The organism is Streptomyces sp. NPDC031379 (assembly GCF_055569615.1).
This window is the reverse complement of sequence record NZ_JBVIIT010000001.1, coordinates 370144-426417: the sequence shown is the minus strand read 5'-3', so window position 1 is coordinate 426417 and position 56274 is coordinate 370144. Positions and strand designations below refer to the sequence as shown.

Sequence of the window (56274 nt, the reverse complement as noted above, 5' to 3'; positions counted from 1 at the left end):
CGACGCCCAGGGCCGCCCCGCCCACCAGGCTGAACGGCACATCGCTGCCCAGCTCGGCGCAGATGGCGAGGAGTTCGGCCCGTGAGGCACCCGCGCCCCACAGCGCGTTGCAGGCGAGCAGCGCCCCGGCGCCGTCGGCGCTGCCGCCCGCCATGCCGCCGGCGACCGGGATGTCCTTGGCGATGTGGATGTGCACGGCAGGTTCGATGCCCCGCCGCGCGGCGAGCGCGATCGCGGCGCGCGCGGCGAGATTGGTGCGGTCCAGGGGGACCTGGTCGGCGTCGGGGCCCTCGCAGGTGACGCGCAGTTCGGCGGCCGGGGTGACGGTGACCTCGTCGTGGAGGCCGACGGCGAGGAAGACGTTGGCGAGGTCGTGGAAGCCGTCGGGGCGGGCGGCGCCGACCGCGAGCTGGACGTTGACCTTGGCGGGGACACGGACCGTGACGCTCACTGCTGACCGGGCTCCTTGATGTGCGGGCGTTGTCGACGGGCTCGGCGGTGCCGGGCGCTGTCCGGCACCGGCCGGCGCTACTCGGCCTGCCGGGCGTTCTCGGCGATGCGGGCGAACTCCTCGACCGTCAGCGACTCTCCCCGCGCCTGCGGGGAGACACCGGCCGCGACCAGGGCCGCCTCCGCAGCCGCGGCCGACCCGGCCCAGCCGGCGAGCGCCGCGCGCAGGGTCTTGCGGCGCTGCGCGAACGCCGCGTCGATCACCGCGAAGACCTGCTTCCTGGAGGCCGTCGTCTTGATCGGCTCGGTCCGCCGGACGAGGGAGACCAGGCCGCTGTCGACGTTCGGCGCGGGCCAGAAGACGTTGCGGCCGATGGCCCCGGCCCGCTTCACCTCCGCGTACCAGTTGGCCTTGACCGACGGCACGCCGTACACCTTGGAGCCCGGTGCGGCCGCGAGCCGGTCGGCGACCTCGGACTGCACCATCACCAGCGTCCGCTCGATGCCGGGGAAGGTTTCGAGCATGTGCAGCAGCACCGGCACGGCGACGTTGTACGGCAGGTTCGCCACCAGGGCGGTCGGCGCGGGGCCGGGCAGCTCGGTGACGTGCATCGCGTCGGAGTGGACCAGCGCGAACCGGTCGGCGCGCTCCGGCATGCGCGCGGCGATGGTCGCGGGCAGTGCGGTGGCCAGCACGTCGTCGATCTCGACGGCGGTGACCCGGTCGGCGACCTCCAGCAGCGCGAGGGTCAGGGAGCCGAGTCCCGGGCCGACCTCGACGACCACGTCGTCGGGGCGGACGTCGGCGGTCCGGACGATACGGCGCACCGTGTTGGCGTCGATCACGAAGTTCTGGCCGCGCTGCTTGGTGGGACGGACACCGAGCGCTGCCGCCAGCTCACGGATGTCGGCCGGGCCGAGGAGGGCGTCGGGGGTGGGGCTGCTCACGGGACAAGGGTACGGGGAGGTCCGGGACCGGCAGTGCCAGGTGCCCGCCACCCGCGGTGAGCCACGAAGCCGACGGCACCGCGGCGCCGTGGAGACGCGGGACCACCCCGCACGCACGCGGGTCGCCGCGCCCCCGCGGCGGTCCGGGATCAGCCGTGCAATCGGCCCCCGCAGTGCGGCCAGGGGGTCGCCCCGCGCCGGACGTACAGCTTCTTCGCGCGGAACGTCTGTTCCTCCGCCGAGGCGTCCTGCGGACGTCCGCTTCCGCCGAGGCTGCGCCAGGTACGCGTGTCGAACTGGTAGAGCCCGCCGTAGGTCCCGGAGGGGTCGACCGCGTGCGGCCGGCCGCCGGACTCGCAGGCGGCCAGAGCGCGCCAGTTCAGGTGGTCGGCGTCCTTCACCGAGGGCGGCAGCGGCTTGGTGCCCACCCTCACCACCTGCTTGCGCGGCACGCGCACCACCTCGGACTTCTCGCGGCGCGGCTTCTGCTGGACCCCGTTGACGGTGCGCAGGAGGTAGCTGGTCCGGCGCAGTCCGGGCTGGCCGGGCTCCGTGACGACCTCGGTGCCCTTGAAGAGGGACGGGTCCGCGGTCCGCTCGGTCTCGTACGGGATCAGTTCCTCGCGGATCTCCCGGATGCCGCTCACCCGCAGCACGGTCACCGTCTGCCCGTCGCGCGGGAAGCTGTCGGGCGGGACGGAGGTGGTGTCCTGGCCGCGCAGGGTGATCCCGGCCTCCTCGACCGCCTCGCGGACGGTGGCCGCGTTGGTGCGGACGGTGCGGGTCCGGCCGTCCGCCATGATCGTCACCGCGCGCTCGGTCCGCACGTCGAGGGCGAGCCCGGCGCGTCCGATGCTCCGGGAGCGCGAGGTGGACAGGTGCGCGCCCTGCGCGCGCACGCCCAGCTCGTCCAGCGCCCCTTCCACCGTGCGCGCCGTCGTCCAGACCTCGCGCCGCCGGCCGTCCAGCGTGAGCCGCACGGGGCGCCCGTAGCGCACGGCGACCTCGTCGCCGCTGGCGAGCGCCCTGCCGGGGGCGGGCGCGATCATGTCGTGGGCACCCACGCGCACTCCCTCCTCGGTGAGCAGTTCACCGACGTCGTCGGCGAAGGTGTGCAGGGTGCGCTGCCTGCCGTCGACGCTCAGCTCGATCGCCTTGTCCTTGGCGACGAACGCGGTGGTGCCGCCGGCCAGGAAGACCACGACCAGCGCCTGCGGCAGCAGTCGGCGCACCGCGGACTCCGGGCGCTCGGCACCGCGCCCCTTGCGCCGGCGCGCGGCACGCCCGGTCGCGTGGGCACGTGCGGCAGGCTCGGGGACCGTCACGGCGGCGGCGTATGCGTCCTGGTCGTGCGCGCCGGCCGCGTGCGCGTCGCCCTCGCGCGGGCTCTCGGCGGACGGGCCCCGCTCACGCGCGCCGCCGGGGTGCGCCTCGTGTTCGAGCGCCTCCTCGTCCGGCACGCTCCCGCCCTGCCGCGGAAGCACCGGCTCGCTCACGAGCGTGGGCGCCGGTGGACGCGCCGCCGCCTCGTACGCGGGCCGGTAGGTGTCCTCGTACGGCACCGGGTCCGCCAGCGTCGTCGCGTCGTGCACGCCGGGCCACGCGCCGCCGGGCAGGCCGGGCGGCGGGGTGTAGGGGCCGTACGCCTCATAGGTCTCGTACTGCGGGTTGCTCACGCCGACACGCTCCAGAGAGGGCCAGAGGGGTCCGGATCGGGCCCCCAGAACCTAGCGGAGCGTCCGTCACTCTCCAAAGCGGCACGACTACACACAGTCGCGTACGCATCGCAACCCGAGCTGCGGCGTATTACGGTCCGATCACGAACCGTTCACGCTCAGTAACCGAAGGCGTGGGCGGTGTTGACGCCGAGCGCCGTAGCCAGCGCGTCCTCGCCGATGCCGCGCACGGCGGCCATCGCGCGCACCGTGACCGGAATGAGATACGGGGCGTTGGGCCGTCCGCGGTACGGGGCCGGGGTCAGGAAGGGCGCGTCGGTCTCCACGAGGACCAGTTCCAGCGGGGCCACGGCGAGCGCGTCCCGCAGGTTCTGGGCGTTCTTGAAGGTGACGTTGCCGGCGAAGGACATGAAGTAGCCCTCGCGGGCGCAGATCCCGGCCATCTCGGCGTCGCCGGAGTAGCAGTGGAAGACGGTGCGCTCGGGGGCGCCCTCCTCCTTCAGCACGCGCAGGACGTCGGCGTGGGCGTCACGGTCGTGGATGACGAGCGCCTTGCCGTGCCGCTTGGCGATCTCGATGTGGGCGCGGAAGGACCGCTCCTGGGCCGCCATGCCCTCGGGACCGGTGCGGAAGTGGTCGAGCCCGGTCTCGCCGACGCCCTTCACCTGGGGCAGCGCGGCCAGCCGGTCGATCTCGGCCAGGGCCTCGTCCAGCGCGGCGTCGCCGCCCGGGCCACGGGCGCCCTGCCGGGACCAGCCGTCGGGGTCGCCGTGGACGATCCGCGGGGCCTCGTTGGGGTGCAGGGCGACGGTCGCGTGGACGTTCTCGTACGCGGCCGCGGTCTCGGCGGCCCACCGCGAGCCCTTGATGTCGCAGCCGACCTGCACGACCGTCGTCACGCCCACCGACGCGGCCTTGGCGAGGCCTTCCCCGACCGTGCCGGACTGCATGTCGAGATGGGTGTGGGAGTCGGCGACGGGCACCTCGAGGGGTGCCGGGAGCGGCGGCGCCGCGTTCTTGTCGTCCTTGGTGTTCTGGCCGGCGTTCGAAGGCATGCCCCGATCCTACGAAAGGAGCATGCCCCGGACCGCCGGCGATCCGCTCAGCTCGCCCTGCGCTGGAACGGGTGCAGGAGATCGGACAGATGCCAGTGGTGCGGCTCCTCGGGCCGCCCGGCCAGCTCCGGCGCCTCGACCGGGCCCGCCTGCGGTACGTGGTGGTCGTGCCGCCGCGCCGCGCCGCTCGCCGACGAGACCTGCCCCGCGCGCATGATCCGCACGACGTGGCCGTCGCAGTTGTGGCAGCTGGGCCGGCTCAGCGGCGACGGCACTATGCGGCCGTCGGCCACGTACCGCACGAACTCCTGCCCGTCGGCGTCCGTGTGGTGCTCTATCTCGTACGACTGCTCCCAGCCGTGCCCGCAGCGCATGCAGGCGAACGAGTACGACTCGTGAACGACGGGTGCGGCCGTACCGCGGAGGCCGGTCCGCCCTGCGATCTCACTCATGCCAGCTCCTCTTGTCCGCTGGACAAGCACCCCGGTGCGGGGGTTCCCCACAACCCCTGGGGTGTGGGACGGTGCGTCCCTTCGACCAGTGGACTCTTCCGCCGGCGCGAACGCAGCAGGGCTGTCGAGTGTTGGAGGCGATTTGGGCGTTCCTTGCCGAAACCGCCCTCTTCCACCCCGCTGGGCTTTGCTTTCGGTGACAGCCCTTTGCCCTCCCATGGGGCGCTCGCTCAACCGAGAACGCTCCTGCTCAGAGGGCGTTCACGGGTGGGCCGAGGGGTGCGCGGCCCAGCGGGGCGCGGGGGACTGCGGTTCACTCACCGGCGCGCTTGGCCGCGACCACGGCGTCGAAGACCACCCGCTTCGGCAGGCCCGCCTCCGCCGCCACCGCCGCGATGGCCTCCTTGCGGCGTTCGCCGGCCTCCTCGCGCACCCGCACCCGGCGGACCAGTTCCCCGGCGTCGAGTTCCTCGGGTCCGGGCTCGGGGGCGCCCTCGACCACCACGGTGATCTCGCCGCGCACCCCCTCCGCGGCCCATCGCGCCAGCTCGGCCAGCGGACCGCGCCGCACCTCCTCGTACGTCTTGGTCAGCTCGCGGCAGACGGCGGCCCGCCGCTCGGCCCCGAAGACCTCGGCCATCGCGGCGAGGGTGTCGTCGAGCCGGTGCGGGGCCTCGAAGTAGACGAGCGTGCGCCGCTCGTCCGCGACCTCCCGCAGCCGGGACAGCCGCTCGCCCGCCTTGCGCGGCAGGAAGCCCTCGAAGCAGAACCGGTCGACGGGCAGCCCGGACAGGGCGAGCGCGGTGAGCACGGCGGACGGCCCCGGCACGGCGGTGACCTTGACGTCCTTCTCCACGGCGGCCGCGACCAACCGGTACCCCGGGTCGGAGACCGACGGCATGCCGGCGTCGGTCACGAGCAGTACGCGCGCGCCGCCGAGCAGTGCCTCGACCAGTTCCGGCGTGCGGGCGGACTCGTTGCCCTCGAAGTAGGAGACCACGCGGCCCTTGGGCGTCACCCCCAGCGCCTGGGTGAGCCGGCGCAGCCGCCGGGTGTCCTCGGCGGCGACCACGTCGGCGCCGGCCAGCTCCTCGGCCAGCCGGGGCGGCGCGTCCGCGATGTCGCCGATGGGGGTACCTGCGAGGACAAGGGTTCCAGTCACTCCCCCATCCTCGCAGGCACCGCCCGAGGCCCGGGAAAGCGACCGCATCCCGACCGGTACCGCGCATGCACGGGACTCGCACAGTACGGTTCCCTACGATGGCGCGGTGACCAGTACCGCGTCCTCCATGGACCTCCGGCAGGGCCAGGCGCCGCACGACCAGCGGCCGTCGTGGCAGCAGCGGCTGCGCCGATTCGGGTACGCGCCGGCGACGGACGCGCCCGAGGGCGACGTGCGCGACCGGCTGGTGCCCCCGTACACCGAGCCGAGCCCCCGGCTGTGGCGGGCGCTCGGCATGCCGCCGGCCCTCGCCGAGCGGATCACCCGCTGGTCGGGCTGGGGCGGTCCGCTGCTGGTGACGCTGATGGCGGGCCTGATGCGGTTCTGGAACCTGGGCAGCCCCCGGGCGGTGATATTCGACGAGACGTACTACGCCAAGGACGCGTGGGCGCTCGTCCACCGCGGTTTCGAGGTCAACTGGGACAAGTACGGCAAGACCGCCAACGACATGGTCCTGCAGACGCACGGGCACCTGGCGGTCCCGACGGACCCGGCGTACGTCGTGCACCCGCCCGTCGGCAAGTACGTCATCGGCCTCGGCGAGCTGATCTTCGGGTTCGACCCGTTCGGCTGGCGGTTCATGACGGCGGTGCTGGGGACGCTGAGCGTGCTGCTGCTGTGCCGGATCGGGCGCCGGATGTTCCGCTCGACGTTCCTCGGCTGCCTGGCGGGCGCGCTGATGGCGGTGGACGGCCTGCACTTCGTGATGAGCCGGACCTCGCTGCTCGACGGCGTGCTGATGTTCTTCGTGCTGGCCGCGTTCGGCTGTCTGGTCGTCGACCGGGACCGGTCACGGGAGAGACTGGCCGCCGCGCTGCCGGCCGGCCCCGACGGCCGGGTCCGCCCGGACGCGCACCTCGCGGACACCTTCCGCTTCGGCCTGCGCCCCTGGCGCTGGGCGGCCGGGCTGATGCTGGGTCTGGCCATCGGCACGAAGTGGAACGGCCTGTACGTCCTGGCGGCGTTCTGCGTGATGACCGTGCTCTGGGACGTCGGCGCCCGCAAGGTGGCCGGCGCCCGTCACCCGTACGCCGCGGCCGTCAAGTACGACACCGGCATCGCCTTCCTGGCGACGGTCCCGGTGGCGCTCGTCGTCTACCTGGCCTCCTGGACCGGCTGGATCCTTTCTCCGGCCGACGGCAGCGGCGGCTACTACCGCAACTGGGCGGCCACCGACGGCAAGGGCGGCAGCTGGACCTTCCTGCCGGACTGGCTGCGCAGCCTGTGGCACTACGAGCACGAGGTCTACAACTTCCACGTCCACCTGTCCTCGCCGCACACGTACCAGTCCAACCCGTGGAGCTGGATCGTGCTGGGCCGCCCGGTGTCGTACTTCTACGAGTCCCCCTCCCCGGGCACCGACGGCTGCCCCGCGGACGCCGGCCAGAAGTGCGCCCGGGAGGTGCTGGCCATCGGCACACCGCTGCTGTGGTGGGCGGCCTGCTTCGCGATCCTGTACGTGCTGTGGCGCTGGGCGTTCCGCCGCGACTGGCGGGCCGGCGCGATCGCCTGCGGCATCGCGGCGGGCTACCTCCCCTGGTTCCTGTACCAGGAGCGGACGATCTTCCTCTTCTACGCGGTCGTCTTCCTGCCGTTCCTGTGCCTGGCGGTGGCGATGATGATCGGCGCGATCGTCGGCCCGCCGGGTTCCGGCGACACCCGCCGGGTGATCGGCGCCTCGGCGGCGGGGGTGCTGGTCCTGCTGATCGCCTGGAACTTCATCTACTTCTGGCCCCTCTACACGGGCCAGGCCCTCCCGATCGACTCCTGGCGGTCGCGGATGTGGCTGGATACGTGGGTCTAGCCCGGCGGACGCCGTCAGGGCGCGGCGGACTCCGTCGCGCCCTGACGGTCGTTCGTTGTCGTGTCGGCGTCGGCCGCGCGAGGTGATGCGCTGTCGCGCTGCGCTGCCTCTACCAGGTGACCGGCAATTCCAGCGGGAACCGTCTGATCGTCTTCGTGTCCCAGCGCACCTCCTCCGGCGGCACCGCGAGCTGCAGACGCGGGAATCTCTCCACCAGCCGGCCGATGGCCACTTCAAGTTCCGCCATGGCCAAAGGCACCGCGATGCATCGGTGGCCGCCCCAGCCGAAGGTCATGTGCGGAGCGCTGTGCCGGTCGAGGTCGATGACGTGCGGGTCCGGGTAGCGCTCCGGGTCGCGGTTGGCCGTCAGGTACGACACGTGAACGAAGTCGCCCGCCCGGATGTGCGCACCGTCCAGCTCCACGTCCTCGAGAGCGACCCGGGGGATCCCGACCCCCTTGCGGAACGGGATGCAGCGGAGCATCTCGTGCAGGACGTCGGTCAGGGCTTCGGGCCGGCTCCTGAGGTGCTGCAACAGCTCGGGACGGGTCAGGAGCAGGTAGACGATGTTGCTGATCTGGCAGGTCGCCGTGTCCTGGCCGCTGAGCGCCAGCGTCAGCGTCATGACCGCCAGTTCCCTGTCCTCGAGCTGTTCGTCGCCTTCCTGCGCCGCGGCCATCGCGCTGATGAGGTCCGGGCCGGGTGACTTCCGGCGTTGGGCGACCAGCTCGGCGAAGTAACCCGCCAGGTCCGCCTTGGCCTTCGTGGCGGCCTCCTTGTTCTCCGCACCCACGACCAGCAGTTGGTGCACGGAGTCCTGGACCCAGGGCCACTCCTGCCGTTCGATACCCAGGAGGTCCAGGACGGCATGCTGGGGGAGCTTGTCGGACAGGTACTCGACCACGTCCGCCGGTGGTCCCTGTTTCTCCATGTCGTCCAGCAGTCGGTCCGCGAGCTGGACGATCCGGTGCCGCATCCCGTCGACCTGCTGCTGCGTGAAGGCCTGCGAGGCCAGATGACGGACGCGGCTGCTGTGCGGCGGGTCCATCACGTTGATCGATTCCGGTGAGACGATGGGCTCCGGCGTCATCCGGGGGTAGTCCTGGCCGATGATGCCCGCCCTGCTGAACCGCTGGTCGGTGGTCACCTGCTTGACGGCGTCGAAGCCTGTGATCAGCCAGGCGTCCGCGCCGCCGTAGGGAAGCCGGATGCGCGCGGGAGATCCGCGCTGCATCAGGGACGCGAACGTGGGGTCGAAATCCAGGGCTTCGCTGAAGTCGAACGGGCAGCTGAGAGCCTCGTTGTCCGCGGTCATGAGCCGACTCCTCCGGTCATCGGTACGACGTTGGTGGTGTCCACGGCCCTGCGAACGGCTTTGGCGAGCCTGACCGCGTCGCCGACGGCCCAGTAGTGGACGAAGAACAGGCGTGGTTCGTCATCGAGGTTGTGGTGGTGCAGCTCGACGAGTTCGATGCCACCGCGTCGCAGGGCCGTGAGGGCGGGCTGGACTTCGCGGGCGATCACGACCAGGTCGCCGCTGATGGCGGCCCTTCCGCCACCGGTCGGCTGGAAGTTGACGGAGGTGGTGGAGCCCAGTCCTGGCGGCAGCACCATATGGCCGTCGGCGACGGTCTCACGACGGACGTAGACGCTCTTGTAGATCTTGCCGTCAGTGGTGCCCTTGACGCCCATCGCGGCGTCGATGGCGGCGGTGTCCAGGTCGACGGGTGGTGAAGAAGTGGCGGGCTCGGCGGGTGGGGTAGCGGTGCAGTCGAGTGCGGCGCGCAGGCCGCGGGCGACGGCCACCGGGTCGTGACCGTGCGCGTGCACATGCACCCACCAGACGGCCGGCTCGTGGGCGAGCAGGTGCTTGTGGATGGCGGTCTGCATGATCCCGTGCTGCTGCAGGGCGTCGCACAGGTGCTGTAGTTCGCGTTCGGCGACCACGACGTCGCCCATCAGGAGCGTGCTGTGGTCTGCGTACCGGACGAAGGACACGTGCGTGCCCAGGGCGAGCGCGGGATCGATCAGAATGCCGCGGGAATAGACCTTGAGGTCCCGGCGCGGAAAGGCCGTGTGGTACATGAATCGCTTCATGTCACCAGGTCGGCCGAGTGCCGCGCCCACGCGTGCCCAGTCCGCGAGCTTGGTCGCCACCGGTTCGACCAGGGCGTGGTCCTCCCGCCGGGCGGAGAGGGCGCCGGCCCGGGCCGGCGCAGCGCTGAGCACGGGTGCGAGGGCGGCCGCTACCAGCACCCGGCGCCGGGAGGGTGTGAGTGGGGATCGGGAGTCATGCTGTCGTTCGTCAGCCATGTCATATGCCTCCTGGCCCGATCGAAACACCGGAATCCGCATCGCCCGGTGATCGACGCAGCCACATCCCGCAGGTGGACTAACCCGGCATGAACCGGCGCGAACCGAGTTCGCTCCGGGGCGGGCCGGGGACGGGACCGCGGCCGGCTGCATTCGCCTCACCGACTTCACCGGGTCGGGGGACTGCGCCGCCGGCTGCCAGGCCGGACACGCCGATGAGTGTGAACATCATCTCAAAGTGACGTGACGACTCCGGAACGTCATCACGGCCCACAGGAGGACCGATCGATGAATCCCACTCTGAAGCGCCTGTTCGGCGCCACCGCGGCGGTCGCCGCGAGCGTGTCGGCCCTGCTCGGCACCGGGGCCGGCACTGCCGGCGCCGCCGACAGCGCGCACTGCGACCGCGCCGAACGCGCCATATGGAGCCTGGGGCCCAGCCGCGACGTGACCGGACACCACTGCAGCATCCCGACCACCAAGCGCCGCTGGTACACCGTGGAGATCGACACCCTGGAGAAGGTCCACTACAAAACGGACAACCTGAATGGAGGTGTCGACCGGACCGAGACTCAGCACGACACCACCATCAGGTGCCTGGGCTACACCTCCGAGAACGGCACCGTGCACTGGTTCGGCTGCCCGGCGGCCAGACACACGCACCAGGACGACGACCGCCGCGGTCGGACACGCGATGCGGCCGGACCCCGGACCTGAGTCACGGTTTCGACAACTCCCGCCCCAGGGGCCCCGTAACCGCTTACAGTGCTTCCGCATCCTGCTTTTGAACGCGTTCAGGAAACGGTGACGCGGCAGGTGCTCGACGGGGAACGGGGAAACGGGGAGGGATGCGCGCGATGCGCAACGGAGTCAAGGGCGCGGTCATAGGCGGCGTGTGCGCGGCGATGCTGGGCGGGGCCGGTTACGGCGCCTACAACATCCTGTCGGCGCTGAACGGCGACGGGGGATCCGGTGGCACCGCGACCGTGAAGTCCGGGCCGCCCGGCACGGACGAGGTGAAGGACACCACGGCGAAGTTCTTCGCCGCCTGGGAGAAGGGCGACGCGGCGACCGCGGCGTCGTACACGAACTACCCGCAGGAGGCGGGCCGGTTGCTGACCGCCTACGGCGACGACGCGCACATCACCGAGGTGCACGTCACGGCCGGCACCGCCACCGGCACCACCGTGCCTTTCACGGTCAAGGCAACGGTGTCGTACGGCGGCGCGTCCCGGCCGCTCGCCTACCGGAGCAGTCTGACCGTCGTACGCGGCGAGACCTCGCACCGCCCGCTGGTCGACTGGCAGCCGTCCGTCGTCCATCCCCGCCTCCGCAAGGGGGACACCCTCGTCACCGGCGAGTCGGCGGCCCCGCCGATCGAGGCCGTGGACCGCGACGACACCGTGCTGACGAAGGAGAAGTACCCCTCCCTCGGTCCCGTCCTGGACGAGCTGCGCAAGCGCTACGGCGACAAGGCGGGCGGCGAGGCCGGTGTGGAGCTGGCCATACGCCATGAGGACACGGACGGCACCGGCCAGGCCGACACCCCCCTGCTCACGCTCGCCAAGGGCAGACCCGGCAAGCTCCGTACGACGCTCAGCGCGAGCGCGCAGGCGGCGGCCGAGACGGCCGTGCGCAAGTACACCGACGCGTCCGTCGTGGCCGTCAAGCCGAGCACCGGCGAGATCCTGGCCGTCGCCAACCACCGCGGCGACGGCTTCGACGCGGCCCTGCTCGGCGAACGCGCCCCCGGATCCACCATGAAGATCATCAGCGCGGCGACCCTCATCGACAACGGCAGGACCACCGCGAACGGCCCGGCGCCCTGCCCGCCCTCCGCCGTCTCGATGAGTCAGACGTTCCACAACCTCAAGGACCTGAAGCCCGACGACCACGCCACCCTCTCCGACAGCTTCGCCCGTTCCTGCAACACGGCGTTCGTGAAGTTCGCGGACGAGGTGAAGGAGGACACCCTCACCAAGGAGGCCGAGGAGCGGTTCGGGCTCGGGCGGAACAACTGGCAGATCGGCGTGCCGTCCTTCGACGGCCGGGTGCCCGCGGCGGGCGGCTCCGACAAGGCGGCCGGCCTGATCGGCCAGGGCCAGGTCCAGATGAGCCCGCTGAACATGGCGTCCGTGACGGCGACCGCGATGACCGGCACCTTCCGGCAGCCGGTGCTCGTCCCGCTCGCCCTGGACGGCCGCGAACCCGCACGCGCGCGTGGGCTGTCGTCGAGCACGGTCGCACAGCTGCGCGCCATGATGAACCGCACCGCCCGCAGCGGCACCGCGGCCGGCGTGATGGCCCGGATGAGGGGGGACATCGGGGCGAAGACCGGCTCGGCGGAGGTAGACGGGAACGCCAGGTCGGACAGCTGGTTCACCGGTTACCGCGATGACGTGGCGGCGGCCGCGATGGTCCAGGACGGCGGCCACGGCATCGACGCGGCCGGTCCGATTGTCGCAAGCGTGCTACGGAACGCGGGCTGAGATCACCCGCCGAGCCGGGGACCTTAGGGTGAGGGTCGTCGTTGGGGATTGTGAGGGCTACGGGGAGCCTGGGGAAGTCGCGGAGGAACTGAGGCAGTGGGCAAGAGAAGGCGCGTCGCCGAGCGACGGAAGACCAGTCCCGCCGTGCTCGGCGGGATGATCGCCGTGGTCGTCGGCGGCGCCGGGTTCGGCGTCTACGCGCTGTACGGCGCGGGCGCCGCGGCCGACGAGCGGACGTCCGAGGCCCACCACAAGGCCGTCAAGACCGGCCCGCTCAGCACGGCCGAGGTCCGCACGGCCTCGGCGCGCTTCCTCACCGCCTGGCAGCAGGGCAGGACCGCCGAGGCGGCGGCCGCCACCGACGACCCCTCCGCCGCCGCCGCACTGCTCACCGGCAACGCCAAGAACGCCCACCTCAAGGGCGTCACGCTCACCGCCGCGACGGCGACGGGTGCCAAGGTGCCGTTCTCCGTGAAGGCGACCGTGGCGTACCAGAGCCTCAGCAAGCCGCTCGCCTACGACAGTTCGCTCACCGTCGTGCGGCGCCGGAGCGACGGCAAGCCGCTGGTCGACTGGCACTCCTCCGTCGTCCACCCGGACCTCAGGGACGGCGACACGCTCGTCACCGGTGAGTCCGGCACCCCGCCCGTCACGGCACTGGACCGCGACGGTGGTGAGCTGACGGCCGCCAAGTACCCCTCCCTGGGCACGGTGCTGGACGGCCTGCGGGAGAAGTACGGCAAGAAGGCGGGCGGCAAGGCGGGCGTCGAGCTGCGCGTGGTGCGGGGCAAGGCGGCCAAGGCGGCCAAGCTGTCCGACAAGACGCTCGTGGAGCTGAGCAAGGGCACACCGGGCACGGTGAGGACGACGCTGAGCCCGGCCCTGCAGGCGGCGGCCGAGCGGCAGGTCGACAAGCGGGCCCGCGCCTCGGTGGTCGCCCTGCGGCCCTCGACCGGCGAGATCCTCGCGGTCGCCAACAGCGGGCACGGGTTCAACACCGCCTTCCAGGGCTCCCTCGCGCCCGGCTCCACGATGAAGGTCATCACCTCGTCGCTGCTGATCGACAAGGGTCTGGCGGAGGCGGACAAGGAGCACCCCTGCCCCAAGACGTTCACCTACGGCGGCTGGAAGTTCCACAACGACGACGACTTCGAGATCAAGGGCGGCACGTTCAAGGCGAGCTTCGCCCGCTCCTGCAACACCGCCTTCATCAGCCAGGCGAAGAAGCTGAAGAACGACGACCTGACCAAGCAGGCGCAGCAGGTCTTCGGTCTGTCCATGAACAACTGGGCGATCGGCGTGCCCACCTTCGACGGCTCCGTGCCGGTCCAGTCGGCGGCGCAGATGGCCGCCTCGCTGATCGGGCAGGGCGCGGTGCGCATGAACCCGCTCAACATGGCGTCCGTGGCGGCCACCGTGAAGTCGGGCACCTTCCACCAGCCGTACCTGGTGTCCCCGTCCGTGGACCACCGCACGCTGGCCACCGCGTCGCGCACCCTGTCGGCCGGGACGCTGTCCCAGCTGCGCGAGCTGATGCGGTACACGGCCGCCTACGGCACCGCCGCAGAGGCCATGTCCGGGCTCGGTCCGGACTACGGCGCGAAGACCGGGTCGGCGGAGGTCGACGGGCAGAAGAAGCCCAACGGCTGGTTCACCGCCTACCGGGGCGATCTCGCCGCCGCGGGCGTGGTCCAGGCGGGCGGCCACGGCGGTGACACGGCCGGCCCGATCGTGGCGACCCTGCTGCGGGCGGGCGGCTGATCAGCTGCCCACGGGCTCGGCGACGTAGGTCCGGCGCAGAAATCTGACCAGGGTCTTCGACTCGAACTGCACCACCTCGACACCGTTGTCGGTGTGGAACTCCACGACGGCCTGCACGCGCCCGCACGGCCACACCCGGACGTCACCGCTCTCGGCCGGCGTCCTCAGTCCCTGCTCGAGGAGCGCTCGGGAGAAGGTCCACTCGTGCGGCCCGGGAAGGCCGACCCGGACCGACCGGGGATCGGAGTCGGGGTCGTAGCGCAGCACTACGGGTACGGCCCCCGGGTCCTCCTCGTCCGTGACGATATGAGCGCGCGCGTACTGTTCGACTACAGACATCGGACCGCCCTCTCACGCACTGTGACCTATGCGAAAGCTGTGCATCCGCTTTCCATCAAGAGTCGCACACTTTCCGGTTCCCGCCCCGACGAGAGACGAGACTCCGTCTCTCTTGCAAAAGGTTCGCAACAAGGGCCTAAAATCATCTGGTGCATGTACCTGACGGATTCATCGACGCCCCCACCTCAGCGGTCACCGGAGTGGTCGCCGCCGGCGCCCTCGCGGTGAGCCTGCGCGGTGCCCGCCGCGAACTCGACGAGCGGACGGCCCCGCTCGCCGGTCTGGTGGCTGCGTTCATCTTCGCCGTACAGATGCTCAACTTCCCCGTCGCGGCCGGAACAAGCGGCCACCTTCTGGGTGGTGCGCTGGCCGCGATACTCGTCGGCCCCTGCACAGGTGTGTTGTGCGTGTCGGTCGTACTGCTCATGCAGGGTGTGCTGTTCGCCGACGGCGGGCTGACCGCCCTCGGCGTGAACGTCACCGACATGGCGATCGTCACCACGGTCGTCTCCTACGCCGCCTTCCGCGGGCTGCTCGCCGTACTGCCCCGCAAGCGGCGCTCGGTCACCGTCGCCTCCTTCGTCGCCGCGCTGGTGTCGGTGCCGGCCGCCGCCGTCGCCTTCACTCTGATCTACGCGGTCGGCGGCACCACCGACGTCGCCATCGGCAAGGTCGCGACCGCGATGATCGGCGTGCACGTGCTGATCGGCATCGGCGAGGCGGTCATCACCGCGCTCACCGTCGGCGCCGTCATCGCCGTACGCCCGGACCTCGTGCACGGCGCGCGCGGCCTGCAGCAGCGGCTCCGGCTGCGCGTGAACGGCGAACTGGTGGACGCCCCGGCGCCCACGGCGCCCGTGGCCGCGCGCACCTCGCGGCGCACGCTGTGGGTGACCGGCCTCGTCACCTCCCTCGTCCTCGCCGGGTTCGTCAGCTTCTACGCCTCCGCCGACCCCGACGGCCTGGAGAAGGTCGCGCACGACAAGGGGATCGACAAGAAGACCGAGGACCACGCGGCGGCCGACTCCCCGCTCGCCGACTACGGCGTCAAGGACGTCTCCGACGCCCGGCTGTCCGGCGGCCTCGCCGGCGTGATCGGCGTCGGTGTCACCGTCGTGGCCGGCAGCGCGGTGTTCTGGGCGGTGCGCCGGCGCCGCGGCGCGGACGTCTCGCCCGCCTCGACCGCGGGCACCGGCGCCTGACATGGGCGCGGGACACGCGCACCGGCTCTACCGGCACGGGCACTCGCCCGTGCACGGCCTGCCGCCGCACACCAAGCTGGCGGCCACCTTCCTGTTCGTGGTGGTCGTGGTGTCGACCCCGCGCGAGGCGATGTGGGCGTTCGGGGTGTACGCCGCCCTGCTCGCGTGCGTCGCGTACCACGCGCGCGTGCCCGCCGGTTTCCTGCTCAAGCGGCTGCTGATCGAGGTGCCGTTCGTCGCGTTCGCGGTGCTCATGCCGTTCGTGGCGGAGGGTGAGCGGGTGGACGTCCTCGGGCTCTCGCTGAGCGTGAACGGCCTGTGGGGCGCCTGGAACGTGCTCGCCAAGGGCACCCTCGGCGTCGCCGCCTCCGTGCTGCTCGCCGCCACCACGGAACTGCGCGAACTGCTGCTCGGACTCCAGCGGCTGAGGCTGCCGCCGCTGCTCGTGCAGATCGCCTCCTTCATGATCCGCTACGGCGATGTCATCACCGACGAGATGCGCCGGATGCGGATCGCCCGTGAGTCGCGCGGCTTCGAGGCGAAGGGCGTGCGTCACTGGGGCGTGCTCGCCAAGTCCGCCGGCGCACTGTTCATCCGCTCCTACGAGCGCGGGGAACGCGTGCACCTGGCCATGGTCAGCCGGGGGTACGCCGGCTCGATGCCGGTCATCGACGAGGTGACCGCGTCCCGGGCGCAGTGGTCGTACGCCCTCACGCTCCCCTTCGCCGCCCTCGCCGTCTGTCTGCTGGGATGGGTCCTGTGACTACACCTGCCTCTCTGGAGGTCTCCGGCCTCGCCTTCGCCTACCCGGACGGCCACCAGGCCCTGTTCGGCGTCGACTTCTCCCTCGCGCGCGGCGAGCGGGTCGCGCTGCTCGGCCCGAACGGTGCCGGCAAGACGACCCTGGTGCTGCACCTGAACGGCATCCTCGGCGGTGGCACCGGCACGGTGACCGTGGCCGGGCTGCCCGTCGGCAAGCAGCACATGGCCGCCGTCCGGCAGAAGGTCGGCATCGTCTTCCAGGACCCGGACGACCAGCTGTTCATGCCGACCGTGCGCGAGGACGTGGCGTTCGGGCCGGCCGCCGCCGGGATGAAGGGCACCGCGCTGGAGGAACGGGTGCGCACGGCCCTGGAGCGGGTCGGCATGCAGGACTTCGCCGACCGGCCGCCGCACCACCTGTCCTTCGGCCAGCGCCGGCGGGTCGCGGTGGCCACCGTGCTCGCCATGGAACCGGAGATCCTGGTCCTGGACGAACCGTCGTCCAACCTCGACCCGGCCTCCCGGCGCGAACTCGCCGACATCCTGCGCTCGCTGGACGTCACGGTCCTCATGGTCACGCACGATCTGCCGTACGCCCTGGAGCTGTGCCCGCGCTCCCTGATCCTGAGCGACGGCGCGATCGCGGCGGACGGCCCGACCGGCGCGCTGCTCTCCGACGACGAGCTGATGCGGGCGCACCGCCTGGAGCTGCCCTTCGGGTTCGACCCGAAGTCCGTGACAATGGGCGCGTGACGAACGAGGATCCCGCCGTCGAGGGCTCGCTGCTGCTGGACGACCAGCTGTGCTTCGCGCTGTACGCGGCACAGCGCGCCGTGACCGCCGCGTACCGTCCGCTCCTCGACGACCTGGGGCTCACCTACCCGCAGTACCTCGTGCTGCTGGTGCTGTGGGAGCGCGGCGAGACCAGCGTGAAGGAGCTGGCGGGCGCCCTCCGCCTGGACTACGGCACCGTCTCGCCGTTGCTGAAGCGGCTGGAGGGGGCGGGTCTGGTGCGCAGGGAGCGCGCGGCGGGCGACGAGCGCTCGGTGCTCGTCGCGTGCACCGGGCGCGGGGAGGAACTCAGGGAACGCGCGGCGCGCGTACCCGACGCGCTGCTCACGACGACGGGACTCGGCGCGCCGGAGATCGCGCGGTTGCGCGAGGAGCTGTGGAGACTCACCGAGCGCGCCGACGCGGCGGCCCGCCGGCACTGATCCGGCCGCGGTCCCGCTCATCCCGCGTTACCCGCGGTTGCCACCCCCCTGGTGCCCCGCAGACCTACCAGCCAGTACCTTGTGCACGATGTATTTGTGCGCCACTTGTTCTGGGGGAGGCCGATCATGATGGACAGCACCGCGGTCGACACCGCTGTCGACACCCGCCCGACGAAGATCATGTACGTCGCCGAGGCCACCGCGCACGGCGGCCGCGACGGGTACGTCACCAGCCAGGACGGCCGGATCGAGCTGAAGGTCGCGATGCCTTTGGAGCTGGGCGGGGACGGCAACGGCACCAACCCCGAGCAGCTCTTCGCGGCCGGGTACAGCTCCTGCTTCCACAACGCCCTGATCCTGGTCGGCAACCGCGCGGGCTACGACCTGACCGGTTCCACGGTGGCCGCGAAGGTCGGCATCGGCCCGAACAGGCACCAGGGCTACGGCCTCGCGGTCGCCCTCAGCGTCTCGCTGCCGGTACTGGACCGGCAGCTCGCCGAGAAGCTGGTGGATGCCGCCCACGAGGTGTGCCCCTACTCCAACGCCACGCGCGGCAACATAGACGTAACGATTCTGCTGGGCTGATCCCGCCGAGGAATCGCAGGCACGCAGCCGCTGTTGCACCCACTGTCGCAGGCGAGGGAAGGGACGGCGGGCGTGGACGTGAACGGCACTGTGGCCGAGGGCTTCGAGCCGGTCAGGGAGGCGTTCGCAGCGAACTTCGAGCTGCTCGGGGAGCGCGGAGCGGGCGTCGCCGTGTACCGCGACGGACACCGGATCGTGCACCTGTGGGCCGGTACCAAGGACGTGGACGGCGACTCCCCCTGGGAACCCGGGACCGCACAGATCGTGCGCTCCGCGACCAAGGGCGTCGCCGCGGGCGCGCTGCTGCTCCTGCACCAGCGCGGCGAGCTGGACCTGGATGCCCCGGTCGGCACGTACTGGCCGGAGTACAAGGCGGCCGGCAAGGAGCACACGCGCGTACGGCACCTGCTCGCGCACCGGGCGGGCGTGCCCGTGCTCGACCGTCCGCTGACCCCGAAGGAGGCCGCCGACCCCGACCTCGGTGCGGCGGCCGTCGCCGCGCAGGCGCCGGTGTGGGAGCCGGGAACGGACCATGGCTACCACGCCCAGACCTACAGCTGGCTCACCGGCGAACTGCTCCGGCGCGTCACCGGCCGCCCGGCGGGCGAGTGGATCGCGGACGAGATCGCCGGGCCCGTCGGCGCGGACCTGTGGCTCGGCCTGCCGGAAGCGCAGCACGCGCGCGTGGGGCGCGTCGGCCCCGTCGAGGCACCTGAGGCCGCGGGCAGCCTGCGGACCCGCCCCAAGCGCGCGGTCGCCGAGGCCTATGCCGACCCGGACTCCCTGACCCGCCGCGCGTTCGCCGCGATCACCCCGCTGCCGGACGAGAACGCCCCCGCCTACCGCGCCGCCGCCCTGCCCGCCTCCAACGGCATCGCCACGGCCGACGGACTGGCCCGCTTCTACGCCTCGCTCATCGGTGAGGTGGACGGCGGAACCCGCCTGTTCACCCCGCAGACCGTGGAACTGGCCCGCGCCGAGCAGTCCGCCGGGCCGGACCGGGTCCTCGTCGTCGGCACCCGCTTCGGTCTCGGCCACATGCTGCACGGCAGCGCGTCCCCGCTGCTCTCCCCCGGCTCCTTCGGCCACCCTGGCCGGGGCGGCGCCCTCGCGTTCGCCGACCCGGAGACGGGCATCGCCTTCGGTTACGTCACCAACGGCTTCCGCAAGAGCGTGACGGCGGACCCGAGGGCACAGGCACTGGTACGGGCGCTGCGCTCGGCGCTCGCGCAGGGGAGCGGGGCCGGGGGAGGGCCGCGAGGTGCGTGACGGCACGCGCTCGGGGCGTGCGTCCGCGGCACGCACCTAGAGCGTGCGCCGTCCCCCGTGCCATCGCGCCCAGCGCCTCCGCGTCACACGTGGATCGGGTGCGAGGTCCGGCCGGACTCCGAGTCGATCTCCCCGTGGGCCTTGGTCAGCAGTTGCATGGCCAGTTCGTTGAGGGCACGGGCGCCGGCTATCTCCTCGCCGACCCGGGGCTGGTTGGCGTCGACGCGGTGCCGGCTGGCGCGGCCGTGCGCCCGTACCTCGGTGCCGTCGGGCAGACGCACCAGGGCCGCCGCGCGCGTGTGCTGGTCGTCCTCCTCGAACTCCAGCTCGATGTGCCATCCCACAGCGGTGTGCATCATGTCGACCACCTCCGTAAACCGCTGCTTCCAGGGTGCGCCCGGGCACCCCGGCCCGTCATGTCGACGTCTGCTCGAAGCTGGCGAAGTACGCGGCGGCCATGTCCTCGTCCGCGTGGCCCTGGGCGGCGGCGCGGGCGAGCCGTTCGGCGGTCGCGGTGGCGACGTCGAGCCGTACGCCCTCCCGTTCGCCCGCCTCGACGATGAGCCGGGCGTCCTTCTCCGCGGTGGCCACCGCGAACGACGCCGGGGTCAGCTTGCCCTCGAGCACCAGCGCCGCCTTGGCACGCAGGTAGCCCATGTCGAGCGGGCCGCCCTCGATGAGGTCGAAGAAGTCCCGCGGGTCGACCCCGAGGGCCTTGGCGAGGGCCAGTACCTCGCCGGCCGCGGCGGTGGCCGCGAGGACCCAGCTGTTGGCGACCAGCTTGAGCCGGCTGGCGCTGCCCGCGCCCCCGTCGTCCCCGGTCCACACGGTCTTGGCGCCCACCGCGTCGAAGACCGGCGCGACCGTCTCCCGGCCCTCCTCGGGTCCGGCGGCCAGCACGGTCAGCCGGCCCGCCTCGGCGGGCTGGCGGGTGCCGAGGACGGGGGCGTCGTAGAAGACGAGCCCGTGGTCGCGGGCGAACGCGGCCAGGTCGGTGATCAGGTCGGTCCCGGCGGTGGTGCACTGCGCCCACACCACGCCGGGACGCAGCGCCGGGGCGGCCTCGCGCATGACCTCCAGGACGGTGTTGCCGTCGTAGAGCATGGTCAGGACGACGTCCGCGCCCTCGACGGCCTCGGCGGGGGTGCCGGTGACCCGGGCGCCGTCGGCGGCCAGCGGCTCGGCCTTCTCGCGGGTGCGGTTCCAGGCGCGGACGTCGAGTCCGGCACGGCACAGGTTGCGGGCCATCGCCGCCCCCATGATGCCGGTGCCCAGGACACTGACGGTCGGCTTGTCGGTCATTGACGGCTCCCTGTCGTCCGGCTTGCTGCCCAGTGGTCCGACGCTACCCAGCGTGCAGCATCAGCCCGATCCCCACGACCAGCAGGCCCGCCGCCGCGATCCTGGGCGCTCCGAAGCGCTCCTTGAAGAGCAGGGCGCCGATGGCCGCGCCGACGAGGATGGACGACTCGCGCAGGGCGGCGACGGGGGCGAGTGCGGCACGTGTCTGCGCCCACAGGACCAGAGCGTACGCGCCGACGGACAGGGCGGCACCGAGGAGGCCGAGGGCGGCGTACGGGCGGAGCAGCCGGACGGTGTCGCCACGCGCGCGTGCGTAGAGGCAGGCGGGAACGACGACCCCCTGGACGGCCATGAGCCAGGCGATGTACCCGAGCGGCGAGTGCGCGGCGCGGACGCCCAGGCCGTCGATCACCGTGTACGCGGCGATCGTCAGCCCGGTCGCCAGTGCCGCGCCGACGGCCGCCCAGTCGGGCCGGCTGCCGCGCAGCCCCCACAGGCTGACACCGGTGAGGCCCAGGCAGGACACGGCGATGCCGGCCGTCGCCCAGGCACCGGGGACCTCGTGCGCGAAGACGGCGGCGAGGACGGTGACGACGAGCGGCGCGCTCCCGCGCGCGAGGGGGTACGCCTGCCCGAAGTCACCCAGCCGGAAGGAGGTCATCAACAGGGCGTAGTAGGCGATGTGCACGGCCGCCGAGGCCAGCAGGAACGGCCAGGCGGGCCCGGCCGGGAACGCCACGAACGGCACCGTCGCGAGCCCGATCAGCAGTCCGCCGCCGGAGATGAGGGCGAAGCCGACCAGCTTGTCGGTGATCCGGTGCGCGATGGCGTTCCAGGCGGCGTGGGTGACGGCGGCCAGCAGGACGGCCGCCGCGACGAGGGGCGTCACACCTTCTGCTCGCGTACGTCCACCAGGGTGGCGCCCGCGTGGCCGACGAGTTCCTTCGGCCCGATCGGGAAGACGGTGTACGGCGTGCCGGCCGCCGCCCACACCAGGTCGTGCGCGAGCAGTGAACGGTCGGCGAGGACCCGCGTGCGCGTGCGGTGCCCGAAGGGGGGCACACCGCCGATGGCGTACCCGGTGGTTTCGCGGACGACCCCGGCGTCGGCCCGGGTGACCTTCCCGGCGCCCAGCTCCTGCCGCACCCGTTCCACGTCCACGCGCGAGGCCCCGTCCATCAGGACCAGCACCGGCACGCCGTCCGCGGCGAAGATCAGCGACTTGCAGATCTGGCTCAGTTCGCACCCGACCGCCGCGGCGGCCTCGGCGGCGGTCCGGGTGGCTTCCGGGAACCGCCGGGTGCGCGAGAGCAGATCGTCCAGCCCGAGCGCCCGCAGCGCTTCGGCGAACCGGGGGTGGGCCCCGAACTCTTCGGCGTCCGTGGCGGCTGTCGTCGTCATGAAGGGCACGCTACGGCATCGCCCGGGCCGCATTCACGGGGATTTCGCCGCCCGTGCCGGGTGCCGGTGCCGGGCGGTACGCGAAAGGCCGGTGAGAGTGCAGCCCCGTCCCCACGGGCACCCTCACCGGCCGTCTTTCACGAGCGGTACGTCAGGCGCGTACCAGCTCCCGCTCCTCGTCGGGGTCGGCGTCCTTGCGGTCCGCGTGGGCGCGCAGGCCCTCGCCCTCGACGTCGACGTTGGGCAGCGCGCGGTCCAGCCACTTCGGCAGCCACCAGGCGCGCTTGCCCAGCAGGGCGAGCACCGCCGGCACGATGGCCATGCGGACGAGGAACGCGTCGAAGAACACGGCGATCGCGAGGCCGAAGCCGATCATCTTGACCATCGACTCGCTGGAGCCGATGAAGCCGGAGAAGACGGCGATCATGATGACGGCGGCCGCGGTCACGACCCGGGCGCCGTGCCTGAAGCCGGTGACCACCGCCTGGTGGGGCTTCTCGCCGTGGACGTACGCCTCCCGCATCCGGGTCACGAGGAAGACCTCGTAGTCCATCGCGAGGCCGAAGACGACGCCCACCATGAAGATCGGCATCATCGACATGACCGGGCCGGTCTGCTCGACGTTCATCAGACCCGACAGCCAGCCCCACTGGAAGACCGCGACCACGGCGCCGAGGGCCGCCATCACGCTGAGCAGGAAGCCGAGGGCCGCCTTCAGCGGGACGAGGATCGAGCGGAAGACCACGATCAGCAGCAGGAAGGCCAGGCCGACGACCAGGGCGAGGTAGGGCAGCAGGGCGTCGTTCAGCTTCTGCGAGACGTCGATGTTCATCGCCGTCGAACCGGTGACCAGGACCTCGGCGTCGGTCTTCGCGGCGATGTCCGTGCCCTTGTCACGGATGGCGTGCACCAGGTCCTCGGTCGTCTTCGAGGACGGCTTGGACTTCGGGACGACGGTGATCGTCGCGGTGTCGCCGGCCTTGTTGGGCGCGGCCGGGCTGACCGTGACGACGTTCTTCAGGCCCCTGATCTCGTCGCCGACCTTGGTGAAGGCGGCCTTCGGGTCGTCGCTGCCCTTGGCGTCGACGACGACCATGAGCGGGCCGTTGAAGCCCGGTCCGAAGCCCTCGGAGAGCAGGTCGTAGGCGCGGCGCTGGGTGGTCGAGACCGGCTGGGAGCCGTCGTCGGGGAGACCGAGTTCGAGGGAGGCGGCGGGAACCGCCGCCGCGCCGAGACCGAGCACGCCGAGCAGCAGGACGGCGACGGGGCGCCGGACCACGAAGCTCGCCCAGCGGGTGCCCATGTTGGGGCGGGCCGGCTTCTTGGGCGTACGGCCGCCGCCGAGCAGCTTGCTCTTCTCACCGGTCGGCTTGATCTTGCGGCCCGCGTAGCCGAGCAGCGCCGGGATCAGGGTGAGGGCGATGAGGACCGCGATGGCGACGGTGCCCGCGGCGGCCACACCCATCTTGGTCAGCATCGGGATGTTCACCACGGACAGGCCGACCAGGGCGATGACGACGGTGAGGCCGGCGAAGACCACCGCCGAGCCCGCCGTGCCGACGGCGCGGCCGGCCGCCTCCTCGCGTTCGCGGCCCTCGGCGAGTTCGGCGCGGTAGCGGGAGACGATGAAGAGGGCGTAGTCGATGCCGACGGCGAGGCCGATCATCGAGGCCAGGGTGGAGGTGGTGGTGCCCAGGTCCAGGGCGCTGGCGAGCGCGGTGATCGTGGAGACACCGATGCCGACGCCGATGATCGCGGTCAGCAGCGGGAATCCGGCCGCGAGCAGGGAGCCGAAGGTGATGACGAGGACGACCGCGGCGACCGCGATGCCGATGATCTCGCTGGAACCGGTCTCGGGTGTCGCGGTCAGCGCGTCACCGCCGATCTCGACGGTCAGGCCCGCGTCCCGCGCGTCCTGGGCGGCCTCCTTCAGCGCGTCGCGGGAGGAGTCCTCCAGCTCCATGCCGGAGACCTTGTACTTCACCGAGGCGTAGGCGACGGTGCCGTTCTTGCTGACGGCGTGCCCGGTGTAGGGGTCGGCGACGGAGGCGACCTCGGAACCGCTCCCCAGTTCCTTGACGGTCTTCTCGACGGTCGCCTTGTTGCCGGCGTCCGTCATCTTCTCGCCGCCGGGGGCCTTGAAGACGACCCGTGCGGTGGCGCCGTCGGCGCTCATTCCGGGGAAGCGCTGTTCCAGCAGGTCGAAGGCCTTCTGGGCCTCGGTACCGGGGATGGAGAAGGACGTGTTGCCGGCGGTCGGCGCGGACGCGGCGCCCACCCCGGCGAGGGTGAGCAGCGCGACCCATATGAGGGCGACGAAGTGCCGTCGCCGGAAGGCGAGCCGGCCGAGTTTGTAGAGGAACGTGGCCACGGAGGCGTACTCCCGGTCAGTCGTTGGGTTCAGCTGGGCAGGGGCGATCAGCCCGACGACGTGAGCGGTGACGTCAGGTGGTGGGCTTGCTGGGGAGAGGGATCAGTGACCGATCAGGTGGATCGGGTGCATCAGGTGGTGGGGACGCCGAGGGCGGGGAGGACCACGGCGTCGATGTAGGAAAGGAGGAAGGCCTGCGTCGGCGGCTGCTCGTCGATCAGCGTACGGGCGGCGAACCCACCGATCATCATGTGCATCACGTAGCCGATCGCGGGGTTGTCCGCACGGATCTCCCCCCGGTCGATCGCCCGTTGCAGCACACGACGGAACTCCGCCATCTCCGGTTCGATGAGGTGGTCCCGGAACGCCCGCAGGAGGTCCGGGCTGGAGTGGATCGCCATGGCCAGACCCCGCATCAGCGCGGAGTTCTGCTCCATCTTGCAGTCGTCCGCACGCAGCGTGAGCGCGTGCAGATCACCCCTGAGCGACCCGGTGTCGATCTCGTCGGCGGAGGTGCCTGGTTTGTCGTGCCGCACCGCCTTCGCCACCAGCTCGGCCTTGCCGCCCCACTGGCGGTAGAGCGTGGCCTTGCTGGACCGGGTGCGGGAGGCCACGGCGTCCATGGTGAGGGCGTCGTAGCCGACTTCCCGGAGCAGGTCGAGCACTGCCTCGTACAACTCGGCCTCGCGCTCGGGCGTGATCCGACTGCGACGCGCCGTTGCGACGACCTCGGTCATGCCAGTCACCTTCCCGCTCCGGAACTTCCTGCTTCTTACATCTCTGAAGATACCCTGAGAGCCTGCGAAACGAAACCGTTTCGTACGTGCGCTGGGTCACGCCTGTCGGGTTTTCATAAGCTCAAGTTGCTGGTGCCCTTCGCCCGGAAAAGCATGGGGAGGTGAGCTATCTGCGCCTTCCCCACCTCAACGGCGACCTGCTGTGCTTCGTGGCCGAGGACGACCTCTGGCTGGCGCCCCTCGACGCCCCGGGCCGCGCCTGGCGGCTCACGGTGGACCGCACGAAGGCCGGCCATCCCCGCTTCTCGCCCGACGGCCGCCGGATCGCCTACACCACCTGGCGCAGCCTGGTCCCCGAGATCCACCTCGTCGGCGTGGACGGCGGGCCCGCACGGCAGCTGACGTACTGGGGCAGTGCGGACACGCAGGTGTGCGGGTGGAACCCGGAGGGCGACATCCTGGCCGTGGCCTCCCACGGGCAGCCCTTCTCGTACTTCACCTGGGCCTACAAGGTCCCCACCGACGGCGACCCGGGCGGACGCCTGCCCTGGGGCCCGGTCGCCGACATCCAGGTCGCCGACCTCGACGGCGAGCGCAGGACCCTGCTGCTCACCGGCACCCCGCCGCACGAGCCGGCCTCCTGGAAGCGTTACCGCGGCGGCGCCATGGGTCGGCTCTGGCTGCACGGGCAGCGCCTCCTGCCGGACATCGGCGGCCATCTGGCCTGCCCCATGTTCGTCGGCGGCCGGATCGCCTTCCTCTCCGACCACGAGGGCGTCGGGAACCTCTACTCCTGCGCGTACGACGGCACCGACCTGCGCCGCCACACCGACCACGACGCCTTCTACGCGCGGAACGCCTCCACCGACGGCACGCGCGTGGTCTACCAGTGCGCGGGCGACCTGTGGCTGGTGGACGACCTCTCGCCGGCCGGCGTACCGCGCAGGCTCGACATCCGGCTCGCCGGACCGGCCACCGGCCGCCGCAGGTACCCGGTGCCGGCCGCGCAGAACGTGGACGGCATCTCCGTGGACGAGACGGGCCGGGCCAGCGCCGTCGTGGTCCGCGGCAGCCTGTACTGGCTCACCCACCGCGACGGCCCGGCCCGTACGCTCAGCGACACGCCCGGCGTCCGGGTACGGCTGCCGGAGATGCTGGGCTCGACCGGGCAGGTCGCGTACGTGACGGACGCCGAGGGCGAGGACGCCGTCGAGATCGCCCAGCTGCCGCGCGCCACCGGCGACCGTGCACCGCGCAGGCTCGCCTCCGGCGACCTGGGCCGCGTCCTCGAGCTGACCTCCGACCCACTCGGCGAACGCCTGGCCATCGCCTCCCACGACGGCCGCCTGCTCCTGATCGACGTGACGGAGGAGGAGAACGGGGAGACGGAGGGGGCGGGCTACGAGGCGGAGGGGCTGGGCGGAGAGACGGAGGGGTCGGGCGGAGAGACGACAGACGTCGAGGGCGTCGGAGGCGTCGAGGAGGCCCAGCGGGTCGGAGGAGGCGGGGAGGGCTCGGGGATCGGAGGAGGCCGGGAGGGCTCGGGGAACGCGGAGGGCTCCCGGGGCTCGGGCGGGTCGGGCGGCTATGGGCACACGGAGGTCGCCGACGGATCGGCGGGCTCGGGCGACACGGGCGCCAACGGATCGGAGGGTTCGGCCGGGTCAGGGGGATCGGGCGGCTCGGACAGCCTGCGCAGCTCAGCCGACTCGGCCGGTTCGACCAGGGCGGCGGGGTCGGCCGGCCCAGCGGACTCGGCGGGACCAGGCGGACCAGGCAGCTCAGATGCCCCGGGCGGCTCGGTGGGATCCGTGGGATCGGGCAGCCCAGCGCGGTCGGGCAGCCCAGCGGACACGGCGGGACCAGGCGACTCGGGCGGCTCGGACAGCCTGCGCAGCTCAGCCGACTCGGCGGGACCGGACGGACCAGGCAGCTCGGCCGGCGCGGGTGCCCCGGGTGCCTCGGTGGGATCGGGCGACTCAGCTGACTCGGCCGGCTCAGCGGGGTCGGGCGAAGCGGGTGGGGCGGCGGGGGGTGTCGTCAGGGAGTTGATCCGCTCTGTCAACGGGCCCGTTCGTGATCTCGCCTTCTCGCCCGACGGATCCTGGCTCACCTGGTCGCATCCGGGCATCGGACGCTCCCTGCGGCAGATCAAGCTGGCCCGCATCAAGGACCGGATGATCGTCGACGTGACGAACGGCCGCTTCGAGGACGAGAGCCCCGTCTTCACCCGAGACGGCCGCTACCTGGCGTTTCTGTCCTGGCGCGGCTTCGATCCGGTGTACGACGTGCACACCGGCGATCTGTCCTTCCCGCTCGGCTGCCGCCCCTATCTCGTCCCGCTCTCCTCGGCGACCCCGTCCCCCTTCGCCCTGAACCCCGAGGGCCGGCCCGCCGCCGGCGGCCTCGACCCGCTCGAGGACGAGGAGACCGGCGAGGGCGGCACGGTGACCGTCGAGATGGAGGGCCTGGCGAGCAGGGTCACCCCGTTCCCGGTCATCGCCTCCAAGTACTCCTCGCTGTACCCGGTCGCCGGCGGCGGACTGGTCTGGCTGCGCTGGCCGATCTCCGGCGCGCTCGGCGAGACCTTCGCCAGCCCGGACGACACCACCGGCCGCCCGACCCTCGAGTACTTCAACATCAGCAAGGCCAAGAAGTCCGAACTCGTCGGCCACCTCGACTGGTTCGCGGTCAGCGGCGACGGCACCCGGCTGGTCGTCGTCGACGAGGGCGACCTGCGGGCCGTGCCCTCGACCGAGCCCGGCGACGGCGACACGACCGTCTGGATCGACCTGCGCCGCATCCTGCACATGGTCGACCCGCCCGCGGAGTGGCGCCAGGCCTACGCCGAGGCCGGACGCCTCATCCGCGCCTACTTCTGGGACCCGGGCATGTGCGGCATCGACTGGGACGCGGTGCTCGACCAGTACCGGCCGCTGGTCGAACGGGTGGCCTCCCCGGACGAGTTCGCCGACCTGCTCCGCGAGGTCCTGGGCGAACTGGGCACCTCCCACGCCTACGTCACCGCCGCCCGCCGCAACGAGGGCCCGCCCCACTACCAGCGCTGGCAGGGCCTCCTCGGCGCCAACTTCGTCCACCGCGACGGCGGCTGGACGGTCCGGCGCATCCTGCCCGGCGAGTCCTCCGACTCCAAGGCCCGCTCACCGCTGGCCGGCACGGGCATCCGCGACGGCGCCGTACTGACCCACGTGGACGGCCGCCCCGTCGACCCGGTCACCGGCCCCTGTCCCCTGCTCGCCGGCACGGGCGGCACGACCGTGGAGCTGACGTTCACCCCGGCGGAGGGCGAGGCCGGGCATCCCCGGCGCGTCGCCGTCGTCCCGCTCATCGACGAACGCCCCCTGCGCTACCACGACTGGGTGGCCAAACGCCGTGAGGTGGTGCGGGAGTTGAGCGGCGGCAAGTGCGGCTATCTGCACATCCCCGACATGGGCGGCTCCGGCTGGGCCCAGTTCAACCGCGACCTGCGCATGGAGGTGTCCCGGCCCGCGCTGATCGTGGACGTCCGCGGCAACGCGGGCGGGCACATCAGCGAACTGGTCATCGAGAAGCTGACCCGGACGATCCTGGGCTGGGATCTGACCAGGGACGCGCAACCGGTGTCGTACACCTCGAACGCGCCGCGAGGCCCGGTGGTCGCCCTCGCCGACGAGGCGACCTCCTCGGACGGCGACATGATCACCGCCGCCTTCAAGCTGCTGAGGCTCGGCCCGGTCGTCGGCCAGCGCACCTGGGGCGGCGTGGTCGGCATGACCGGCCGGCACCGCCTGGGCGACGGCACGGTCATCACGGTGCCGATGAACGCGGCCTGGTTCGACGCCTACGGCTGGTCCGTGGAGAACCACGGCGTCGCCCCCGACCTGGAGATCCTGCGCACGCCCCTCGACTGGGCGGAGGGCCGCCACGCCCAGCTGGACGACGCCGTCCAACTCGCCCTCGACCTGCTGGAGTCCAACCCCGCCGCCATCCCCCCGGACCACAGCGACGTCCCGAACCGCTCCCGCCCCAAGCTGCCACCACGGCAGTGAGCGGCCCTCGCAAGGGGCGCGGGGAACCGCGTGCAACGAACGCAGGGCGCCCTCCGCACAGGAAGGGCGCCCCACGCACAACCGGCTGAAGCCGAGCGCGGCGACTAGGCGTCGTAGTCGCGGTCGAAGCGGTCGTCCATCTCCCGCTCCGTGTCCTCGATGTCGCGCATGTTCTGGCGACCGCGCTCGGACTGCGGCTGCTGGCCACGCGGCGGCTGCTGACCGTGCTGCGGCTGCTGACCGCGCTGCGGCTGCTGCTGACCGCGCTGCGGCTGCTGGCCTCGCTGGCCGGCACGCTCACGCGACTGGCCGAGCTTGTCCTTGGCCTGGTCCTGCCGCTCGTTGGCCTTGTCCTGGAACTGGTCCTTCATACCCATGTGGGTTCACTCCTGTGGTGAGTGAGGTGGGGATCCGGCCCCTTGATGGGGCCTCGACCAGATTCACACGGGGGAACACGGAGCGCATGTGGATCAGTCACGGTGCGTAGTGCGCGCCGCTTCGTCGGCCGCCCCACCTGCGCCGACGAGCCCGGAGCGCATCCCCTGCAGCCGGGGCGCGAACCGCTTCATCTCGCGCTGGCCGACCGTCCCGATGAGCGCCGGGAGGTACCCGCGCATGCCCTGCATGCCGCGCAGCCACCACTGCCCGTACACGTGCGCCGAGCGCCGCTCGATCCCGGCGACGAGCCGGTCCACGGCGGGGCCCAGCGGGTACGTCTTGTTCGACGGCCACGGCAGCCGCTGCCGCAGTTCGCGCATGACGTCGTCCTGGTCGGCGCCGCGCACCATGTCGGTGTCGGTCCAGGACAGGTACGCGACCCCGACGCGCACGCCCTGGTAGCCGACCTCGGCGCGCAGACTGTGCGCGTACGCCTCCACGCCCGACTTGGACGCGCAGTACGCCGTCATCATCGGCGCCGGGGTGATCGCGGCGAGCGAGGCGATCTGGAGCAGATAGCCGCGGCTCTCCACCAGCACCGGCAGGAACGCGCGGGCGGTCACCGCCGAACCGATCAGGTTCACCTCGATCACGCGGCGCCAGGCCTGCGGATCGGAGTCGGCGAACGGACCGCCCGTCGCCACACCGGCGTTGGCGACCACGATGTCGACCTTCCCGAACCGCGCCTTCACCTCCTGCGCCACCCGGCCCATGGCCTCGTGGTCGGTGACGTCGGCGTACCAGTACGCGCTCTCGCTGTGCAGGCGCCCGGAGACCTCCTTGAGCGCCTCCTCCTCCAGCCCGACCAGCGCCACCTTCGCGCCGCGCGCGGAGAGCTTGCGCGCCAGCAGCTCACCGACGCCGCGCGCCGCTCCGGTGACGACCGCGACCTGTCCCTCGAGGCTGACCCTGCTCATGCGCCCTCCTTGATCTGCGCGGGGGTGGAACCGTGCTCGGGGCCGGCCCCCGTGACGTATGTGGTGACGAGTTCCCGGATCGTGCGGATGACCGGCTCGGGAGCCTCGATCGGGGTCATGTGGCCGACGCCGGGCAGCTCGGTGAGGCCGACGCACCGGGGCAGCGCGGCCACCAGCGAACGGGCGTGCACGGGGGGCGTGAGCCGGTCGGACGCGCCGTGCAGCACGGCGGTGGGCGCGTGCAACTGCCGTACGCCGTGCTCGAGATCGAGCGCCTCCAGCACGGCGGCCCAGGCGTGGCGCACGGCGCGCGGGCAGGCGTGCACGATCCGGGCGCACGCCTCGACCATGTGCGGGGCCGAACCGGCGCCCATGGTGGCGTACTTGAGGATGCTCTTCGCGACCGGCGTGACCGGTCCGAGGGGGGCGCGCGAACCGAGAACGCGCCCGGTGATCCAGGTGCGCACGCGGCCGGCCCGCAAGGGCACCACGCGCGCCTGCGCCACCAGCCGCGAACTGCCGGTGCTGCACAGCAGGACGGCGGCGGCGTGTTCGCGCAGACGGGGCCGCGTGGCGGCGGCCATGACGGTCATGCCGCCCATGGAGTGGCCGACGATCAGCGCCTTCTCCCCGCGCTCGAGCGTCTCCGCGAGCACCGCTTCGAGGTCGTCCGCCAGCGCCTCGGTGGTGCACGCCGGGCTCGCGGGACTGCGTCCGTGCCCTCGCTGGTCGTAGGTGATCACCCGGTGGTCGGCGGCCAGGTCCCGTATCTGCGCCGCCCAGAAGGCGGTCGAGCAGGTCCAGCCGTGGGACAGGACGACAGGGGGCGCGTCCTTGGGACCATGCACCTCGACGTGCAACCGCGCGCCGTCGGCGGAGACGACGGTGAGTGCGCGGTCCGGGACGGGCGGGGCGTACGGGCCGCCGGCCACGGCGGCGAGCCGGCTCACGCGGCGCCCTCGCTCTGCTTCTCGGCGACCGCCGTCCGCTCGCCGGAGACCGCGGCCTTCTTCTGCTTGCCGACGGCCGCCGTCTGCTTCCCTGCGGGCGCCCCGTCCCCGTTCTCGGCGACGGCCGGCTTGTCCGCGGCCGCGGCCCTCGGCTGCTCCCCGGCCGTGCGGACGACCGCGTACTCCCCCAGGTCCACCCGCCGGGTCGCGCGCCGGAACTCGGTCGTCGTACCGGGCCAGATGGTGGTGTTGCGGCCGCTCGCGTCCAGGTACCAGCTGGTGCAGCCGCCGGTGTTCCACACGGTCCGCTTCATGCGCTCCTGCACCCGGTGGTTCCAGTCCTCGACGGCCGTGGGCCGGGCATCGAGGGCCACACGGCCGCCGAGGACGTCCAGTTGCCGCAGATAGTCGGCCATGTAGTTCAGCTGGGACTCGATCATGAGGATCATGGAGGAGTTCCCGAGGCCGGTGTTGGGCCCGATGATCGTCATCCAGTTCGGGAAGCCGGCGGCCGAGGCGCCGCGCAGCGCCTGCATGCCGTTCTTCCAGGACTCCGCGAGCGTGCTGCCGTCCGTGCCGACCACCCGCTCGGCGATGGGCATGTCCGTGACGTGGAAGCCCGTACCGAAGATGATGGCGTCTACCTCGGTCTCGGTGCCGTCGGCCGCGACGACCGTCGAACCGCGGATCTCGCTGAGCCCGCTGGCGACGACGTCCACGTTGGGCCGGGTGAGGGCCGGGTAGTACGCGCTGGACAGCAGGATCCGCTTGCAGCCGATGCGGTAGTCGGGGGTGAGCTTGGCGCGCAGGGCCGGGTCCTTGACGGCGCGGGCCATGTTGCGCCTGGCGAGCTGTTCGACGAGGCCGAGTTCCTCGGGGTGCTTGGTGAACGCCTGCACCTGCAGTTCCCGGATGCCCCACAGCAGCCCGCGGCGCAGCTGGGTGGTGAAGGGCACCGACCGGTGCAGCCACCGCTCGGCGCCGCTGATGGCGCGGTCGACGCGCGGCATCACCCACGGCGGGGTGCGCTGGAAGAGGGTGAGGCGGCCGACCTGCGGCTGGATGGCGGGCACGATCTGGATGGCGGAGGCGCCGGTGCCGACCATGGCGACGCGCTTGCCGCGCAGGTCGTAGTCGTGGTCCCAGCGGGCCGAGTGGAACACCTTGCCCGGGAAGGACTCCAGCCCCGGGATCTCGGGGATCTTCGGGTCGGACAGCGGGCCCGTCGCCGAGACGACGACGTCGGCGGTCAGGGAACCGCGCGCCGTCTCGATGTGCCAGCGCAGGTTCTCGGCGTCCCACGTCATCAGCTTGACCTCGGAGTCGAAGCGGATGTGCGGACGCAGGCCGAAGAGGTCGGTGACGTGCTCCAGGTAGGCGCGGATGTGCCGCTGCCCGGAGAAGGTCCGCGGCCACTGCGGGTTGGGTGCGAAGGAGAAGGAGTACAGGTGGGAGGGGACGTCACAGGCGCACCCGGGGTAACTGTTGTCCCGCCATGTGCCGCCGACGCTGTCGGCCCGCTCCAGGACGACGAAGTCGGTGATCCCCTCCCGGCGCAGCCGCACGGCGGCCCCCAGCCCGCCGAACCCGGACCCGATCACCGCCACCCGTACATGCTCGTGCTCGGCCATCCCGAAGCCTCCACGCATCGCCTTGGACTCTGCCAGTGAACACTGGCGCAATGGGACTGTAGAGCAGCCCCGTACCGAGCGGTAGGGGTCGGGGGAAGGAAGTTACCGGCGGTACAACATAGGCTGCGGGCGTGGCAGAGGACGCAGATCACCCGGAGGCCCGGCGCGAGTACCGCATGGAGGAGCTGGCCCGGCTGGCCGGCATCACCGTGCGCACGCTGCGCTTCTACCGCGAGCGCAAGCTGCTCCCGCCGCCCCGCCGCGAGGGCCGCATCGCCTGGTACGACGACCACCACCTGGCGCGCCTGCGCACCATCGCCGCCCTGCTGGAGCGCGGCCACACGCTGAACGGCATAGCGGAACTGGCCGAGGCCTTCGACCACGGCCGCGACGTCGCCGACCTCCTGGGCGTCGGCACTCCCACCGAGGAGGAACCGGTCCGCCTCACCCCCGAGGAACTCGCCGCCCGCTTCGAGGGTGAGGTCACCCCCGAGAACCTCGCCGCCGCCATGGACCTCGGCTACGTCGGCACCGACGGCGACGAGATCGTCCACATCAGCCGCCGCCTGCTGGACGTCTCCTCCGCGCTGGTCCGCGAGGGCATCCCGCTCGCGGAGGTCCTCGCTGCCGCCGCCCGCGTCCGCGAGCACGCCGACTCCCTGGCCGAACTCTTCGCCGCCCTGATCCTGCGCCACGCCCCCGAGGAGGACCTGCAGCGCATGCGCCCCCTGGCCCGCAGCGTCGTGGAGGCGGAACTCTCCCTGGCCCTGGACCGGCGGCTCAGCAAGGACAGCAAGGACACGGGCGACTGAGCGCCACCCGCTCCCGCGGACCGGCCTACGCGCCGTAGACGACGGTCACCGGCGCATGGTCGGACCAGCGCTCGGCGTGCGTGGCCGCCCGCTCGACGAGGCCCTTCACGGCCCTGGCGGCCAGGCCGGGGGTGGCGGCGTGGTAGTCGATGCGCCATCCCGTGTCGTTGTCGAAGGCCCGCCCCCGGTACGACCACCAGGTGTACGGCCCGTCGACGTCCGGGTGCAGGGCGCGGACGACGTCGACGTACCCGCCGTCCGCCGCGTCGAAGACCCGCCCCAGCCACTCCCGCTCCTCGGGCAGGAAGCCGGAGTTCTTGGTGTTGCCGCGCCAGTTCTTGAGGTCGGCCTGCTGGTGGGCGATGTTCCAGTCGCCGCAGACGACCACCTCGCGGCCGTCGGCGGCGGCCCGTTCGCGCAGCTCCTTGAGGTGGACGAGGAACTCGCCCATGAAGCGGACCTTCTCGTCCTGCCGCTCGGTGCCGACCTCACCGGAGGGCAGATAGAGGGAGGCGACCGTCACACCGGGCAGATCGGCCTCGACGTAGCGCCCGCTGCCGTCGAACTCGGCCGAGCCGAACCCGACCCGGACCCGGTCGGGCTCGCGTCGCGTGTAGAGGGAGACACCCGCGCGGCCCTTGGCGGCGGCCGGGGCGTGCACGACGTGCCAGCCGTCGGGCTGCCGTACCCCCTCGGGCAGCTGGTGCGGCTCGGCGCGCACCTCCTGCAGGCAGACGACGTCCGCGCAGGTCCCGTCGAGCCACTCCACGAAGCCCTTCTTGGCGGCGGCCCGCAGCCCGTTCACATTCACCGAGGTCACAGTCAGCACCAGGGCACGATACCGGCACACTGGTCGAGGCCATCAAAGCCCGAGACCCATCGCCTGCATAGAAGTACGATGCCCAGCATGAATATACGCCCGGTTCGTTTCGATCACCCTGACGCCGTCAAGCTCAACGACGAGGTCCAGGCCGAGTACCACCTGCGCTACGGCGACGGCGGCGACGCGACGTCGCTCGACCCCGCGGACTTCACCCCGCCCCAGGGCGTCTACCTGATCGCGTACGACGGGTACGACCGCCCGGTCGCCACCGGCGGCTGGCGCAGCCAGGACCGCAACGACGAGGGCAACGAGAACGGCGACGCCGAACTCAAGCGCATGTTCGTGATCGAGGAGATGCGCGGCCGGGGCCTGGCGCGCCGCATGCTCGCGGCCCTGGAGGAGGACGCCCGCACGGCCGGCCGCGTCCGCATGGTCCTGGAGACGGGCACCAAGCAGCCGGAGGCCATCGCGCTGTACACCTCCAGCGGCTACGAGCCGTGCACCAAGTTCGGCTACTACCGCCACTACGAGGACAGCCGCTGTTTCGCCAAGCGGCTGTAGACGTGCTGAAGCCCCGGTCGGCTACTGCCGACCGGGGCTTCATGATGCGTGGACCTGAGGGGATTTGAACCCCTGGCCCCCTCGATGCGAACGAGGTGCGCTACCGGACTGCGCCACAGGCCCTTGCAACGAGTGAAACTCTAGCATCCCCATCCGGGTGCTTGGAAATCCGTTCCCGGACTGGTCAGGGGCGGGCTTCCCGTCGCGTGACCGCCGTCACTCGTTGGCCGCGCGCGGCCGGTCGCCGTCCTCGTACTGGTCGAAGAGCGGGGTGCGTCCGCGCTCACGGGCCCGGCGGGCGGAGGCCGCACGGCGCGCGTCGCTGCGGCCGCCCGCCGGCTTGTCCCCGGACGCGGGCGTTTCCGCCTCCGCCTCCGCCTCGGGTGCGTGACCGGCCTCATGCTCCGGAGCGACGGAGCTGGAACGCGCCGAACTCCAGGTGTCGGGCGCCCCCAGGTCCACCTCGGACGTGGCACGCGGCGCCACCGGCGCGGTCACGTACGTCGGCAGCGGCACCGGCACCGGGTCCCAGCTGTCTCCATGGCCGGGCCGCCGCTGCCGCTCTCGCTGCTGGTCGACCCACTCGGCGTGGTCGGTCTGCTCGACGAGGGCGCGCCGGTCCGCGGCGAGCGCGGACAGACCGGTGTCCGTGTCGGTCTCCGGTCCCTCCTCCGGTTCGTCCGCGCCGCCCGGGTCGAGGGGCACGCGCCGTCGCGGCTGCCGCTCCCGCTCGCGCAGGCGCTGGGCCGCGGCTTCGGCGCGCCGGCGGTCCATCTGGTAGGCGAAGCGGCGGCGTTCCTGGGTGCGCAGGTAGGCGATGTAGGCGCTGAGCAGTACGGCGGGCACGCCGGGCACCCACAGGAAGGCGAGCCCCCCGACGGCGGCGACGATCGCGCCGAGGGTGAAGCCGAAGAAGAGCATCACGGTGGTGCGCCGACGGCGCGCGAGCACCTTCGAGCGCTGGGCCCGTGCCGCGGCCGCCTGCGCGGAGGGCGCATGCCGTGCGGCCGGCACGCGCTTCTGCGCGGGCACGGACGCCTGCGCGGGCGGGCCGGCGGAGTGGCGCCCGGGCGCCGGAACGGACTTGGGCGTCGGTTCGGTGTCCTGGTCGTGCGCCGGTTCCGCGCTCGAGGGCGCCTCGGGCCCGGCGTCCGCACGAACCTGACGGCGGGTCGGAGGCACGGCGAAGGCCCGGACGTCCACCGAGTCGGTGACGGCGTCCGGATCACCGGCGTCCGGCTCCCCCTCCTGGGCGGAGCGCGCCCGCAGGTCCTTGGCGTATCGGCGCTCCATGCCCGCCCGTCCGGACAGCAGCCGGATGGCGGTGCTGAAGCGTTCCGTCGGACGGGCCTCGTTCAGCTCGTCCTGCCTACGGAGCCACATCGGCACCAAGTAGGCGGCCCAGGCCCCGACAATGACTGCGTAGATGAGGCCGCTGCTGCTCACGTCTCACACCGTAGAGGGGTTTGCGTGAGGCCATCTGCCAATTGGGCCGGTGTGTCGCACGATCTGGCTGATATTTCCAGCTTTTTTTGCGACCGATGCGATCAGAGGTCCGCCGCAGCCGGGAATTCAATGCCCCGAGACGGTCAGCAGTCGATCAATTTCGAACATACATTCAATTTCGGGGCCTAGGCGGGATTCCCCGGGGTGTTCTGCGGACGCTGCGCCTCCCGAGAGCGTGCCCGCCGCCAGCGCGCGAGCAACCCGTCGGGCACCTCTTCCGCTGTGAGCGCGAAGACCAGGTGGTCGCGCCAGGCTCCGTCGATGTGCAGATAACGCGGCCGCAGCCCCTCCTCGCGGAATCCGAGTTTCTCCACGACCCGTCGGCTCGGCCGGTTCTCGGGGCGAATGCAGACCTCGATGCGGTGCAGCCCGACGCTGCGGAAACAGTGGTCCACCACGAGCGCGACGGCCGTCGGCATCACTCCGCGGCCGGCCACCGCCTCGTCCACCCAGTAGCCGATGTGCCCCGAGCACATCGATCCCCAGGTGATCCCGGCGACCGTCAACTGCCCGACCAGCCGCCCCTGGTACTCGATGACGAACGGCAGCATCCGGCCCGCGCCCGCCTCCGAGCGCAGGTGCCGGACCATCTGCCGGTAGGTCGGCCGGTGCACGATCGGTCCGCTCGGTGTGGGCGGCGGGATGGTCGCCTCCCAGGGGCGCAGCCAGTCCCGGTTGCGCCGGTTCACCTCGCGCCAGACCCGCTGGTCGCGCAGTTTTATCGGCCGGAGGACGACATCACCGTCCCCCAGCACGACGGGCCAGGAAGGGCTGTTCAGCTCGCACCCCCACTACCGGGTCTGGGGTGGTCGCCGCCGCGGATCTGGTCGACGGCGTGGACCAGCAGCGGCTCCAGCACGGCGAGGCCGTCCTTCACCCCGCCCGTGGAACCGGGCAGATTGACGATCAGGGTCCGCCCCGCCACGCCGGCCAGGCCGCGGGACAGCGCGGCGGTCGGCACCTTCTCCCGTCCGAACGCCCGGACGGCCTCCGCGATGCCCGGCACCTCGTGATCGATCACCGCGCGGGTCGCCTCGGGCGTGCGGTCGGTGGGCGAGATGCCCGTCCCGCCGGTGGTGACGATGACGTCGTACCCGGCCTCGACGCCCGCGCGCAGCGCCGCCTGGACGGGGTCGCCGTCGGGAACGACCCGAGGCCCGTCGACGGCGAACCCGAACCTCTTCAGGCCGTCGGCGACCAGCGGGCCGCCCTTGTCCTCGTAGACACCCGTGGCAGCCCTGTTGGAGGCGGTGACCACCAGAGCACGGTAGGTCATGCCCGGCTCCAGTCGCCCGACTTGCCGCCCGTCTTCTCCTCCACCCGCACGTCCGTGATGACCGCTCCCTTGTCGACCGCCTTGACCATGTCGATCACGGTGAGCGCGGCGACCGTCACCGCGGTGAGGGCCTCCATCTCGACGCCCGTGCGGTCCGTGGTCTTCACGGTGGCCCGGATCTCCACGGCGTCGTCCGCGACCGACAGGTCCAGTTTCACACCGGACACCGACAACGGGTGGCACAGCGGGATCAGGTCCGGGGTCCGCTTGGCGCCCATGATGCCCGCGATACGCGCGGTGGCCAGGGCGTCACCCTTGGGCACCCCCTCTCCGCGCAGCAGCTCGACCACGCGGGGCGAGACGAGGACGCGGCCGCTCGCGCGGGCGGTGCGCGCGGTCACGTCCTTCCCTGACACGTCGACCATGCGGGCCGCGCCCGCCTCGTCGATGTGTGTCAGTCGGTCCTGCTCAGGGGATCCGGGGGTCTCCCCCCGGGAAGGCACAGTCATGGTGTGTGGCGCTCCCGGTCCGGGCCCGTCGCAGTGCGGTGCACGGGCCTGTTGTGCGCGACACGGTACCTCCAAGCCGGTACCCGCTCGGGACCAGGATCCCCCTGCGAACGGGCCCGCGCGCGTCAGCCGAGCAGCACGACCTCCACCTCGGTGCCGGGCTCGACGGATTCCACGTCCTCGGGGACGACGATCAGCGCGTCGGCGTGCGCCAGCGCGGCGATCAGATGGGAGCCCGCGCCGCCGACCGGGGCCACCTCGCCGGCGGTGTACGCGCCGCGCAGGAACTGGCGCCGCCCCTTGGGCGAGCGGAGCGCCTTGTCCGCCTTCAGGACGGCCCGCTCGCGCGGGCGATGGACGTCCGGGAGGCCCATCAGGGCGCGGATGGCGGGGCGGACGAACAGCTCGAAGGAGACGTACGACGACACGGGGTTGCCGGGCAGGGCCAGCAGGGGCGTGTGCTCGGGGCCGATGGAACCGAAGCCCTGGGGCTTGCCGGGCTGCATGGCGAGCTTGCGGAACTCGACGCCGCCGCCCGCCTCGTCCGCGTCGCCGACGTACGACAGCGCCTCCTTGACGACGTCGTACGCGCCGACGCTCACCCCGCCCGTGGTCACCAGCAGGTCGGCCCGGATGAGCTGGTCCTCGATGGTGGCGCGCAGGGTCTCGGCGTCGTCGGCGACGGCGCCCACCCGGTAGGCGAGGGCGCCGGCGTCACGCGCGGCGGCGGTGAGGGCGAAGCTGTTGGAGTCGTAGATCTGGCCGGTGGCCAGTTGCTCGCCGGGCTGGACGAGTTCGCTGCCGGTGGACAGGACGACCACGCGCGGACGCGGTCGCACGCGTACCGTGCCGCGGCCGACCGCGGCGAGCAGCGCGATCTGCGGCGGTCCGAGGATCGTCCCGGCCTCCAGGGCGCGTTCGCCGGCCCGCACGTCGCTGCCCTTGGCGCGCACGTGCGCGCGTGGCTCGGCGGGGCGGTGCACCCGCACATGCCCCTCGGCGCCCTCGGGGGCCAGGCTGCGCGCCCGCATCCCGCTCACCGGGCCCTCGCCGAGCCCGCCGTCGGTCCACTCGACGGGCACGACGGCCTCGGCGCCCGGCGGGAGCGGGGCGCCGGTCATGATGCGGGCGGCCTGGCCGGGGCCGACCCGCACCAGGTCCGCCGCGCCGGCCGCGACGTCCCCGACGACCTCCAGGACGGCCGGGAACTCCTCGCTGGCGCCCGCGACGTCCGCGACGCGCACCGCGTACCCGTCCATGGAGCTGTTGTCGAACGGCGGCAGCGACACCGGCACCGTGACGTCGTCGACCAGGACACAGCCCTGGGCGTCGAGGAGTTGCAGCTCGATGGGTTCGAGGGGCTGGACGGTCGAGAGGATGTCGTCCAGGTGCTCGTCCACCGACCACAGGTCGTCCGGGCCGGCGGGGCGGGTCGCGGCGCTGCTCAACGTGGTTACATCTCCTCGGCTACGTAACTGCGAAGCCAGGTCCTGAAGTCAGGGCCCAGGTCTTCACGTTCGCACGCGAGTCTGACAATGGCACGCAGATAGTCGCCACGGTCCCCGGTGTCGTAGCGGCGGCCCTTGAAGACGACGCCGTGCACCGGCCCGCCGACCTTCTCGTCCTGGGCGAGCTGCTGGAGGGCGTCGGTGAGCTGGATCTCGCCGCCGCGGCCCGGCTCGGTCTTGCGCAGTATGTCGAAGATGTGCGGGTCGAGCACGTAGCGGCCGATGATCGCGTAGTTCGACGGGGCGTCCGCCGGGTCCGGCTTCTCGACCAGGCCGGTCACCTTCACGACGTCACCGTCGGCGGTGGTCTCCACCGCCGCGCAGCCGTAGAGGTGGATCTGCTCGGGTGCGACCTCCATGAGCGCGACGACGCTGCCGCCGTACTGCTCCTGGACCTCGATCATGCGCTTGAGCAGCGGGTCCCGCGGGTCGATCAGGTCGTCGCCGAGGAGGACGGCGAAAGGCTCGTGGCCGACGTGCGGGGCGGCGCACAGCACGGCGTGGCCGAGCCCCTTGGGGTCGCCCTGGCGCACGTAGTGCATGGTGGCCAGATCGCTGGACTCCTGCACCTTCGCGAGCCGTTCGGCGTCGCCCTTCTTCTCGAGTGCCGACTCCAGCTCGTAGTTGCGGTCGAAGTGGTCCTCGAGGGGACGCTTGTTGCGTCCGGTGATCATGAGCACGTCGTCGAGCCCCGCCGACACGGCCTCCTCGACCACGTACTGGATCGCCGGCTTGTCAACGACCGGCAGCATCTCCTTGGGAGTGGCTTTGGTGGCCGGCAGGAACCGGGTGCCTAGGCCTGCTGCGGGGATGACAGCCTTGCTGATCCTGGGGTGCGACTGAGTCATGCCCGCAACCTTATCCGGTGCCTTAGATGGGAATCCGTGGCTCCCGGTTGGTTGACCCTTATATGACGGCATTAAGAAAAGGGGCGAGAACGACCAGTGGAACACGTCGGACGTACGGGCGAGCCTGACAAGCGAACGTTGCGGCAGGAGTTCCTCGAGGCGAGGAACAGGTTGACGGGCGACGACGTCCGCGCGGCGGGCCGCGCGCTGGCCGAGCGCGCCCTGGAGCTGCCCGAGCTGGCGGATGCGCGCACGGTGGCGGCGTACGTCTCCGTGGGCGGCGAGCCCGGCACGCTCGCGCTGCTGGACGCGCTGCGCGCGCGGGGCGTGCGCGTCCTGCTCCCCGCGCTCCTGTCCGACAACGACCTGGACTGGGGCGAGTACACCGGTCCCGGCTCTCTCGCGCGGGTCCAACACGGCGGGAAGATGGCCCTGTTCGAGCCCTGCGGCGAGCGCCTCGGTCCGGATGCCGTGACGGACGCGGACGTCGTCCTGCTGCCCGGGCTCGCGGTGGACGCCCGGGGGATGCGCCTGGGGCGCGGCGGAGGCTCGTACGACCGCGTGCTGGCCCGCCTGGAGCGCGCGGGCGCACGCTCCCGGCTCGTGGTGCTGCTGTACGACACGGAGGTCGTCGCGCAGGTCCCGGCGGAGGCGCACGACAAGCCGGTGCACGCGGTGGTGACGCCCTCCGCCGCGCGCCGGTTCACGAGCGGCTGACCTCGGGCCGGTACGCCCCACCCGTCCCACCCGCTCCGCGACCGAAGCGGAACGGCCCCCCACGCACGCGTGGGGGGCCGTTCGGGTGGCGTGGCTCAGCGGCTCACGGCTTGAGGACGAGCGTGTCGCTCGTGCTCTTGTCGACCGCCTTGTCCGAGAACGACCAGGGCAGCAGCTCGCCCTTGACCCACTTGCCCGTCTGGTCCGTGTAGTGCGCGCTGTACGCGTGCCCGGAGGCGCCGGTCAGGTTGATCCACTTGGACTTGTCGAGGTCGGCGAGGTTGACGACCATCCGCATGGAGGGCACCCAGACGACGTTGTAGCCGCCGGCGGCGTTCCAGCCGCTCGCGTTCACGGCGGCCTCACCGCCGCTGAGCTTCCAGGGGCCGCGGTTCAGCACGTACTGCAGGATCTTCGGGCCCTCGGTGCCGAGCGTCTGGTTCTTCAGGAACAGGCGGTGCAGCCGGCCCCAGCTCCAGGTGTCGATGTCCTTGCCGAGCTTGGCGGTCAGCTCCCAGCGGGCGTCGATCATGGCGCGGGCGAAGAGCTGGTCGCGGTTGTGCGCGGCCGGCCGGGTGCCCGACTTGGGCGTCTTCCACCAGTCGCTGTCCGGCTTGTCCATCAGGGTGCGCACGACCTCGAACCAGCGGTCGCCGCCGTCCGGCTGCGCCTGGTCGGCGTCACGCCGGCCGCACTCGCGGACCTTGGTGTCGTCGTCCAGCGGGCCGGTGCTGTCGATCTTGTCGACCCACAGGCACTGTCCCTTGACGCGCAGCTCCTTGGGGAGCTTGTTGCCGAAGGCGAGCTTGAGGATGTTGCGCCAGACGGCGTTGAAGTACGCGGCGGCGGCGGAGTCTGCTTCCTGGGTGTAGTCCCAGCCCTCCAGCAGCTTCTGCGCCTGGCGGACGTCCGGGTCGTCGAGGTCGAGCTTCAGCAGCTTGGGCACGAGCAGCTTGGCGATCTCACTGCTGTTGTCCAGCTGCATCTGCCGCATGTCGTCGGTGGAGATCTTGCCGCCGTCCTTGATCTTGGACTCGATCAGGTCGGTGATGCGCTGGCTGCGGGTGCCGTAGCCCCAGTCGGTGGTGAGCGTGTACGGGTACTTGTCCTTGTCGACCACGGCCTGGTTGGCGGTGACGATGTAGCCGCGCGCGGGGTCGTACTCGTAGGGCAGCTCGTCCTGCTCGATGAAGCCGGTCCACTTGTACTTCGACTCCCAGCCCGGCGCCGGGATGGAGCCGTCGTCGGAGGAGGAGCGCGTGGGGATCTTGCCGGGCAGGGTGTAGCCGATGTGCTCGGTGTCGGCGTAGATCAGGTTCTGCGAGGGCACGTCGAACAGGGCGGCCGCCGACCGGAAGTCGCTCCAGTTCGACGCCTTGTCGAGGGCGAACACGGCGTCCATGGAGGTGCCCGGGTCGAGCGCGGTCCACCTCAGGGCGATGCCGTAGCCGTCGCCGCGGTCGGGGGCGGCGGTGTTGACGCCGGCCTTCTTGCCGACCTGGACGAGTTCGTCGTCACGGTCGGACAGCAGCGGCATCCCGTCCTGGGTCTGGCGGACGACGATGGACTTGGACGCGCCGCCCGCGACCTTGATGGTCTCCTCGCGGGTCTTGAACGGCCGGACCTTGCCGTCGTACAGGTAGCCGTTCGCGGTCACCTTCTCCAGGTACAGGTCGGTGACGTCGACGCCGGAGTTGGTCATGCCCCAGGCGATCTTCGCGTTATGCCCGATGATCACACCGGGCATGCCGGCGAAGGTGTAGCCGGTGACGTCGTACTGGCACTTGCCGGAGACGGTCCGGCAGTGCAGGCCCATCTGGTACCAGACGGAGGGCAGCGACGGCGACAGGTGCGGGTCGTTGGCGAGCAGCGGCTTCTTGGTGATGGTGTACTTCCCGGACACGACCCAGGAGTTGGAGCCGATGCCCTGGCCGTTCACTCCGACGGCCGTGGGGACGTCGTCGAGGACGTTGTAGAGGCCCGCCAGCTGGCTCGTGAGGCCCGAGGTGTTCGAGCCCGACACGGAGGAGCCGCTCGTGCTCGTCGCGCCCTGAGAGGTGCTCGTGGAGCCGCCGGTCGTGCCCGTGGTCCCGGAGGTGCCGGTGGCGCCGTTCTGCTGGAAGGACTTGCTCAGCGCGCTGTACTGGCCTTCCTGCACGATCGGCTTGTGCCGGCCGGAGGGGTACGCCGGGTACAGGTCCTGGATCTGCTGCGGCCCGAGACGGCTGGTCATCAGGGCGCGGTCGATCTCGTCCTGCATGTTGCCGCGCAGGTCCCAGGCCATGGCCTTCAGCCAGGCGACGGAGTCGACCGGGGTCCACTTCTGCGGCTTGTAGTCGTTGGTGAAGCCCAGGGCCGCGTACTCCAGGGAGATGTCCTTGCCGCCCTTGCCCTGGAGGTAGGCGTTGACCCCCTTGGCGTAGGCCTGGAGGTACTTCTTCGTGGAGGGCGACAGCTTGGTGTCGTACTCCTCCTTGGCGATCCGGTCCCAGCCGAGGGTGCGCAGGAACTCGTCGTTCTCGACCTGGCCCTTGCCGAACATCTCCGACAGGCGGCCCGAGGTCATGTGACGGCGCACGTCCATCTCGTAGAACCGGTCCTGCGCCTGGACGTAGCCCTGCGCCATGAACAGGTCCTCGTCGGAGGAGGCGTAGATCTGCGGGATGCCGTAGCCGTCCCGCTTCACGTCGACCGGCCCCGACAGGCCGTCCAGCGTGATCGAACCCGTGGTCTGCGGGAAGGAGGCGCGGACGGTGCTGATCGACCAGTACGCCCCGTAGGCGAGGCCTCCGATGAGCGCCAGGACCAGCACCAGCACGAGCAATCGGGCTTTGCGCCCCTTCTTCCTGCCGGACTTGACGGACGTGGCACCCGTTGTGGCGGTGTCACCCGTTGTGGCGGTGGTGTTGGGGGGCATCGCTGTCCTTGCTGTCCTAACGCGAGCGGCAGGTCGGGCTGTGACTTTGAATGAGCGCTGGAGCAACCATAGGCGCAGGGCCCTGTCCCCCTTGACGCGGAGTCGGGAAGAAGCGCGTACGGACGTTCGATCTTGCCCCGGCCAGCGTCAAGAAAGCGTCAAGAGTTAGGTAAGGTAACGAAGTAACCCGGAGATCTCAGGGGAGGTACCGCCGCTGACTGTCCACCACCTCAACCAGCTCCTGCTCGTCTGCTCCGTCGTCCTGCTGGTCGCCGTCGCGGCCGTCCGGGTCTCCTCCCGCAGCGGGCTCCCCAGCCTGCTCGTCTACCTGGGGATCGGCGTCCTGATGGGCCAGGACGGCATCGGCCACGTCAACTTCAACAGCGCCGAAGTGACCCAGGTCATGGGATACGCGGCCCTGGTCGTGATCCTCGCCGAGGGCGGCCTGGGCACGAAGTGGAAAGAGGTCCGGCCGGTCCTGTCGTCCGCCTCCGTCCTGGCCACGGCGGGAGTCGCGGCCAGCGTGGGTGTCACCGCGGCGGGCGCGCACTACCTGGTCGGACTGGAATGGCGGCAGGCACTCATCATCGGCGCGGTGGTCTCGTCCACGGACGCGGCGGCGGTCTTCTCCGTGCTCCGGAGAATTCCCCTCCCCGCGCGCGTGACGGGGACGCTGGAGGCGGAGTCCGGCTTCAACGACGCCCCGGTGGTCATCCTGGTCGTCGCCTTCTCGACGGCCGGCCCCGTCGAGCACTGGTACCTGCTGCTGGGCGAGATAGCCCTGGAGCTGGCCATCGGCGCGGCCATGGGGCTGGCGGTGGGCTGGTTCGGCTCCTGGGGGCTCAGGCACGTGGCCCTGCCCGCCTCCGGCCTCTACCCGATCGCCGTGATGGCCATCGCCGTCACGGCGTACGCCGCCGGCGCCCTGGCGCACGGCAGCGGCTTCCTGGCCGTCTACCTGGCCTCGATGGTGCTCGGCAACGCCAAGCTGCCCCACTGGCCCGCCACGCGCGGCTTCGCCGAGGGGCTCGGCTGGATCGCGCAGATCGGCATGTTCGTCGTGCTCGGCCTGCTGGTCACCCCGCACGAGCTGGGCGACGACGTCTGGCCCGCGCTGGTCATCGGGCTGGTCCTGACCATGGTGGCCCGGCCGATGAGCGTGGTCCTCAGCCTGGCGCCGTTCCGCGTGCCGTGGCAGGAGCAGACCCTGATGTCGTGGGCGGGCCTGCGCGGCGCCGTGCCCATCATCCTGGCGACCATCCCGATGGTGAACGGCGTCGCAGGCAGTCGCCGCATCTTCAACATCGTCTTCGTCCTGGTCGTCGTCTACACCCTGGTCCAGGGGCCGACGCTCCCCTGGCTGGCACGCAAGCTGCGCCTGGGCGAGGAGGGCGAGGCCTCCGACCTCGGCATCGAGTCGGCACCCCTGGAGCGGCTGCGCGGGCACCTGCTGTCCATCTCGATCCCCGAGGGCTCCCGGATGCACGGCGTGGAGGTCAACGAGCTGCGCATGCCGCCGGGCGCCGCCGTCACCCTCGTCGTACGCGAAAAAGAATCGTTCGTCCCCCTCCCTACGACCGTGCTGCGGCGGGGGGACGAGCTGCTGGTCGTCGCCACGGACCCGGTCCGCGACGCGGCGGAACGGCGCCTGCGCGCGGTGGCCCACGGCGGCAAGCTGGCCGGGTGGCTGGGCACGAACGGGGCGGGCGACTCGCGCTGAGTTCCCCGGGTCCGCACCCGACGAAATCCCAGGTGACCGGAGCCCGAGGTGCTCGTTTTCACAGCCGTGCGCGGCAGTGATCCCTGTACGATGAAGGCGCACCCTGATCGAACCAACTCTGCCTGACGCAGAGCTGGCGCGACCGTATGGCGGCCGGAGCGCCCTTGGCAGTGGCACCGGTATCTACCGCAGTTCCGCGCAAGAGGACAGCTCTCGGCGCCCCCCGCACGGGCGCGCTACCAGGCGGTAGAAAGGCACGGGCCGTGGAGTCCACGGTCACCACCGAGCCGGCGGAGAACCCGTCGGCGTCGTCCCGCCCGGGATACGGACAGCTGCTGCGCACCCGCGGCGCCTGGACGTTCCTGCTCCCCGGTTTCGCGGCGCGCCAGCCGTTCGCGATGCTCACGATCTCCATCGTGCTGCTCGTGCAGCACACCACCGGCTCCTACGGTGCCGCGGGCGCCGTCGCGGCCGCCACCGGTGTCTCCATGGCGCTGTTCGCCCCGTACGGCGGTCGCCTCGCCGACCGCTACGGCCAGCGCGCCGTACTGATCCCCGGCGTCCTGGTGCACACGCTGGCGGGCCTGTCCCTGACGGCGCTCGCCCTGGCGCACGCCCCTCTGTGGGCGCTGTTCCTGGCGGCCGTCCCGACCGGTGCCTCGGTGCCACAGGTCGGCCCGATGGTGCGTGCGCGCTGGGGCGTGAAGCTGCAGGGCTCGCCCCTGATGACCACCGCGGCGGCGTTCGAGTCGGTCACCGACGAGCTGACCTTCGTCTTCGGCCCTCTGCTGGCGACCGCGCTGTGCACCGCCGTGACGCCGGCGGCGGGCCTCGTCACGGAGGCCGCGCTGACCCTCGTCGGCGGCCTGCTGTTCGCCGCGCAGAAGGGCACGCAGCCGCCGGTGAGCGACGAGAGCGGGCACGCGCGCGTGCAGCACGCGTCCGCCCTGCGCGTCCCGGGCGTGCGCGTGCTGGTCGTGACGTTCCTGGGCATCGGCTCCGTCTTCGGCGGCATGCAGGTGTCGCTGGCGGCGTTCACCGAGTCGATCGGCGAGCCCGGTCTGAACGGCGTCCTGTACGGCGTGTTCGCCGCCGGCAACATGCTCTCCGGCATCGCCTGCGGCGCCATCGCCTGGAAGGCCGCCCCGCAGCGGCGCCTGGTCATCGGCTACACGGCGCTGGCGCTGATCGCGTCCGCCCTGTGGACGGCGCATTCGGTGCCGCTGCTCGCCGGCCTCGGCCTGCTGGTCGGCATGTGCATCGCGCCGGCTCTGATCACCGGCTACACGCTGGTCGAGGGCCTGGTCCCGGCCGGTGCCCGCACCGAGGCCTTCACCTGGCTGACCGGCGCCGTCGCGCTCGGCCAGGCGGCCGCCGTCACCGTGGCCGGGCAGCTGGAGGACCGGCTGTGGGACGGCGCGGGATTCCTGGTGCCCATGGCGGGCACGGTGCTCGCGCTGGTGACCCTGGTGGCGCTGCGCTCGCGGCTGGTCGCCCCGCACCGGAACCGGACCGTCGCACGTGGCGTCGGTCACCGCGTGCCGGTGACGGTGGACTGATCCCCGGGAATACGTCACTATGGACCGTCGTTAGCACTCATCGAGTGAGAGTGCCAGGAGGAAGACAGTGCCGACGTACCAGTACCAGTGCACCGAGTGCGGCGAGGGCCTCGAGGCGGTGCAGAAGTTCACCGACGACGCCCTGACCGAGTGCCCCAACTGCGGTGGCCGCCTGAAGAAGGTGTTCTCCGCGGTCGGCATTGTCTTCAAGGGCTCCGGCTTCTACCGCAACGACTCGCGTGGTTCCACGTCGAGCAGCAGCCCGGCCTCGAAGTCCAGCTCCTCGTCGTCCGAGTCGAAGTCGTCCTCGTCGACCTCTTCCTCGTCGTCGACGTCCTCGTCCGCGTCGGGTTCCGCCAGCAGCTCCGCCGCCTGAGACCTCTCACCCCTGACCCTGCCGTCCTGCGACGGCGGGGTCATCGGCATGTCCGGGAGGTATCTCCGGCACCGGCTGCCCCGCGCTTCCCCGGCCAGCTAATGTGCTGGTCATGGCGAACGCAGAGATCGGCGTAATCGGCGGCTCGGGCTTCTACTCGTTCCTCGACGACGTGACCGAGGTCGAGGTGGAGACCCCCTACGGGCCGCCCAGCGACTCCCTCTTCCTCGGCGAGATCGCCGGCCGGCGGGTCGCCTTCCTGCCCCGGCACGGCCGCGGCCACCATCTGCCGCCGCACCGCATCAACTACCGCGCCAACCTGTGGGCCCTGCGCTCGGTCGGGGTCCGCCAGGTCCTCGGTCCGTGCGCGGTGGGCGGCCTGCGTCCCGAGTACGGCCCCGGCACGCTGCTGGTGCCCGACCAGCTGGTCGACCGTACGAAGCACCGGGCGCAGTCGTACTTCGACGGGCTGCCGCTGCCCGACGGCACCGTGCCGAACGTCGTGCACGTGTCCGTGGCCGACCCCTACTGCCCCGCCGGGCGGTCCGCCGCGCTCAAGGCGGCGCGCGGGCGGGACTGGGAGCCGGTGGACGGCGGCACGCTGGTCGTCGTCGAGGGGCCGCGCTTCTCGACGCGTGCCGAATCGTTGTGGCACCAGGCGCAGGGCTGGTCCGTCGTGGGCATGACCGGCCACCCCGAAGCGGCGCTCGCCCGGGAGCTGGAGCTGTGCTACACGTCGCTGACCCTGGTCACCGACCTGGACGCGGGTGCCGAGACCGGCGAGGGCGTCTCCCACGAGGAGGTGATGCGCGTGTTCGCGGCCAACCTGGACCGGATGCGCGGAGTGCTGTTCGACGCGGTGACGGCACTGCCGGAGACCGAGGCGCGGGACTGCCTGTGCGTGAACGCGCTCGGCGGTATGGACCCGGGGTTCGAGCTGCCGTAGTCCGCCGGGGGCAACGAGCGGAATTCCCCGTTCGGATGGGCGGGTTGTCCACAATCCGGCCGTGCTCCACGGGCTCCGGCGGGATTCGGCGCGAGGCCTCATCGTGGCAGGGCAAGCCGAATTCCTCGTCGCAGGCGGTGATTCAGATGCCTTCGCCCTCGTCGTCCCCGACCCCCTCCTCTTCTTCCCACCCCTCGGTCCTCCCCTCAGCCCTTTCCCTCCCGCCCGCCCCTTCCTCCTCCCCTTTCCCGCCCGCCCTCCGCATTCCGCGTCCGCTGGGCACGGATGCTCCGGCGACCTGCGAGGTACCGCAGTTCGCTCCGGTGCGCGTGCGCGGCGGCCGGTATCAGCTGCAGCGGCTCGTACGGCATCGCGGGCGGGCCGTCGCGGCCGGTCTCGCGGTGACGGCCGCCGCGCTGGTGGCCGCGGGACCGCGCACCGCGGCGGAACCGCACCGGGCGGAGCAGGCCCGCGGGCACCCGGTCACGGATCCGGTACGCCGGCACACCGCGGTGGACGTGGTGACGGCTCCGGTGCGGATCGCCGACGCCGCCACGGTCCGGCTCCTGCGGGCCGGCGACCGCGTCGACGTCATCGCCGCGGAGGACCCGTCGGCCGGGGGCGGGGCTCGGGTGCTCGCGCGCGGGGTGCGGGTGACGAGGGTGCCGGAGCCGCTGGAGGGCGGTGCCGAGAGCGGGGCACTGGTCGTGCTGTCCGTGCCGCGCGCCGCCGCGGCACGGCTGGTCGGTGCGAGCGCCACGGCACGGCTGGCGGTGACGTTGTGCTGAACCAGCCCCTGGAACATCTCGACAGCCTGCCGTCAAGTCCCTCGATCGAGCTACGGGACTGGACACCCCGGCCGTACCGTGTCGTAGGTTGCGGAGCGTTTCGTTCCACACCCTGTGCATACGAGGAGAGTCCCCGAGGTGAGCGCAAAGAAGGAACCGAGCGTCTGGCACGGCTTCAAGGCCTTCCTGATGCGCGGCAACGTCGTCGATCTGGCAGTCGCGGTGGTCATCGGCGCGGCCTTCACGAACATCGTCAACTCGGTGGTCAAGGGGATCATCAACCCGCTGGTCGGCGCGATAGGCACGCAGAACCTGGACAACTACAGCTCCTGCCTGAAGGCTCCGTGCCAGGTGGGCGCGGACGGCTCGGTCAAGAGCGGGGTGCCGATCCTGTGGGGCAGCGTCCTCGGCGCGACGCTCACCTTCGTGTTCACCGCGGCGGTGGTCTACTTCCTGATGGTCCTGCCGATGGCGAAGTACCTGGCCCGGCAGGCGGCCCGCAAGGCGGCGCGGGAGGGCACGAAGGAGGTCATCGAAGTGTCCGAGCTGGAGGTGCTCAAGGAGATCCGCGACGCGCTGCTCGCCCAGCGTGGAGCGGGGCACGACGAGCGCTAGCGGCGCTCCCGCGGGCGGCTCAGAGGTGGTGGGGCGGCTTCTCGTCGAGGAAGCGCTTCAGGTCGGCGGCGCTGTCGCCGGCCGGGCGCTCGCCCCATCCGCGGTCGGTGTCGTCCGAGGACTGCTGGTCCAGCGGGTCGTCGAAGACCAGCGCGGGCTTCGGATCGCGCGGCTCGGGTTCCGGGGCGGTGCTCATGCCCCCAGGGTACGGCCCCCCTGCCGGCGGCCGGCGGAGCGCCCACCATGGACCCATGATCGCTTGTGAACTCGTTCACAAGATTTCAGGGTGGTTTTCTGCTGTTCTGGGAGACATGACGTCCAGTTCCGCTCCGGCGCCCGCCTCCCCGGGCGCACCGCGGCCGCCCGGGCACCTGCGGCGGCTCACCGCACGCGGGCGCGACGAGGCGCACCGGGTCTCCTCCCCGCTGGAACTCTTCTTCGACCTGTGCTTCGTCGTGGCGATCGCACAGGCGGGCACGCAACTGGTGCACGCCGTCGCCGAAGGGCACCCGGGCAACGGGATCCTCAACTACGCGATGGTGTTCTTCGCCATCTGGTGGGCCTGGATGAACTTCACCTGGTTCGCCTCGGCGTACGACAACGACGACGTGCTCTACCGGGTCGTCACCCTGGTGCAGATCGCCGGCGTCCTGGTCCTGGCCGCCGGTGTCTCGCGGGCCTTCGAGCACCACGACTACCTGGTCGTCTGGCTCGGTTACCTGATCATGCGGCTGGCGATGGCCGCGCAGTGGCTCAGAGCCGCGAGATCGGCCGCGGGCGCGGAGCGCACCATGGCGCTCCGGTACGCCTTCGGTGTGCTGCTGTGTCTGGTCGGCTGGCTCGGGCTGGTGCTGCTGCCCGCGCCCGCCCGGCCCTGGGTGTTCCTCGTGATGGCGGTCGTGGAACTGTGCGTCCCGATGTTCGCCGAGAAGGCCCACGCGACCTCCTGGCATCCGCATCACATCGCCGAACGCTACGGCCTGTTCACCATCATCGTGCTCGGCGAGACGATCGCCGCGGCCACGGTCGCCGTGAAGTCGGCCGTGGACGAGCATGACGCGCTCGGCGAGTTGCTGCCCATCGCGGCGGGCGGGCTCCTGATCGTCTTCTCCGCCTGGTGGATCTACTTCGTGGTGCCCATTCACGGCCACCTGCGCTCCAACCGGCAGGCGTTCCTCTGGGGCTACGGCCACTACCTGATCTTCGCCTCGGCCGCGGCGATCGGCGCGGGCCTGGAGGTCGCCGTGGAGCAGTCGGTCGGCAAGGCGCGCATCTCCACCCTCTCCGCCTCGGCGGCCGTGACACTGCCGACTGCTCTGTACCTGCTGACCGTCTGGGCGCTGCACTCGCGGCACTTCAAGGTCGGCATCGCCCAGCAGATGGTGCTGCCCGTCACGGCTCTGCTGGTGATCTGCTGCACCTTCCTGGGTGACTGGGCGGTGCTCGCGGCGGGGTTCGTGTCCTCGGCCGCGGTGGCGACCGGGGTGGCGCTGACCGCCCGCACGGCCGGCCGGGAGCGCGAGCGGAACGCCGCAGCGCCGGCCGACTGAGCCACCGGAGGCATCGCGCGCTGGGCCAGACTGGCGCCCATGACAGTTGACGCATTGACGGACGTCGCCGGGCTGCGGGTGGGACACGCCACCCGCGGCGGGGACGGCTGGCTCACCGGCACCACGGTCGTCCTCGCTCCCGAGGGCGGTGCCGTCGCCGCGGTGGACGTGCGCGGCGGCGGGCCGGGCACCAAGGAGACCGACGCGCTCGACCCGCGCAATGTGGTGCGGACGGTCGACGCCGTCGTGCTGACCGGCGGCAGCGCGTACGGACTCGACGCCGCGTCCGGCGTGATGGCCTGGCTGGAGGAGCAGGGGCGGGGCGTACCGGTGGGGACGGACCCGGCGCACGTCGTGCCGGTCGTGCCCGCCGCGTGCGTCTTCGATCTGGGGCGCGGAGGGGACTTCCGTGCACGGCCGGATGCCGCGACGGGGCGTGCGGCGGTGGAGGCCGCGGCGGCGACCGCGCCCGGTGCCCGGGTGGCCGAGGGGGGCGTGGGCGCCGGCACCGGCGCTGTGGCGGGGGGCCTCAAGGGCGGGGTGGGCACCGCGAGCACGGTGCTCGACTCGGGCGTCACCGTGGCCGCGCTGGTGGTCGCGAACGCAGCGGGTTCGGTGGTGGATCCCGCGACGGGGGTGCTGTACGGGGAGCTGTTCCACGGCCGGGTGGAGTATCCGCAGGAGCACGTGCACGAGGCCGCCCGGCGCCGGCTCGCCGAGGCCGCCGCCGGCAACGCGCCGCCGCCGCTCAACACCACGCTGGCGGTGGTCGCGACCGACGCGGACCTCACCAAGGCACAGGCGCAGAAGCTGGCGGGCACGGCGCACGACGGCATCGCACGGGCCGTACGGCCCGTGCACCTCCTGCACGACGGCGACACGGTGTTCGCGCTGGCCACGGGCACGCACCCGCTCGGCGCGCACCCCTTGGCGCTCAACGAGATCCTCGCCGCCGGCGCGGATCTCGTGACGCGCGCGATCGTGCGGGCCGTACGCGCCGCCGAGTCGGTCGAGGGGCCGGGAGGAGTGTGGCCGGCGTACGGGGAGTTGTACGGCAGGGGGTAGCGGTGGTGCGTGCGGAGGGGTTCCGGACGCGGGGCCGGGGCGGGGTGGAGTGGGGCGCGCCCGGCATGCAAGGGGACACCCGCGGTGTGACTCCCGCCGTGTGACCGCCAACGGGGTGCGCTGCTCGCCCCGTTGGGAGCCCTGGGGAAAGGGGGCCGGGCGCTGGGGGGCCCACCATGGATTGTCCCGGTTCTGTCACGTGATCGCGTCAACGGGCGACGGAGGGAACCCGGCCCGCCGCCCGCACCCTCTTTCTTCACGCACTGGAACGGATCACGCACATCACACGAACCTGGAGCAGCCCGTGACAACGCCGGACATTGCAGCGCGGCGCGCACTGGGGGCCTGTGCCGCCCTGATGGTCGGCGCCCTCACCCTGACCGCCTGCGGCGGCGACGCCAACGCCACCGACGACGGCAAGGGAGGCAAGAACTCCCCCAAGACGTCGACGGCGACGATCGCGATCTCGGCCAAGGACGGTTCGACGGACGCGTCCATCAACGCGACCGGCGTGAAGGTCGAGGACGGCAAGCTGACCGACGTGAAGATGACCGTGGCGGGGTCGGGGCAGGCCGTGCCGGGGGCGATATCGGCGGACGGCAGCACCTGGAAGCCGAAGCAGCAGCTCGAGCGCGGGACGAAGTACCAGATAGCCGCGACCGCCAAGGACGCCGACGGACGTACCGCGGCGGCCAACTCCATCTTCACCACCGTCACCACGGCCAACAGCTTCATCGGCACCTACACGCCGGACAACGGCACGACGGTCGGGGTGGGCATGCCGGTGTCGTTCACCTTCGACAAGTCGATCACCGACAAGAAGGCCGTGCAGTCGCACATCACGGTCAACTCCAGCAGCGGCCAGCAGGTGGTCGGGCACTGGTTCGGGGACCGGCGACTGGACTTCCGGCCCCAGGAGTACTGGAAGGCCGGCTCCAAGGTCACGATGAAGATCGACCTGGACGGGGTCCAGGGCACCAAGGGCGTCTACGGGGTGCAGAAGAAGACCGTCTCGTTCACCGTCGGGCGGTCGCAGGTCTCCACGGTCGACGCCACCACGCAGACCATGACGGTGGTGCGGGACGGCAGGACGCTCAAGTCGGTGCCGATCTCCGCGGGCAGCGCGCAGCACACCACGTACAACGGGCAGATGGTGATCTCCGAGAAGTTCGTGCAGACCCGCATGAACGGCTCGACGGTCGGCTTCGGCGGGGAGTACGACATCTCGGACGTGCCGCACGCGATGCGGCTGACGCAGTCGGGCACCTTCATCCACGGCAACTACTGGTACAACAAGGGCAACCCGCCCTTCGGCCGTGAGGGCACCAGCCACGGCTGCGTCGGCCTCGCGGACGTGCAGGGCGCGCAGGGCGCCACCACGGGCAAGTGGTTCTTCGACAACTCGCTCATCGGGGACGTCGTGATCGTGAAGAACTCCCCCGACACGACGGTGGCCCCGGACAACGGCCTCAACGGGTGGAACATGTCCTGGAGTGCCTGGACCGCGGGAAGTGCCGCCTGAGCGGCGGCTTTTAACCGAACGGCGGGCCGCGCGGGAACTTTTCGCGCGGCCCGCGCGTTTTCCCGGCGCACGTTTTCTCGGTTCCCGGACATGATGTCCGACCGAGGGGCTACGGTATGCACCCACAAGGTGACATGCAGCAACGCCGGGAGATGTCTTGAGCGTTCCGTACGAGACCGCAGCGTACGAACCAGCCGAGTCGCCCGAGTCTCCGGAGGAGCATCTCGCGCGACTCCTCGGCCGTGCCCTGAACTCCTTCGAGCTGCCCGACGAGGTGATACAGCGGCTCGACTGCGCGCTGGCGCACGACAGTTCGCTGCACTCCGCGCACCACAGCGCGGGGCTGCACCGGGAGACCTACCGGCACACCTGGCTGCTCGCCGACGGTTCGGCGCTCACGCTGTGGGAGCTGGCGCACAACCCCACACCGGGCGGCGCCCCGCAGCACGAGGTGTACGCCGACCAGGAGGAGCTGCAGGCCGCCACGGCGCGGCTCGGGCTGCCTCTGGACACGCCGGACTTCGAGATGCCCGCGCTGATGCGGCTGTGGGCGATCCCGGAGCCCCGGCACATGTTCGCCTCCGACGACTCGGCGGACCACGTGCGCAGGCTCCTGCGCCGTGCGGAGAACCCCGACCGGCCCGGCGCGGAGACGGCGGCGCTGCTGGCGACGGCGACCGCGCACGAGATCACGCAGGCGTTCGGACGGCCGGGGAGGGCCGGCCGCGTCGGCCTGAGTTACGCGCTGTACGAGCACGCGTTCCTGCTGCCGGACGGCAGCGAGGTCTCCTTGTGGGAGGTCGAGCACACGGCGACTCCCGACGGGCGGCACATGTGCGAGGTGTACCTGTCCGAGGACGCGGCCCGGGATGCCATGGAGCGGCGCGCGGCACGGCAGGGGTAGCACCGGGCGCGGGCCCGGGGCACGGGCCCGTTCCGCGGTCAGTGACGGCCGAGTTGCCGTACCAGCCCGGCGAAGGCGTCCCGTTCCGCCGGGGTCAGCTCCACCGACTCCCGCGAGGGGCCGGCCTGCGGCTGGGACGGGAGGACCGGGAGGCGGGCCGCCGACAGCTCCCGCAGGGCCTCCGCGCGGAAGCGGCGCACCAGGCGCATGACGACGATGGCCCAGGCCACGCCTGCCAGGGTGAGGGCGATGGCGCCGGCCAGCTGGAGAGTCGAGACATGCTCTGGCATGCGCTCCAGTACACACCACGGTCCGGGACTTTGGCCCCGGACCGTGACGTATCTCGCAGGTGGCGTGAACAACTCACAGCGCACCAAAGGGACAAGGCGTGGCGGTCAGGCCGCCACCGCCTGCT

The 56274-nt window shown here is 71.8% G+C and carries 54 protein-coding genes and 1 tRNA gene (2 of these 55 cut by a window edge); 24 read left to right on the top strand and 31 right to left on the bottom strand.

Translation table 11 applies throughout. The features are described from left to right. The 6 genes from ACZ5CW_RS02040 to rsmI all read right to left on the bottom strand — a co-directional run. On the bottom strand, nt 1-451 hold the 5' portion of the coding sequence (locus ACZ5CW_RS02040) for a 4-(cytidine 5'-diphospho)-2-C-methyl-D-erythritol kinase (RefSeq protein ID WP_468597505.1). The gene continues 443 nt to the left of window position 1, outside the view; the window shows 451 of its 894 coding nt (coding positions 1-451); the start codon lies at nt 449-451; its stop codon lies off the left edge, out of view. A gap of 77 nt (nt 452-528) precedes the next feature. Continuing rightward, nucleotides 529-1398 carry a 16S rRNA (adenine(1518)-N(6)/adenine(1519)-N(6))-dimethyltransferase RsmA gene (gene rsmA, locus ACZ5CW_RS02035; protein ID WP_468597503.1) on the bottom strand — a complete coding sequence of 290 codons (870 nt, stop codon included), beginning with the start codon at nt 1396-1398 and terminating at the stop codon, nt 529-531. 149 nt (nt 1399-1547) lie between these two features. Then, a complete protein-coding gene (locus tag ACZ5CW_RS02030; protein WP_468597501.1) occupies nt 1548-3074 on the bottom strand; it encodes a ubiquitin-like domain-containing protein in 1527 nt (508 codons plus the stop codon). A 158-nt stretch (nt 3075-3232) separates the two neighbouring features. Beyond that, nucleotides 3233-4129, bottom strand: a complete 897-nt coding sequence (locus ACZ5CW_RS02025; RefSeq protein WP_468597499.1) for a TatD family hydrolase — start codon at nt 4127-4129, stop codon at nt 3233-3235. Nucleotides 4130-4176: 47 nt separating this feature from the next. After that, nucleotides 4177-4581 carry a hypothetical protein gene (locus tag ACZ5CW_RS02020; protein ID WP_468597497.1) on the bottom strand — a complete coding sequence of 135 codons (405 nt, stop codon included), beginning with the start codon at nt 4579-4581 and terminating at the stop codon, nt 4177-4179. A gap of 313 nt (nt 4582-4894) precedes the next feature. Then, complete coding sequence (gene rsmI, locus ACZ5CW_RS02015; RefSeq protein WP_468597495.1) at nt 4895-5743, bottom strand: 16S rRNA (cytidine(1402)-2'-O)-methyltransferase; 849 nt, start codon at nt 5741-5743, stop codon at nt 4895-4897. A 106-nt stretch (nt 5744-5849) separates the two neighbouring features. On the opposite strand from rsmI, the gene ACZ5CW_RS02010 reads away from it, so the two are divergent. Further along, complete coding sequence (locus tag ACZ5CW_RS02010; RefSeq protein WP_468597494.1) at nt 5850-7607, top strand: dolichyl-phosphate-mannose--protein mannosyltransferase; 1758 nt, start codon at nt 5850-5852, stop codon at nt 7605-7607. Between the two features lie 109 nt (nt 7608-7716). Here ACZ5CW_RS02010 and ACZ5CW_RS02005 read toward each other — a convergent pair whose 3' ends face one another. Next, entirely contained in the window at nt 7717-8922 is a 1206-nt protein-coding gene (locus ACZ5CW_RS02005; RefSeq protein ID WP_468597493.1) for a cytochrome P450, read from the bottom strand. Beyond that, on the bottom strand, nt 8919-9920 hold the full coding sequence (locus tag ACZ5CW_RS02000; RefSeq protein ID WP_468597492.1) for a DUF1259 domain-containing protein: 1002 nt from the start codon (nt 9918-9920) through the stop codon (nt 8919-8921). The genes ACZ5CW_RS02005 and ACZ5CW_RS02000 overlap by 4 nt, the downstream gene beginning before the upstream one ends. Nucleotides 9921-10208: 288 nt before the next feature. Between ACZ5CW_RS02000 and ACZ5CW_RS01995 the strand changes: the two genes are divergently transcribed. The 3 genes from ACZ5CW_RS01995 (at nt 10209) to ACZ5CW_RS01985 (ending at nt 14170) form a co-directional block, all read left to right on the top strand. After that, nucleotides 10209-10637: a hypothetical protein gene (locus ACZ5CW_RS01995; protein WP_468597490.1), complete on the top strand. Its 429-nt coding sequence runs from the start codon at nt 10209-10211 to the stop codon at nt 10635-10637. Nucleotides 10638-10777: 140 nt separating this feature from the next. Continuing rightward, nucleotides 10778-12409: a penicillin-binding transpeptidase domain-containing protein gene (locus ACZ5CW_RS01990; protein ID WP_468597488.1), complete on the top strand. Its 1632-nt coding sequence runs from the start codon at nt 10778-10780 to the stop codon at nt 12407-12409. A gap of 96 nt (nt 12410-12505) precedes the next feature. Continuing rightward, nucleotides 12506-14170: a penicillin-binding transpeptidase domain-containing protein gene (locus ACZ5CW_RS01985; RefSeq protein ID WP_468597487.1), complete on the top strand. Its 1665-nt coding sequence runs from the start codon at nt 12506-12508 to the stop codon at nt 14168-14170. On the opposite strand, the gene ACZ5CW_RS01980 is transcribed toward ACZ5CW_RS01985, so the two are convergent. Then, a complete protein-coding gene (locus ACZ5CW_RS01980; protein ID WP_468597485.1) occupies nt 14171-14509 on the bottom strand; it encodes an SsgA family sporulation/cell division regulator in 339 nt (112 codons plus the stop codon). Nucleotides 14510-14658: 149 nt separating this feature from the next. Between ACZ5CW_RS01980 and ACZ5CW_RS01975 the strand changes: the two genes are divergently transcribed. The 6 genes from ACZ5CW_RS01975 (at nt 14659) to ACZ5CW_RS01950 (ending at nt 19541) form a co-directional block, all read left to right on the top strand. Continuing rightward, nucleotides 14659-15711, top strand: a complete 1053-nt coding sequence (locus tag ACZ5CW_RS01975; RefSeq protein WP_468597483.1) for an energy-coupling factor ABC transporter permease — start codon at nt 14659-14661, stop codon at nt 15709-15711. 1 nt (nt 15712) lies between these two features. Beyond that, the gene (gene cbiQ, locus ACZ5CW_RS01970) at nt 15713-16474 is read left to right on the top strand and encodes a cobalt ECF transporter T component CbiQ (RefSeq protein WP_468597480.1); all 762 of its coding nucleotides are present in this window, start codon (nt 15713-15715) and stop codon (nt 16472-16474) included. After that, entirely contained in the window at nt 16462-17226 is a 765-nt protein-coding gene (locus tag ACZ5CW_RS01965) for an energy-coupling factor ABC transporter ATP-binding protein (protein ID WP_468597478.1), read from the top strand. The genes cbiQ and ACZ5CW_RS01965 overlap by 13 nt, the downstream gene beginning before the upstream one ends. Continuing rightward, complete coding sequence (locus ACZ5CW_RS01960; protein WP_468597476.1) at nt 17223-17687, top strand: MarR family winged helix-turn-helix transcriptional regulator; 465 nt, start codon at nt 17223-17225, stop codon at nt 17685-17687. Before ACZ5CW_RS01965 ends, ACZ5CW_RS01960 begins: the two co-directional genes overlap by 4 nt. Nucleotides 17688-17813: 126 nt before the next feature. Further along, nucleotides 17814-18272, top strand: a complete 459-nt coding sequence (locus ACZ5CW_RS01955; protein WP_468597474.1) for an organic hydroperoxide resistance protein — start codon at nt 17814-17816, stop codon at nt 18270-18272. 72 nt (nt 18273-18344) lie between these two features. Further along, entirely contained in the window at nt 18345-19541 is a 1197-nt protein-coding gene (locus ACZ5CW_RS01950) for a serine hydrolase domain-containing protein (protein WP_468597472.1), read from the top strand. 83 nt (nt 19542-19624) lie between these two features. On the opposite strand, the gene ACZ5CW_RS01945 is transcribed toward ACZ5CW_RS01950, so the two are convergent. From ACZ5CW_RS01945 to ACZ5CW_RS01920, 6 genes are all read right to left on the bottom strand, one after another. Beyond that, the gene (locus tag ACZ5CW_RS01945; protein WP_468597471.1) at nt 19625-19900 is read right to left on the bottom strand and encodes a DUF1876 domain-containing protein; all 276 of its coding nucleotides are present in this window, start codon (nt 19898-19900) and stop codon (nt 19625-19627) included. A 55-nt stretch (nt 19901-19955) separates the two neighbouring features. Then, complete coding sequence (locus ACZ5CW_RS01940) at nt 19956-20843, bottom strand: NAD(P)-dependent oxidoreductase (protein WP_468597469.1); 888 nt, start codon at nt 20841-20843, stop codon at nt 19956-19958. Nucleotides 20844-20886: 43 nt separating this feature from the next. Further along, on the bottom strand, nt 20887-21732 hold the full coding sequence (locus tag ACZ5CW_RS01935) for an EamA family transporter (protein WP_468597467.1): 846 nt from the start codon (nt 21730-21732) through the stop codon (nt 20887-20889). Beyond that, a complete protein-coding gene (locus ACZ5CW_RS01930; RefSeq protein ID WP_468597465.1) occupies nt 21729-22244 on the bottom strand; it encodes a YbaK/EbsC family protein in 516 nt (171 codons plus the stop codon). Before ACZ5CW_RS01930 ends, ACZ5CW_RS01935 begins: the two co-directional genes overlap by 4 nt. A 151-nt stretch (nt 22245-22395) precedes the next feature. Then, nucleotides 22396-24615 carry an MMPL family transporter gene (locus ACZ5CW_RS01925; protein ID WP_468597464.1) on the bottom strand — a complete coding sequence of 740 codons (2220 nt, stop codon included), beginning with the start codon at nt 24613-24615 and terminating at the stop codon, nt 22396-22398. A gap of 131 nt (nt 24616-24746) precedes the next feature. Then, on the bottom strand, nt 24747-25352 hold the full coding sequence (locus ACZ5CW_RS01920; RefSeq protein ID WP_468597462.1) for a TetR/AcrR family transcriptional regulator: 606 nt from the start codon (nt 25350-25352) through the stop codon (nt 24747-24749). A 161-nt stretch (nt 25353-25513) separates the two neighbouring features. On the opposite strand from ACZ5CW_RS01920, the gene ACZ5CW_RS01915 reads away from it, so the two are divergent. Then, complete coding sequence (locus ACZ5CW_RS01915; protein WP_468597460.1) at nt 25514-29401, top strand: S41 family peptidase; 3888 nt, start codon at nt 25514-25516, stop codon at nt 29399-29401. Nucleotides 29402-29505: 104 nt separating this feature from the next. Here the strand turns inward: ACZ5CW_RS01915 and ACZ5CW_RS01910 are convergent, their stop codons facing one another. From ACZ5CW_RS01910 to ACZ5CW_RS01895, 4 genes are all read right to left on the bottom strand, one after another. Further along, on the bottom strand, nt 29506-29778 hold the full coding sequence (locus tag ACZ5CW_RS01910) for a hypothetical protein (protein WP_468597458.1): 273 nt from the start codon (nt 29776-29778) through the stop codon (nt 29506-29508). Nucleotides 29779-29871: 93 nt separating this feature from the next. Then, the gene (locus ACZ5CW_RS01905) at nt 29872-30756 is read right to left on the bottom strand and encodes an SDR family oxidoreductase (protein WP_468597456.1); all 885 of its coding nucleotides are present in this window, start codon (nt 30754-30756) and stop codon (nt 29872-29874) included. Further along, a complete protein-coding gene (locus tag ACZ5CW_RS01900) occupies nt 30753-31706 on the bottom strand; it encodes an alpha/beta fold hydrolase (RefSeq protein ID WP_468597454.1) in 954 nt (317 codons plus the stop codon). The genes ACZ5CW_RS01905 and ACZ5CW_RS01900 overlap by 4 nt, the downstream gene beginning before the upstream one ends. Continuing rightward, the gene (locus tag ACZ5CW_RS01895; protein WP_468597452.1) at nt 31703-33337 is read right to left on the bottom strand and encodes a flavin-containing monooxygenase; all 1635 of its coding nucleotides are present in this window, start codon (nt 33335-33337) and stop codon (nt 31703-31705) included. Before ACZ5CW_RS01895 ends, ACZ5CW_RS01900 begins: the two co-directional genes overlap by 4 nt. Before the next feature lie 176 nt (nt 33338-33513). Here ACZ5CW_RS01895 and ACZ5CW_RS01890 point away from each other — a divergent pair, with 176 nt between their 5' ends. Continuing rightward, nucleotides 33514-34149: a MerR family transcriptional regulator gene (locus ACZ5CW_RS01890; protein WP_468597757.1), complete on the top strand. Its 636-nt coding sequence runs from the start codon at nt 33514-33516 to the stop codon at nt 34147-34149. Between the two features lie 25 nt (nt 34150-34174). Here ACZ5CW_RS01890 and ACZ5CW_RS01885 read toward each other — a convergent pair whose 3' ends face one another. After that, on the bottom strand, nt 34175-34978 hold the full coding sequence (locus ACZ5CW_RS01885) for an exodeoxyribonuclease III (protein WP_468597450.1): 804 nt from the start codon (nt 34976-34978) through the stop codon (nt 34175-34177). A 78-nt stretch (nt 34979-35056) separates the two neighbouring features. Here ACZ5CW_RS01885 and ACZ5CW_RS01880 point away from each other — a divergent pair, with 78 nt between their 5' ends. After that, a complete protein-coding gene (locus ACZ5CW_RS01880) occupies nt 35057-35533 on the top strand; it encodes a GNAT family N-acetyltransferase (protein ID WP_468597449.1) in 477 nt (158 codons plus the stop codon). Between the two features lie 49 nt (nt 35534-35582). Here the strand turns inward: ACZ5CW_RS01880 and ACZ5CW_RS01875 are convergent. The 7 genes from ACZ5CW_RS01875 to galU all read right to left on the bottom strand — a co-directional run bounded on the left by ACZ5CW_RS01875 (nt 35583) and on the right by galU (nt 41180). Next, a tRNA-Ala gene (locus tag ACZ5CW_RS01875) sits at nt 35583-35656 on the bottom strand. 93 nt (nt 35657-35749) lie between these two features. Further along, complete coding sequence (gene sepX / locus ACZ5CW_RS01870; RefSeq protein ID WP_468597447.1) at nt 35750-36979, bottom strand: divisome protein SepX/GlpR; 1230 nt, start codon at nt 36977-36979, stop codon at nt 35750-35752. Between the two features lie 185 nt (nt 36980-37164). After that, nucleotides 37165-37794 (bottom strand): GNAT family N-acetyltransferase, encoded by a 630-nt coding sequence (locus ACZ5CW_RS01865; RefSeq protein ID WP_468597445.1) that lies wholly within the window; start codon nt 37792-37794, stop codon nt 37165-37167. 20 nt (nt 37795-37814) lie between these two features. Further along, nucleotides 37815-38315, bottom strand: coding sequence for a MogA/MoaB family molybdenum cofactor biosynthesis protein (locus ACZ5CW_RS01860; RefSeq protein ID WP_468597443.1), 501 nt, complete (start codon nt 38313-38315; stop codon nt 37815-37817). Further along, nucleotides 38312-38824 (bottom strand): cyclic pyranopterin monophosphate synthase MoaC, encoded by a 513-nt coding sequence (gene moaC, locus ACZ5CW_RS01855; RefSeq protein ID WP_468597441.1) that lies wholly within the window; start codon nt 38822-38824, stop codon nt 38312-38314. The genes ACZ5CW_RS01860 and moaC overlap by 4 nt, the downstream gene beginning before the upstream one ends. A gap of 125 nt (nt 38825-38949) precedes the next feature. Then, nucleotides 38950-40272: a molybdotransferase-like divisome protein Glp gene (glp, locus tag ACZ5CW_RS01850; protein WP_468597439.1), complete on the bottom strand. Its 1323-nt coding sequence runs from the start codon at nt 40270-40272 to the stop codon at nt 38950-38952. 5 nt (nt 40273-40277) lie between these two features. After that, a complete protein-coding gene (galU, locus tag ACZ5CW_RS01845) occupies nt 40278-41180 on the bottom strand; it encodes a UTP--glucose-1-phosphate uridylyltransferase GalU (protein ID WP_468597437.1) in 903 nt (300 codons plus the stop codon). A 171-nt stretch (nt 41181-41351) separates the two neighbouring features. Between galU and ACZ5CW_RS01840 the strand changes: the two genes are divergently transcribed. After that, a complete protein-coding gene (locus ACZ5CW_RS01840; RefSeq protein WP_468597435.1) occupies nt 41352-41897 on the top strand; it encodes a 5-formyltetrahydrofolate cyclo-ligase in 546 nt (181 codons plus the stop codon). Nucleotides 41898-42000: 103 nt separating this feature from the next. Here the strand turns inward: ACZ5CW_RS01840 and ACZ5CW_RS01835 are convergent, their stop codons facing one another. Next, nucleotides 42001-44814, bottom strand: a complete 2814-nt coding sequence (locus ACZ5CW_RS01835; RefSeq protein WP_468597434.1) for a penicillin acylase family protein — start codon at nt 44812-44814, stop codon at nt 42001-42003. Between the two features lie 193 nt (nt 44815-45007). Between ACZ5CW_RS01835 and ACZ5CW_RS01830 the strand changes: the two genes are divergently transcribed. From ACZ5CW_RS01830 to mscL, 6 genes are all read left to right on the top strand, one after another. Continuing rightward, complete coding sequence (locus ACZ5CW_RS01830; protein WP_468597755.1) at nt 45008-46534, top strand: potassium/proton antiporter; 1527 nt, start codon at nt 45008-45010, stop codon at nt 46532-46534. A gap of 263 nt (nt 46535-46797) precedes the next feature. Then, complete coding sequence (locus tag ACZ5CW_RS01825) at nt 46798-48093, top strand: MFS transporter (protein WP_468597432.1); 1296 nt, start codon at nt 46798-46800, stop codon at nt 48091-48093. Between the two features lie 67 nt (nt 48094-48160). After that, nucleotides 48161-48469: an FmdB family zinc ribbon protein gene (locus ACZ5CW_RS01820; protein WP_468597430.1), complete on the top strand. Its 309-nt coding sequence runs from the start codon at nt 48161-48163 to the stop codon at nt 48467-48469. A gap of 112 nt (nt 48470-48581) precedes the next feature. After that, nucleotides 48582-49415, top strand: a complete 834-nt coding sequence (locus ACZ5CW_RS01815) for an S-methyl-5'-thioadenosine phosphorylase (protein WP_468597428.1) — start codon at nt 48582-48584, stop codon at nt 49413-49415. 146 nt (nt 49416-49561) lie between these two features. Then, entirely contained in the window at nt 49562-50203 is a 642-nt protein-coding gene (locus ACZ5CW_RS01810; RefSeq protein WP_468597426.1) for a hypothetical protein, read from the top strand. Between the two features lie 138 nt (nt 50204-50341). Then, nucleotides 50342-50818 carry a large conductance mechanosensitive channel protein MscL gene (mscL, locus tag ACZ5CW_RS01805; protein ID WP_468597424.1) on the top strand — a complete coding sequence of 159 codons (477 nt, stop codon included), beginning with the start codon at nt 50342-50344 and terminating at the stop codon, nt 50816-50818. 19 nt (nt 50819-50837) lie between these two features. On the opposite strand, the gene ACZ5CW_RS01800 is transcribed toward mscL, so the two are convergent. After that, nucleotides 50838-51014: a hypothetical protein gene (locus tag ACZ5CW_RS01800; protein ID WP_393738907.1), complete on the bottom strand. Its 177-nt coding sequence runs from the start codon at nt 51012-51014 to the stop codon at nt 50838-50840. A gap of 115 nt (nt 51015-51129) precedes the next feature. Between ACZ5CW_RS01800 and ACZ5CW_RS01795 the strand changes: the two genes are divergently transcribed. From ACZ5CW_RS01795 to ACZ5CW_RS01780, 4 genes are all read left to right on the top strand, one after another. Beyond that, the gene (locus tag ACZ5CW_RS01795) at nt 51130-52368 is read left to right on the top strand and encodes a low temperature requirement protein A (protein WP_468597423.1); all 1239 of its coding nucleotides are present in this window, start codon (nt 51130-51132) and stop codon (nt 52366-52368) included. 39 nt (nt 52369-52407) lie between these two features. Continuing rightward, complete coding sequence (locus ACZ5CW_RS01790; protein WP_468597421.1) at nt 52408-53433, top strand: P1 family peptidase; 1026 nt, start codon at nt 52408-52410, stop codon at nt 53431-53433. 304 nt (nt 53434-53737) lie between these two features. Next, nucleotides 53738-54955, top strand: coding sequence for a L,D-transpeptidase (locus ACZ5CW_RS01785; RefSeq protein WP_468597420.1), 1218 nt, complete (start codon nt 53738-53740; stop codon nt 54953-54955). Nucleotides 54956-55112: 157 nt separating this feature from the next. After that, the gene (locus tag ACZ5CW_RS01780; protein WP_468597419.1) at nt 55113-55859 is read left to right on the top strand and encodes a DUF6227 family protein; all 747 of its coding nucleotides are present in this window, start codon (nt 55113-55115) and stop codon (nt 55857-55859) included. A gap of 38 nt (nt 55860-55897) precedes the next feature. Here ACZ5CW_RS01780 and ACZ5CW_RS01775 read toward each other — a convergent pair whose 3' ends face one another. Further along, nucleotides 55898-56149, bottom strand: a complete 252-nt coding sequence (locus ACZ5CW_RS01775; protein WP_468597418.1) for a hypothetical protein — start codon at nt 56147-56149, stop codon at nt 55898-55900. A 105-nt stretch (nt 56150-56254) separates the two neighbouring features. Beyond that, nucleotides 56255-56274, bottom strand: partial view of a PTS fructose transporter subunit IIABC gene (locus tag ACZ5CW_RS01770; protein ID WP_468597416.1) — the final stretch only. 2233 nt of this gene lie beyond the right edge of the window; the window shows 20 of its 2253 coding nt (coding positions 2234-2253); the start codon falls outside the window, past its right edge; its stop codon occupies nt 56255-56257.

Bases quoted from the DNA above. Each gene is read 5' to 3' on its own strand.
- ACZ5CW_RS01930 (WP_468597465.1), bottom strand. From the start codon at position 22,244: ATGACGACGACAGCCGCCACGGACGCCGAAGAGTTCGGGGCCCACCCC.
- moaC (WP_468597441.1), bottom strand. From the start codon at position 38,824: ATGACTGTGCCTTCCCGGGGGGAGACCCCCGGATCCCCTGAGCAGGAC.
- ACZ5CW_RS01790 (WP_468597421.1), top strand. From the start codon at position 52,408: ATGACAGTTGACGCATTGACGGACGTCGCCGGGCTGCGGGTGGGACAC.
- ACZ5CW_RS01815 (WP_468597428.1), top strand. From the start codon at position 48,582: ATGGCGAACGCAGAGATCGGCGTAATCGGCGGCTCGGGCTTCTACTCG.
- ACZ5CW_RS01895 (WP_468597452.1), bottom strand. From the start codon at position 33,337: ATGGCCGAGCACGAGCATGTACGGGTGGCGGTGATCGGGTCCGGGTTC.
- ACZ5CW_RS01990 (WP_468597488.1), top strand. From the start codon at position 10,778: ATGCGCAACGGAGTCAAGGGCGCGGTCATAGGCGGCGTGTGCGCGGCG.
- ACZ5CW_RS02005 (WP_468597493.1), bottom strand. From the start codon at position 8,922: ATGACCGCGGACAACGAGGCTCTCAGCTGCCCGTTCGACTTCAGCGAA.
- ACZ5CW_RS01800 (WP_393738907.1), bottom strand. From the start codon at position 51,014: ATGAGCACCGCCCCGGAACCCGAGCCGCGCGATCCGAAGCCCGCGCTG.
- ACZ5CW_RS01880 (WP_468597449.1), top strand. From the start codon at position 35,057: ATGAATATACGCCCGGTTCGTTTCGATCACCCTGACGCCGTCAAGCTC.
- ACZ5CW_RS01945 (WP_468597471.1), bottom strand. From the start codon at position 19,900: ATGATGCACACCGCTGTGGGATGGCACATCGAGCTGGAGTTCGAGGAG.
- ACZ5CW_RS01860 (WP_468597443.1), bottom strand. From the start codon at position 38,315: ATGACCTACCGTGCTCTGGTGGTCACCGCCTCCAACAGGGCTGCCACG.
- ACZ5CW_RS01955 (WP_468597474.1), top strand. From the start codon at position 17,814: ATGATGGACAGCACCGCGGTCGACACCGCTGTCGACACCCGCCCGACG.
- ACZ5CW_RS02000 (WP_468597492.1), bottom strand. From the start codon at position 9,920: ATGGCTGACGAACGACAGCATGACTCCCGATCCCCACTCACACCCTCC.
- ACZ5CW_RS01775 (WP_468597418.1), bottom strand. From the start codon at position 56,149: ATGCCAGAGCATGTCTCGACTCTCCAGCTGGCCGGCGCCATCGCCCTC.
- ACZ5CW_RS01795 (WP_468597423.1), top strand. From the start codon at position 51,130: ATGACGTCCAGTTCCGCTCCGGCGCCCGCCTCCCCGGGCGCACCGCGG.
- ACZ5CW_RS01910 (WP_468597458.1), bottom strand. From the start codon at position 29,778: ATGGGTATGAAGGACCAGTTCCAGGACAAGGCCAACGAGCGGCAGGAC.
- ACZ5CW_RS01920 (WP_468597462.1), bottom strand. From the start codon at position 25,352: ATGACCGAGGTCGTCGCAACGGCGCGTCGCAGTCGGATCACGCCCGAG.
- ACZ5CW_RS01995 (WP_468597490.1), top strand. From the start codon at position 10,209: ATGAATCCCACTCTGAAGCGCCTGTTCGGCGCCACCGCGGCGGTCGCC.
- ACZ5CW_RS01835 (WP_468597434.1), bottom strand. From the start codon at position 44,814: ATGCCCCCCAACACCACCGCCACAACGGGTGACACCGCCACAACGGGT.
- ACZ5CW_RS01965 (WP_468597478.1), top strand. From the start codon at position 16,462: ATGGGTCCTGTGACTACACCTGCCTCTCTGGAGGTCTCCGGCCTCGCC.
- ACZ5CW_RS02025 (WP_468597499.1), bottom strand. From the start codon at position 4,129: ATGCCTTCGAACGCCGGCCAGAACACCAAGGACGACAAGAACGCGGCG.
- ACZ5CW_RS01810 (WP_468597426.1), top strand. From the start codon at position 49,562: ATGCCTTCGCCCTCGTCGTCCCCGACCCCCTCCTCTTCTTCCCACCCC.
- ACZ5CW_RS01940 (WP_468597469.1), bottom strand. From the start codon at position 20,843: ATGACCGACAAGCCGACCGTCAGTGTCCTGGGCACCGGCATCATGGGG.
- ACZ5CW_RS01890 (WP_468597757.1), top strand. From the start codon at position 33,514: ATGGAGGAGCTGGCCCGGCTGGCCGGCATCACCGTGCGCACGCTGCGC.
- cbiQ (WP_468597480.1), top strand. From the start codon at position 15,713: ATGGGCGCGGGACACGCGCACCGGCTCTACCGGCACGGGCACTCGCCC.
- ACZ5CW_RS01980 (WP_468597485.1), bottom strand. From the start codon at position 14,509: ATGTCTGTAGTCGAACAGTACGCGCGCGCTCATATCGTCACGGACGAG.
- ACZ5CW_RS01905 (WP_468597456.1), bottom strand. From the start codon at position 30,756: ATGAGCAGGGTCAGCCTCGAGGGACAGGTCGCGGTCGTCACCGGAGCG.
- galU (WP_468597437.1), bottom strand. From the start codon at position 41,180: ATGACTCAGTCGCACCCCAGGATCAGCAAGGCTGTCATCCCCGCAGCA.
- ACZ5CW_RS02020 (WP_468597497.1), bottom strand. From the start codon at position 4,581: ATGAGTGAGATCGCAGGGCGGACCGGCCTCCGCGGTACGGCCGCACCC.